Source organism: Nocardia sp. CNY236 (genome assembly GCF_000482385.1).
Lineage (GTDB): Bacteria > Actinomycetota > Actinomycetes > Mycobacteriales > Mycobacteriaceae > Nocardia.
Window position 1 is genome coordinate 1 of the sequence record NZ_AXVD01000039.1, and the last position, 45,731, is coordinate 45,731.

A 45,731-nucleotide genomic window follows, 5' to 3' on the forward strand; every position below is an offset into this window, starting at 1 on the left:
GGATCAGAAGATGAAGCGCCCTATTTCGCTATCAAGTGGGGACCAGCAGAATTCTATAAGTACCGCTCCAGACATATTGATAGGTTCTGGGCGGCGCCCACCGATATCCCTGCGGCAGCGGACTCGGACCGCGACCGCTCCGCCGTAGCCGGCCACAGCGCACCGTGAGCCGGGCCGAGGAGATCAGAGAACCAATCGCACCATATCGGCGGTCCGCGCGAGGCCGGGGAACGCTTGCGGAGTCGAACGGGGATGCAGCGCATGCACCGCCAGCCGAAACATCACCGCCCGCACCAACATCTGCGGCCACTCCGGCAGATCCGACCACCGCTCGATCAGCCCGTCGTCCGCACCGCCCCACGCCAACGCGTCCACCACGATCACCGCCGCCGCCCACGGCGCGGGCCGCCAATACGGAGTGATGTCGGTGAGACCGGGCGTCCGCGCGCCGTCGAACAGCACCGTGCCGAACAGATCACCGTGAACCAATTGCGCCGGTGTGTGGACCGGTTTGCGCAGCGTGGCCAACTGACCGATGAGCTCCATGCTGCGGCGCCCGTCCAACGAGGTCGACAGCCGCGCTCCGCCTGCTCGCAGGCTGCGCAACGGTACCTTCTCCCACGCGGCCCGGTCCGCGGCGACGAACACATCCACATCCACCCAGGGCGCGACCGGCGGCTGCACGAGAAAGCGGGGTCGCTCCAGCGTGGCAGTGGCCTTGTGGAGGCGCATCGACACCGACACCACCTCGTCGTGCCGAGGTTCCGGAGCACCCGACACATACGTGTCCGCCCGCCAGCCCGACACGACGTACCGGCCATCGGTCGCCCGGACCGGACGAGCCAAGCGCAACCCGTCCACTTGCAAGGATTCGCGAACCGTTGCCGACCAGGCCGCGCGCGCGTGATCGATGACGGGGCTGAGCACCACGTCACCCAGACGCCAGCCGCCTTCCCAATCGCCTAGTGGGATCGGGGTCACTTCACGCAGACCGAACGTGGCGCGCACGTGCTCGGGAGGTTCCACAGAAGTCACGGCCGTACCGTACGCCGGTTTCGATTCCACGTGTGCCCGGCGCGCCGGGCTGCGTACCTGTTCGTGACGTCGTGTATCGGCCGCCCCGGATTCGGGGTCAGTAGACCGGTAGCGCTTTGTCGACCTGGTTTGCCCATGCGATCGCGCCGCCTTGCAGATGGGAGGCATCGGAGAAACCGGCACGCTTGAGTGCAGCCAGCGCCTCGGCGGAGCGCACTCCGGTCTTGCAGTACAACACGATCGGACGGTCCTGCGGCAGATCGGAAAGCACCTCGCCGGACAGAATGCGGTCCTTCGGAATCAGGGTGGCGCCTTCGATGTGCATGATGTCCCACTCCACCGACTCGCGCACATCGATCAATTCGATCTGCTTGCCCGCGTCGAGCAGTTCCGCAAGTTCGGGCGCGGTGATGGTGGACCCGGCAGCAGCCGCCTGCCCCTCCTCCGACACCACACCGCAGAACTCGTCATAGTCGATCAGTTCGGTGATCGGCTGCCGCTCCGGATCCCGGCGCAATTTGATCGTGCGGTAGTTCATGTCCAACGCGTCGTACACCATCAGTCGACCCAGCAGCGGTTCGCCGGTTCCGGTGATCAGCTTGATCGCCTCGGTCACCATCACCGAACCGATCGATGCGCACAGCACGCCGAGTACCCCGCCCTCGGCGCAGGACGGCACCATACCGGGCGGCGGCGCCTCCGGGTACAGGTCGCGGTAGTTGAGACCGCGTCCGTCGGGGGCATCTTCCCAGAAGACCGAAACCTGTCCCTCGAAGCGGTAGATCGAGCCCCACACATAGGGCTTGCTGGCCAGCACCGCGGCGTCGTTGACCAGGTAGCGTGTGGCGAAATTGTCGGTGCCGTCGACGATCAGGTCGTACTCGCCGAACAACTCGACCGCGTTGTCGGGCTCCAACCGGATCTTGTGCAGTCGTACGTCGATATCGGAGTTGATCTCGAGGATGGAGTCTCGCGCGCTGTCGGCCTTGGGGCGCCCGATGTCGGACTCACCGTGGATGACCTGCCGTTGCAGGTTGGACGCGTCCACCTCGTCGAACTCGACGATGCCGAGGGTGCCGACCCCCGCAGCGGCAAGATACAAAAGAGTGGGCGAGCCGAGGCCGCCGGCGCCGATCACCAGCACCTTCGCGTTCTTCAACCGTTTCTGGCCGTCCATGCCGAGATCCGGAATGATCAGGTGGCGGCTGTATCGGGCGACCTCGTCCCTGGTCAGCTCCGCGGCCGGCTCGACAAGTGGCGGCAGGGACTTGGGTGATGACACGTCCAGGACTCCTCGAATCGCTTGGCCGATCGCTACGGCGGATTGGCATTCCCATCGCGGGCTGCTTCTGTACAACGCCGACGACCGGACCGTTCTTCCCGCACCATCGTCCCGTATCGGCTACCGCCTCAACCCCGCGGGTACGGCCATGGGTTGAAACGGCATTGCTTGCCGTCCATCGGGACAACGCCTCGCGGGTCCAAGACGGCGATGTCGTCGTTTTTCGTTCCGAACGTCTGCTGCATCATCACCGGTGCGAGCCCTCCGTCGACCGCACACGGCTGATGCCGGTGATAGCCGATGGCGTGCCCGACCTCGTGGTTGATCAAGTATTGCCGATACGACCCGATGTCGCCGTCGAACGCCAAGGCGCCACGCACCCAGCGTGCCTCCGACAGCACCACCCGCTTGCTGTTGCCGTTGTAGCAGGAGGTGTCGATCGGGATATCGAAACCACACGCTGTGCGGCTGGAACCACGGGAGGTGAGCGATATCCGCAAGTCCACCTCACCCTGGTCCACGCGACGAAACGCGAATTTGTGGTCGTGTACCCAACTTTTCGGATTGGCCAGAGTGGAATCCACCATGGAAGCCACGGACAGTTCGCCACCGAAACCCGAGGCGTCGATGCCGTCCTCGATCTCCACGGTGTAACGGAACACCGCCTCGGTTCCCGCCCCGACCTGGGCAGAGGTCCCGGGCACTATCCGCCAGGTCCCCGCCCCGGTCTCGGTGAAGACACCACCCTCGGGCAGCGCCCCGGCCGGCAAGTCGGTGGGAAACTGCCCGTCCCCGGGCGGGGCGCCGATGATGCCCACCGTGGCCGCGTGCGGACTGGTCTGGCCGACTTCGGGCGCCGCGCTTTCCTCACTGCTGATGTCGGTGGCGTGGATTGCGTCCACCGCTACCATCACGGTGATCACGGCCAGTACCGGCAGCGCGTAGGCCCGCCAGCCATACATCGAAACGAACCTGCCGAGAGCGCTTTGCTTCTTGACATCTCGCGCCGGTCGGGATCTGACCCTGGAGCCCTCCGCCGCAGTCGGATCCCAGCGAGCACGCAACGGTTGATGGGATCGGTCGGCGTGGGAGTACCGCACGAGCGAATCGTCGACCTCGATGCCATCGCGGTCGCGACGGCGCCTACTGAATCGCGCCACTGGCCCGGATCTCGCCATGCCGTCCGACCCTATGGAACCGGACGCCGTGGAGCCAGCCGAGCGGATCCGGCCGCAACCCTTGCCGGGCGTCGGCTCCGGGCGAGCGGTCATACTTTCCAGCGTCTCACGAACACCGCCAGCCGCCCGTGACCACAGCGATCGAGCAGGCACGAGCGGGTTTCAGGGAGCAGGGTCCATACGGCTGCCTCCGGCCAGTATGCCTTTCGTGAGTCGTGCTCCGCGGCGGGCGGTTTCATGTTCCCTCGGGCCATGTCCCAACCCATCCGGGCACTGCATCACGACGTCGCCGGGCCGTGCTGCCGCCAGCACTGCAATTGGACCGGCCCACCTCACCGCTGCCACAGTTCACGGTGTGGTGCGGCGAATGTTCTACAGAGCGCCTCCCGACCCATGACACGTCTGTTCATCTCTTCGACTTCGACGCCAGTCCGGGCCGCTGTCGACCGCGGCGAAATGCAATTCTCCGCAATTCCGCGAAGGACGATTCGATTCCGCATCGATGCACGTTGCGAAATATGCACGTTTTCGCTCCGGCCACCACGGTTTGTCGAGGCGACGTTCGCCGGAATTACAGCCGGAACCGAATCCCACCGGCCTTCATTCCTCAGTGGCAGGTGCGAGACGAGTTACCCCGCTCCCGCAACGCGCTCTCGACAGCGCCGGTTCCAGACGCTCGCCTGCTGTCCAGCGTCTGGAACCGGACAGGTGGAACCGAACCGACTCGGCCACGACATGCGCCAGGCGCTGGTTCCAGTCGATCGGTCGTACCTGCCAACGTCTCGAGCACACCACGATCCACAGGTGAGCACGTCCATTGCGCATTCGGTGCAACAATTCTCGACGCCGAACGCTGTAACTCGACCCCAATCCGGGGCCGGGCAACTACCGGGTATTGTTCATGGGATAACCCGGTGCGCACCCCTACCTGCCGGGGAATCGACTGGGAGAGGCGTAATGACTGACCTCGTGGACCGGATGACGTCGCGTCGATCGTCGTCCGAGGCACCCGTGAAACGCGGTACTCGGCTTCCGCGCGACGAGCGACGTCAGCAGCTACTAGCCGCGGCGAGCGAAGTGTTCGTCCAGCGTGGCTACCACGCCGCCGGTATGGACGAGATCTCGCAATGCGCCGGGGTGAGCAAGCCGGTGCTGTATCAGCACTTCAGCAGCAAGCTCGAACTCTATGTCGCCGTGCTGCAGAACTACGTGGACATGCTGGTTTCCAGCGTGCGCCAAGCGCTGCGCTCGACCACCGACAACAAGCAGCGGGTGCGCGCGGCTGTGCAGGCCTACTACGATTTCGTGGACAACGAGATGCAAGGCTTCCGCCTGGTTTTCGAATCCGACCTCACCAGCGAGCCGCAGGTACAGCGGCGGGTCGAGCAAGCCACCGAAGCCTGTGTGGACGCAGTCTTCGATGTGGTGGCCCACGACTCGGGCCTGGACCCTTATCGGGCACGTATCCTGGCGGTCGGTCTGGTGGGCGCAAGCCAATTCACAGCCCGATACTGGCTGGAGGCCGATCGCCCGATCCCGAAAGAAGAAGCAGTCGACACCACTGTCTCACTGGCCTGGGGCGGCCTGAAGGACGTGCCGCTGCACCCGATCGGCTGAGCACGACCGATCGGTCGACCGGGGACGAACCGGTCGACCGCGCACATCCGTCGCTCGGCACATGACATGCATCGAGACCTTGGCCCGGGGATATCCAGGGCGAAGGTCTCGATGCATATCGGCCCAGTGGCGGCGTGGGACGAGACCGAATCAGACGGCGGCGAACCCTACGCGGCCACCCGCCGGCGAACCGATCTCGACATAGGCGACCTTCGATGCCTGGATCAGGAACTTGCGGCCTTTGTCGTCGATGAGCGACAAGACCCCGCCGTCGCCACCGAGCGCACCGGACACCAAGGTCGCTACCTCATCCGGGGTTTGCGCGCTGCTGATCACCAGTTCGCGCGGGCTATCCGAAATACCGATCTTGACCTCCACGGCCAACCTCCGAACCTGAGAGTCCTGTGCTGTCGTGTCCCAGGCTAGTGGCAGGCCGCCCGACGACCCACGCTGGCCACGATCACGGTCAGATGCCGAGCATCGCCATCCGCTCGGCGTGGCTTGCCTGCATCCGTTCGAACAATGCGGCGATGCCATTGAGATCGCCGGTGGCGGTGAGGACCAGGTCGGTCAGCGCGTCGCGCTGTGCCATCACGTACTGGGCCTGAGTAATCGCTTCCCCGAGCAGCCGCCTTCCCCACAAGGTGAGACGATCTCGTTCGGAGCGGTTCCCGGCGACCGCCCGCCGTACTTCGTCCACCACGAACTCCGAATACTGCGTCTCGGCGAGCACGTCGCGCACCACCGCAGCGACATCCGGCGGCAGCGCGCCCGCGATCTCGGTATAGAAATCGGCGGCGATGCCGTCACCGACGTAGAACTTCACCATCGACTCCAGCCAGGTCGACGGATCGGTGGACGCGTGATAGTCGTCCAACGCCGACACGAACGGCGCCATGGCGACGAAGATATCGGTGTTACGCGCGGCCAACGCCGACTGCAGTGTGGTGAAGTGCTCCATCTCATCCGCAGCCATCGTGGCCACCGCTACCTTGCCCCGCAGCGTCGGCGACAGCTTGGCCTCCTCTGCCAGCCGATAGAACGCGGAGATCTCGCCATACGCGAGCACAGCGAACAAATCGATCACACCGGGATGATCGGTGGGGACGGAAACAGCGGGATCGGTCGATGAAACATCCAGCGCGGCAGGTGACTGTGCTCCCATGCGCCCCAGCGTAATACCTGCAGCATTGCGGCCGGTTTCCCGACGAGTACGTGGCGGGTGGCCGGCGTGTTCGAGCCGGTCGTGGGAAAGCACAGCAGTCGACGATCTCGCCCCGCGGGACACCGACCAGCAGGTGGTGACCGAATCACGCGCGCGACCGCCGTGCAACAGTGCGACACCCGTGGATCCGGCATCCAGGCGGACGATCCTCGCACGACCGGATATCGGACACCGACCCGCGGCGGTCCGATTTCGCGCGCCGGCCGAATTGCTCTGTGGCTCAGGAGGTCACGCCTCTGCATACCAATGCCCGAGCCCGAGTTTCCGACATTGGCATATCGCAACCTCCGGTAGCAATTCGGGCGCCGAACAATATCACGCTACAATTACTCCGGACAACGGAATGTTTCGCTCGACGGACTCGCCGGACACCGCCGTCACGCACTATCGGCGTCGCTGCATCCGCAGGCAGGCTTCGGGTGCGAAGTTTCGTTGGACAGCAGAATGTGCGCGCACCTGATCCGCGTCACCAACGCGCCGTGCCGATGTCTTGCGAGGTAGCCGCCGTTTTTCTTACGGCAAGCGCTGGGCATCCGGAGCGTGGCCGGGTGAGTATCTCCTGCGGAATCGTGGTCGTCGCGGACCGCCCGGTCCGCCCCACCTCTTGCGCGCAAGACGTGATGACGAGGAAGGCACGAACCTGAGCAAGATCACAGTCGATCAGGAACCGGGACTGGCGGACACCCTGTTGACAGCCGAACTGGACACAACGCATACCGCCCCGACTTTCGCCGAATTGGGGGTACGCGCGGAAATCGTGCGCGCACTCGGCGAGATCGGCATCGAACGTACTTTCGCCATTCAGGAACTCACACTCCCCTTGGCCCTCGCCGGCGATGATCTGATCGGTCAGGCTCGCACCGGTATGGGTAAAACGTTCGGATTCGGGGTGCCGCTGCTCCAGCGGATCTCGACCGCCGAGTCCGGCACGACACCACTGGACGGCACGCCGCGCGCGCTGGTCATCGTGCCGACGCGGGAGCTGTGCCTGCAGGTCACCCGAGACCTGGAGAATGCCGGAAAGTATTTGGCCAACCACCAGGGAGCATTGAAAGTCGCCGCCATCTACGGCGGACGGCCCTACGAAGCGCAGATCGCGGCGTTACGGGCGGGGGTCGACGTAGTGGTCGGCACGCCCGGACGGCTGCTGGACCTCGCCGATCAGCAGCATCTGATGCTCGGCAAGGTCGGCGTGCTGGTACTCGACGAAGCCGACGAGATGCTCGACCTGGGCTTCCTACCGGATGTGGAGCGCATTCTCGGCATGGTGCCGGATACGCGCCAGACCATGCTGTTCTCGGCGACCATGCCCGGACCGATCATCACGCTGGCACGCACCTTCCTGTCTCGACCGACACACATTCGCGCCGAAGAGCCGCACGATTCCGCGGTGCACGAGCGCACCACACAGTTCGTCTACCGCGCCCACGCCTTGGACAAGGGCGAACTGGTAGCTCGGGTGCTGCAGGCCGAGGGACGCGGCGCCACCATGATCTTCACCCGAACCAAGCGCACCGCGCAGAAGGTGTCCGACGACCTGGCCGAACGCGGGTTCGCGGTGGGCGCGGTGCACGGCGACCTCGGACAGATCGCCAGAGAGAAAGCGCTCGGCAAATTCCGCAGAGGCGCCATCGACGTGCTGGTCGCCACCGATGTCGCGGCGCGCGGCATCGATATCGACGACGTCACTCATGTCATCAACTACCAGTGCCCGGAAGACGAGAAAACCTACGTGCATCGGATCGGCCGGACCGGCCGCGCCGGCCGCACCGGCGTCGCGGTGACTCTGATCGACTGGGACGAACTCAACCGCTGGTCGGCGATCGACGGTGCGCTGGGGCTCGGGATTCCCGAGCCCGTCGAAACGTACTCGCGCTCACCGCACCTGTATTCGGATCTGGGCATTCCCGAAGGCTCGACGGGCGTGGTGCGCGCACCCAAGCCCGAACGCGACCCCGATGCGGTCGTCGTCGAGCGGCCCGCGCGCTCACCGCGGCAACGTACCCGCAAACGCACCCGCGGCGGTCGGCCGATCGATCGCGCTGCAACCGCCGACTCCCCCGCCACCGACACGAGCGATCCGGCCGTGGCCGATAGCGCCGGAGCACTGGTTCCCGACACTCCGCCCCAGGACACCCCAACCCTGGACACCCCGACCTCCGACACCGCCGCCTCCGACGCCGCCACGGAGTCCGACCGCCCCGCGCGTCGCCGACGTCGACGACGCAAACCGACCGACGACGCATCGGCCGACAGCGCGACCGCCCCCACGGCCAGCGATGCCGCAAACCCCGATGCCCTGCTCGACAGTGGTACGCACGATGCAGAGCCCGCCGAGCGGCCTGCTCGGCGTCGACGCACTCGGCGCCGATCCGCCGCGAGCGACCCAGCGGCCGACGATGCCGTGGGTACGGATTCCACTTCGGCGACTACCGCGTCGGCGTGATCGCCCGGATCCGCTACCCTCGCAGTCGTGCTCGCACCCGAGCGGCGAACGCTCGCCGATAGTGTCACCGCAGCGGCGATCGCGTTTCTCGTGATGGTCGCGGCGGTCGTGATATGGGTGCGCTCGGATGTGCGCAGCGCCGAGTCGATCACTGCCGAGACACCCGTGCCGACCCCAACGGCGGCCGGTCGGCTGCCGTCATCGCTGCAGGAGCTGTGGCACACGCCGGACGACGCGAACACCCGAGCGCTCGTGTCTGCCGGCGTGGCGGTGACCGGCGCCGGCGGCACCGTCACCGGACGTGATCCGCGCACCGGCGACCCACTCTGGACCTACCGGCGCGACCTGCCGTTGTGTGGGGTCGAAAGCCAGTACGGCGTGGTGGCCGCGGTCTATCGCGACCCACGCGGGTGCAGCCAGACCACGTTGCTCGCCGGCGACAGCGGCGCCCGGCTCACCGCCCGCAGCAGCTATATGGATTCCAGCGTGCGCTTGTCGGTGGACGGCACCCACTTCCTCGCGCAGGGTGGGCAACGGCTGGAAATGTGGCGCTCGGATCTGGTCCGCACTGTGGAGTACGGTTTCGTCGATGCGCGGGTGAATGTGAAGACCCAACCACGGACGGGCTGCGCACTGCTGTCGTCGAGTTCCAGCCCCTCTCGGCTCGCCGTGCTGGAGCGCTGCCCCAGCGATCCGGCCAATCGACTCACCGTGCTCAACCCGGTACCGAAGGACAACACCACGCCCGAGGAGTACGGTTCGCGCGTATTGACCGGTCCCGGAATGGACTCCGCCGACGCCCGAGTGATCGCGGCCTCCGACAGTCGGATCGTGGTGTATCTTCCCGCTGCAACCACCGAAACGGAGTCTCCGCCGCCGCGACTGGGCGTCTACGATCACACCGGAAACCCCATTGTGATACACGAGCTCTCGGCGCCGTTGAGCAAGGATGCGACGACCACCCAGGTCGGCTCGACCTACCTGGTCTTCACCGGAAACGGCGTGATCGCCTTGGACGGAAGCACATTCGACCCGCTGTGGACCGTGGACGGCGCGCTCGGGGCGCCGACGGTCATGGCCGGCAAGCTACTGCTTCCCACCACCGACGCCCTCGCCGTGCTCGATCTGGCCACCGGGGCCGAGATCGGGCGTATTCCGGTAGACCGTCCGGACTACACCGGAGGCCCCATCTCCCTCGCGGTACTCGGGAATATCGTGCTGGAACGACGCAACGACCAGATACACGCCTTGGGTTGACCATCCGAACCCCGATGCGCCACGCCATGATGGGGGCATGTCCGCATACGATGGCGCTCGATTGATCTTGCTCCGGCACGGCGAAACCGCATGGTCGCGCGAGCGCCGCCACACCAGTCGCACCGATCTGCCACTGACCGTGCACGGCGAACGTCAAGCCGAAGCCGCCGGGCGCCTGTTGTCCTCGCTGCAGCTGCGCAGGCCGCTGGTCCACACCAGCCCTCGGCACCGTGCCGTGCGTACCGCAGAACTGGCAGGCCTCACCGATATCGTGATCGACGACGACCTCGCCGAATGGGACTACGGCGCCTACGAGGGCTTGACCACCCCACACATCCGTGAAGCCGTACCGGGCTGGACCATCTGGACCGGCGAGGTACCCGAGGGCGAGTCGGCGAATCAGGTGCGTGCGCGCGCCGATCGGGTACTGGCTGCCGCAGTGCCGGCACTGACGGACCGGGATGTCGTGCTGGTCGGACACGGTCACCTCTCCCGCGTGCTGATCGCCCGATGGGCCGACTTCGACGTTCGGGAAGGCCGCCGGTTCGCCATGTCCACCGGTGCAGCGACCGTGCTCGGATACGAGCACGACACCCGCACCATCCACGCACACAATCTGACACCCGAGGGAGCGTCACTGTGACCGAAACCACGAGATCTGCCACCCACCGCGACCCGCCTCGGCCCGAGCGGACCGATTCGGCCGGAGTCGATTCGGTGGTCCTGCGCCGTGCGGTCGTGTCCGACGTGCCCGCCCTGGTCGACCTCGTCTACGGCTTGGCCGAGTACGAGCACGCACGGCAGGAGTGCACGCTGACCATCGAGCAGTTGCGCACTGCACTGTTCGGTCCGGAACCGAAGGTATTCGCGCATGTGGTCGCCGCGGAAACGGGCCTGCTCGGCTGCGCCATCTGGTTTCTCAACTTCTCCACCTGGGACGGCGTGCACGGGATCTATCTCGAAGACCTCTATGTCGAGCCCGGTAGCAGGGGCCGGGGTTACGGCGCGGCGTTGCTTGCGGCGCTGGCGAAGGAAGCAGTGGACAACGGCTACAGCCGGGTCGCATGGTCTGTGCTCACCTGGAACAAGCCTTCGATCGATTTCTACGAGTCGATCGGCGCCGTAGCGCAACCCGACTGGCTCGGCTACCGGCTGGCAGGCGACGCACTCGGCGCCCTGGCCACGGGCGCTAGTCCGGTTCCACGGGGTAATCCCCGGCCACCCATCGAGTCGACGACGGCGTGAACAACAACACGAGTGCGGTGACCGCGACCAGACCTAGCAGAGTGCCGTAGACCGGCTGGTGTGAGTCGGTCAACAACGACCAGGTGACCGGGAGCAACAAGAGTTGAGCGATCACGGCGATGGCACGACCCCAGCGTTGCCCCAACAACAGGCCCAGCCCCGCGGCCAGTACCGCGCCGCCGAGCACCCCGAACCACGCGGCGGTGCCGTAACCGCTGGTGACGGTCTGATCATGACCGAGCAGCCCACGCACCACGAGCACAACCGCAACCCCGACGGCGACCGTCCCTTCGAGCGTCACCAAACCACCGGCCGTCCGCACCGTCATCGGCACACTCGCCGTATCCGCACCGTTGTCGCTCACGCGGCAAGCCTACGACCCGCACGATGATGCACCATCGCGGCGTCGTCACGATCCGACTCGGGTCTCGACACCTCCCGATCGCCGCGTCCGATCGGGAGGTGCAGTCGGTTCGTCCGGCTGGCCGGCACCGCCGGTTCGTCCGGCTGGCCGGCACCGCTCGGCGGCCAACTAGGCTGCGAACGTGCGGACCCTGTTGATCGTGAACCCGAACGCCACCTCGACCACGCCAGCGACCCGGGACCTGCTTGCCCACGCGCTCGAAAGCCGCACCCAGCTGATCGTTGCGCATACCCAGCATCGCGGTCACGCGGCCGAATTGGCGCAATGGGCCGCGACCAACGAGATGGACCTGATCGTGGTGCACGGCGGCGACGGAACGGTCAACGAGACCATCAACGGCTTCCTGCCGCTGCCCGTGCTCGACGACGGGCAGGCGTGGCTACCGCGTCTAGGGGTGATTCCCGGGGGGTCGGCGAACGTCTTCGCCCGGGCGCTGGGTATCTCGCCCGACCCGGTCACCGCCACCAACCAACTCATCGATCTACTGACGCTGGACGCCGATCGGCGAGTCGGTTTGGGTATCGCCGACGACCGCTGGTTCTGCTTCAGCGCGGGCGTAGGGCTGGATGCAGACGTCTGTGCGGCAATCGACGCCGGCCGCGCTCGAGGCCGTGCCGCGACCCCGGCACGATATGTTCGAACGACCATACGGCAATTCTTCCGGGCCAAGCGAAATGAGCCCGGTGTCCGAGTCGTGATTTCGGGTCGAGAGCCCATTGATAACGTGCATTACGCCTTCGTTACCAACACCACACCGTGGACTTACCTCAACGCCAGGCCGGTACACACCAACCCCGGTACTCGGTTCGAAACCGGACTCGGCGTGTTTGCGATGCGCTCCATGGCGCTTCTCCCGACACTTCTACTCGCGCGCACTCTTCTCAAAACCGACGGAAATCCCAAGTCACGCAATTTATTCCGCAACGACGACGTGCCCGCCGTACGGATCGAGTCCAAAGATCCGATTGGCCTGCAAATCGACGGCGACTACATCGGAAAACGCAGCGTGGTGGACTTCACCTCGGTCCCCGACGTGCTGGGTGTGGTGGCGCCGCAGGCAGTCTGAGCGCGAAACACCGGAAAAAACATCGCAGTTGTGCTGCAAAATCCCTAGGGAGCGAGTACAAAGGACCGGGCAGGCCCCCATCGGGTCCTCCGAGCGTGAGCTTCCCCACGGTACACCGTGTACCTATTGACATCTACGGTGTTCGTGAAAGCATTCACAAGCAACCGTGCGGAAACATTCAAGTCGCACAAGTGAACGAACTACAAACAATTTGGCGCCCTGCGCGGCGCCCAGCAAAGGAGCAGAGGAATGGACTGGCGCCACAAGGCCATCTGTCGCGACGAGGACCCCGAGCTGTTTTTCCCGGTGGGTAACAGTGGTCCGGCGCTCGCGCAGATTGCCGATGCCAAGCTGGTCTGCGCTCGCTGCCCCGTAACCGCCGACTGCCTGTCCTGGGCTCTGAAGTCCGGGCAAGATGCCGGAGTGTGGGGTGGTATGAGCGAGGACGAGCGTCGGGCGCTGAAACGCCGCAACGCACGCACCCGCACCCGCACCGTCGTCTGATCGGACGACCACCTGCGCCGAGCCCTACCAGCCCGGCCGAGTAAACGCATTTCAGCCCGGCACCAGCGGTGCCGGGCTGTGTTGTGTCCGAGGTAGGTTGCGATCGAAGGATGGTCGAGAGCAGAGCAAGGTTGCGGCCGGAGGATGTCAGCGGCCGGAACGACGGCCCGAAGGCACACGAAGCACGGCGTCGGTACCACCGTCGGCGCCCGGATGCAGACCGATGGAGCCACCGAGCTCGGCGGTGATCAAGGTACGCACAATTTGCAGACCGAGCCGATCGGATGATTCCAGACTGAAACCCTGCGGCAGACCGCGGCCATTGTCACTGATGATTACGTCCAGCCAACGGGCCGAGCGCTCGGATCGGATTGTCACGGTGCCGCTTTCGCCTGGATCGAAAGCGTGCTCGATAGCGTTTTGCACTAATTCGGTGAGCACCATCACCAACGGTGTCGCACGCTCGGCGGAAAATACACCCAGCGAGCCGGCGCGCCGCACTTTGATACGCGCAGTATGCACAGTGGCCACATCGGCCATGATCGGCAACAAGCGATCGACGACCTCGTCGAGATCGACCTCCTCGTCCACCGACATCGACAAAATCTCGTGGACCGACGCGATCGAGGTGACCCGACGCACGGATTCGGTGAGCGCGACCTGAGCTTCCTCGTTCTCGGTGCGGCGGGCCTGCAACCGCAGGAGCGCGGCGACGGTTTGCAGATTGTTCTTCACTCGGTGGTGGATTTCCCGAATAGTGGCGTCTTTGCTCAGCAACGCCCGGTCGCGCCGTTTGACCTCGGTGACATCACGCACGAGGACGGCGGCGCCGGCCAACTCGCCCTGCGGGCGCAGCACGAGGGTGCGCAGCAGCACCGTGGCACCGCGCGCGTCGACCTCCATACGCCGCCCGGTGCGGCCGGCCAGAGCCGCTTGAATATCGCCGACCACTTCCTGCGCATCGAACGGATCTGTCACCAGCGACCGAGTCGCGACGGCGAGATCCTGTCCGGCCAAGTCGGACTGCAGCCCCATGCGATGGTAGGCCGACTGCGCGTTCGGGCTGGCGTACTCGACGATTCCATCGGTATCGAGCCGGATGAAGCCGTCGCCCGCACGGGGGCTGGAATGCGTGGCCGCCCGGTCTTCGGTGGTGGGGAACGTACCGTCGGCGATCATATGGCACAAGTCGTCCGCACAGGCCACATAGGCGATTTCCAAGGTGCTGCGCACCTGCGAGCGCTGCACATCGGTGTCCCGACTCAGTACCGCGATCACATCGTCACCACAGCGCACCGGGATCGCCTCCCGGACCGCGTGCACCGGATTCGAAGTATTCGAGGCCGCGATCATATGGTCGGCTTGCGCGATCTTCCCACTTACCAATGCATCGAACACCTGCGGGTGGTCGGCCTGACGAGCGACCGTGCCAACCATGTCCTCCTGGTGCACGGTAGGTGCGGTAGTAGGACGACACTGTGCAACACACACGATGTCCGCCCCCGAAGGCACCGGCCCGGCGCCGACCCATAGCAGCAAGTCGGCAAAGGACAAATCCGCCAGCAGTTGCCAATCGCCGACCACCCGCTGCAGATGATCCACCGCCACACCGGGGAGATCGGTGTGCTCGGCCAACAGCTCACTCAAAGTCGCCACGAAGGTCTACCGCCGCTATCCCTCAGTCGATGACCGCGATCACATGACCGGCCTTGATGGCATCACCTTCTCGGACACCGATCGAGGTCACCGTGCCGCTGGACTCCGCAAGGACCGGAATCTCCATCTTCATCGACTCGAGGATCACCATTGTGTCGCCTTCCTGGACCTGCTCACCCTCCTGGACGACCACCTGGTACACGACCGACACCAGCTCGGCGAGCACTTCTTCAGCCATGACATCCCGTTCCCGCGATCCGCCGACAGTAGCTGCTGGCCACTGCCGCTGTGGCCGCTATCCGATGACGGTACAGCCGACCACACATGAAACAATGGCATTCAATCAGAAGGGAGACTACTCATGGGAAAGCGCGGTCGGAAAAAGCGCAGCCGCAAAAACAACGCCGCCAACCACGGCAAGCGGCCGAACTCCTGAGCACCGGCTCACCGGAAACGACGACCCGGAAACGACGACGCGGCACGTCCGTCCCCCAGGGATGACGTGCCGCGTGGCATCTCGGCAACCGTCACTCTGCCGCAGATCGCCGCTCCGAGGGTGCCGACTGGCACTCCGAGGTCTCTGCCGAACCCTCTCTGGTCACGACCGTACGGCGAATCTCGACGGTCAGTCGCTCACGCAAGGCGTCGGGCGCACGATCGCCCCCGCACTTGCGGCTGAGCAGGCGCTTGACCTTCTCCTCCATGTCGTAGGCCTCGATACACGGGCTGCAGTCGTCCATATGGTGCTGCAACCGTGCACGGGTCGCTTCGTCGCACTCTCCGTCCAGCATCAACCAGACATCAGCAAGTACGGCCGTGCAGTCCAGCTCGAGGTCCGGGTCCTGCTCCGCGCTCACTGCTTGACCTCCTGGCGTTCTCCCGACCGGTTGAACCCACGCTCACGCGCCACATCGGCGAGCAGACCCTTCAGCTGCTTGCGCCCACGATGCAACCGAGACATCACCGTTCCGATGGGCGTGCCCATGATGTCCGCTATTTCCTTATACGGAAAACCCTCCACGTCTGCGTAATACACCGCCATCCGGAACTCTTCCGGTAGCTCCTGCAGCGCAGCCTTGATGTCATCGTCCGGCAGGGCGTCGAGCGCCTCTACTTCCGCGGATCGCAATCCCTGCGAGGTGTGTTCCGCGGTCGCGGCCAACTGCCAGTCGGTGATCTCATCGGTCGGATACTGCGCCGGCTGCCGCTGCCGCTTGCGATAGGAATTGATATACGTGTTGGTCAGAATCCGGTACAGCCAGGCACGCAGGTTCGTGCCCTCACGGAACGACTTGAACCCCTGAAACGCCTTGACATAAGTCTCCTGCACCAAGTCCTCGGCATCTGCCGGGTTTCTGGTCATGCGCAGCGCGGCACCGTAGAGCTGGTCCAGCAGCGGGAGCGCATCCCGCTCGAACCGCTGAGCCAGCCCTATATCACCGACGGCGGCGGCCCCGTCGGACACCACGTCATCGTCGCTCGTCACACCCGTCCCTTCGATCGCCGTCGTTGCCAAATCTACCGGCAATGGCACGACGAGCGGGAACTCACCGCACGTCGACGACTGCTGTGTCCACACCGGACGGTCGCAAAGTAGTACGGGCACCGACATCTCCTTCACGTCTTCCTCGGGCGTGCGCACACGGCGGGAATTTCTTTCACGGGCTGTGTACCGCCTACAACATGCCCGCAACACGTAGTGTTCCCGCGTAGGCGGCGCGAGCCCCCCGGCAACTGTGTTGTCCGGGCGACCACAGTCGCGGCTGCCTCAGCCGACCACAGCCGCGGCTGCCTCAGCCGACCACAGCCGCGGCTGCCTCAGCCGACCACAGCCGCGGCTAGGGTGGCGATCATGGCGACAGGCTCGACTCCGGCGATCCGCGCGGCGACCCGGGCCGCGGTGGCCCATCGGGTGCACGCCTACCGCCACGACCCGCGCGCCGAGTCCTACGGCGCCGAGGCGGTCGAGGCGCTGGCCGCCGAACTCGGCGTCGGAGCCGAACAGATCTTCAAAACCCTGGTCGTCGAGCTGTCGACCGGCACACTCGCCGTGGCCGTGGTGCCGGTGCCGCGCAGATTGTCGCTGCGCGCAGCGGCAGCGGCCTTGGGCGCGTCGAAGGCAGTCCTGGCAGACCGGACCCGGGCGGAGAAGACAACCGGATACGTCCTCGGCGGCATCTCCCCGCTCGGCCAGCGCAAGCGGTTGCGCACCGTGATCGACGACTCGGCACTGCTGTGGGACCGAGTGCTGTGTAGTGCGGGACGACGTGGTCTGGAGATCGAGCTGACACCCGCGGCCTTGATCCAACTGACCGGTGCGACAACCGCGCCGCTGGCATGCGAATAGCGCCACCGGAGTGGCCCGATCTTCCTGCCGACGCAGGAGGATCTGTGCGTTACTGGACGAGCCAGATTCACCCGACACGAGGAAGTGATGCGAATGCCCGCCCGCCAGCGCCTCCGCACCATGACCGTCGTCTTGTTCGGAATTCTCGGGTTGACCCTCGGCTCGACCACGTCTTCTCCGGCGCAGGTCGCCGCTGCAACGCATACCCGACTGGCCATGCCAGCCACCGATGTTCGCGACGACGAACGGGACCGCTCTCAGACCCCACCCGACTCGAACGACTTCGACATCGACCTCGACGAGCTGCGCTCGCATCTCGATGAGTTGGGCTCGCATCTCGACGAGTTGGGTAGAGATGAACGAGTCGAGAAGACCGAGAGGCTCGGCGGTCGACTGACGACCGAGATCATCGACTTGGTCGCCGGAGTGATCAAGTGCGGGTTGAACATCGCCACGCCGTCGGTGAGCTGCCCGTTGTGATCCACCGCCATGACGGCGAGCCGACTGCCGATGTCGACAGGTGGACGCTCACAACAGGCCGAGCTGCTCACCTGGTGTCGGATCCTGTACTCGGGCCAGCAGATCCGGACCGTTGTTGCGGACGTTGTTGACCAATGTCGACACCGGCCGCGCCACGATTTCCGCGACCACGGCCTCGTCCGGCGGCCCCAACAGGTGCGCCGGAGCCGGGTGATCGGGATCCAACCATGCCGCCCAGTGCCGTTGGGGCATCGGCAAGGGCATGCGATCGTGGATCCGGGTCAGGTCACCCAGTGCATCGGTGGTCACCACGGTGCACGACATCAATGGATCACCCGCCGGCTGGGTCCGATCGCGCCACACCGACCACAGCCCGGCCATATAGAGACGAGAGCCGTCCGCGTTGGCCATGTAGTAGGGAAGTCTCGCGGCCCGCCCTCCTTCCGCGCCGAGGACGGAGTGCGGTTGGACGACCCACTCGTACCAGCCGTCCATCGGCACCAGACAACGCCGGTGTTTCACTGCATCGCGAAACGCGGGTGCGGTAGTGGCACGGTCGGCACGCGCGTTGAACAGGGGTTTGCCCTTGACCGGGACTCCCGGTTCGGCGGCTTTGGTCCAGCCCGGGATCAAGCCCCAACGCATGCGTCGGATACGCCGGGCCGGTTCGTCGTCCGTCCGTCCTCGATCGTGTCGCATGACCACCGTGAGGACCTGGGTAGTCGGGGCAACGTTGTAATTGGGCGGAATTTCCGGGTTTTCGGTCTCGGTCTCATCGATTGCATCCAGCTCGGCCACGAGTCTGCTCGGGTTTGCCGTGGTCGCATATCGTCCACACATATCCCGATCGTCCCACCCGGTACGGACAATCTCAGGCGCAACACCTCGGACTCGATCGGACATTTTCGGGCATAAACGGACACCTTCGGGCGCAATCGGTGTACCGCCTGGGAAGGTCCGTCATCGATCCCGCCGACCACGACCCGCGCCGAAACGCCACGCAGAAGACGCCTCCCCGGCCGGGTGCATCAACCAGCGGCGCACGGACGATATCGGTAGCTCACACACCGGGTCCGGACACCCTGCAGCGCGCGCACCCGCACCGGCGCCACCGAAACCCCCAGCCCAGGTATCGATGTTCGCCCTCGAACACGCGGCGACGCGGGTGCCGCAGAAAGGAACCCCGCTCATGGGTGATGATGGACATGTGAATCTCTGGCCAGCGCCCTATGTCGACGCACCCGTGCATGCGACCGTGACCCTGCCCGGCTCGAAATCGATCACGAATCGGGCTCTCATACTGGCCGCTCTGGCCGACGGACCCTCGACGATCACCGGGGCGCTGCGCAGCCGCGATACGAACCTGATGATCACCGCGCTGCGCGCGCTGGGCGCAGCGATCGAAGCCGAAGGTGACGTCGTGACCATCAGCCCTGCCCCCCTGGGCGCCGCAGCGGTCGACTGCGGATTGGCGGGCACGGTGATGCGCTTCCTGCCTCCGGTCGCGGCACTGGCATCCGGCGACGTGACATTCGTCGGCGACGAGCAGGCCAGGGTTCGCCCGCTACGCACCATCTTGGACGCACTGCGCGCACTCGGGGTGCACATCGACGGCGACGCACTGCCGTTCACGGTGCACGGCACGGGCGCGCTTCGTGGCGGTGCGGTGACCATCGACGCATCCGGGTCGTCACAATTCGTCTCGGGTCTGCTGCTTTCCGCCCCGCGCTTCGACGATGGCCTGGTGGTGCACCACAACGGCAACCCGCTGCCCTCGATGCCACACATCGAAATGACCGTGGAGATGCTGCGCCGTGCCGACGTGCGCGTGCAAGCGCCGGCGCACATCTTGAAGGAACAGACCTGGACAGTCGAACCGGGACCGATCCGCGCGGTGGATTGGGAGGTCGAGCCCGATTTGTCCAACGCCACACCGTTCCTCGCCGCAGCCGCGGTCACCGGTGGACAGGTCAGCATTCCACACTGGCCCGAAGTGACCACCCAACCAGGCGATGTGATTCGGGAAATCCTGGTGCGTATGGGTGCCGAAGCTCGGGTGTTCGACGGCGTGCTCTCGGTGCACGGCCCCGATCGGCTGGCGGGCATCGACATCGATCTACACGACGTGGGCGAGTTGACACCGACCGTCGCGGCCCTCGCAGCCTTGGCGGACTCTCCGTCGACCCTGCGCGGAATCGGCCATCTGCGCGGCCACGAGACCGACCGGCTGGCCGCGTTGTCCACCGAGATCAATCGCCTCGGAGGCAAAGTGACCGAAACCGAGAACGGACTCGAGATCGTGCCTGCCGCGTTGTACGGCGGTCGGTGGCATTCCTACGCCGACCATCGGATGGCTACCGCGGGAGCCATTCTCGGGCTCCGGGTTCCCGGCATCGAGATCGAGGACATAGGGACCACGGCCAAGACCCTGCCCAACTTCGTCACCCTCTGGGAGCAGATGCTCGACCCTGTTGCGACCGACAAGGGAGCGGCGCACTGAGCCGGCCACGACGCTCCGCCGCCAGCTACGACGAGTCCGATGTCCGTGTTCGTCCGGGGCGTAGTTCCCGCCCTCGCACAAAGACTCGTCCGCAGCACAGCGAAGCCGCGTCCGCTATGGTCGTGTCCGTCGACCGAGGGCGTTGGGGCTGCGTGCTCGACGGTGACCCCGACCGGCGAATCGTCGCGATGCGAGCCCGAGAGCTCGGCCGCACCCCGATCGTGGTCGGCGACCGGGTGGACCTGGTGGGCGACATCTCCGGAAGAACGGACACACTGGCCCGCATCGTGCGCGTCGCCGAGCGCCGCACCGTGCTGCGCCGCACGGCCGACGACACCGATCCGTACGAACGGATCGTGGTCGGCAACGCCGAACTACTGCTCATCGTGGTCGCCTTGGCCGACCCACCGCCCCGTACCGGCTTCGTCGAGCGCGCCATGGTTGCCGCATACGCCGGCAAGCTCCAACCGATTCTGTGCCTGACCAAACACGACCTGGCCGCAGACTCCGAATTCGCCGCTGCCTTCGATGGTCTGGACCTCACTATCGTGCACGGCGGCATCGACGATCCGCTCGAACCGGTCCAGCAACTACTCGGCCACCGGCTCACCGCGCTCATCGGCCACTCCGGTGTGGGCAAATCAACGCTGGTGAACCGACTGGTGCCGGATGCCGATCGCGCCGTCGGCGAAGTCTCCGGTGTCGGCAAGGGCAAGCACACCTCCACCCAATCGGTGGCGCTCGCCCTGCCCAGCGGCGGCTGGGTCGTCGACACCCCGGGCGTGCGGTCGTTCGGCTTGGCTCATATCACCCCCGACGACGTCATCGCTGCCTTCACCGATCTCACCGACGCCGTCGAAGACTGTCCGCGCGGCTGTACCCACCTCGGCCCGCCCACCGACCCGGAATGCGGTCTGGACGACCTGACCGACACCGGACAGCGGGTGGCCGCCGTGCGTCGACTGCTGACCGCGCTCGCCGCGAACGAATCGTGGTAGTCGGGTCCGCACACGGACCTTTCCCGGGGAGGATGGGATGACACACTTGGACAAGTCGCTCATGCAGCTGGCGTGGGCAGTCACCGGTCGATCCGCACCCGAAGATCAGCTGCGACAGGCCGCCTGGATCGCCCGATGCGTCGGCCGGGGCGTCGCGGCCCCGTTGGGTCCGAACGATCTGATCGCCTTGGCCGATCTGCTGCAGCAACGGACACTACCGTCGGGTGCAGTGGCGTTCGCGGCCCACCATCCGGCCGACGGGGTGTGGATCGTGCGCCGGGGACAATTCGAACTCACGGTGGGATCGGGGCGTCGCCGCGCGGTCGTCGACATACTGCGTCCAGGTGATGTCGATGGAGATATCGCGCTTCTACTGGACATGCCGTTGATGTACACCGCCCGCGCATTGACCGACGCGACCTGCCTCTACCTCGCACAGCCGGCCTTCGAAAAGCTGCTGGCCACACGTCCGGCAATTGCCCGCCGGTGGTTGTCCAGCGTGGCTCAGCGCACCGCTGGCGCCCACACACGGCTGCTGAGCATCCTGGGGCGACCGCTACCGACCCAAGTAGCCCAACTGCTGCTCGACGAGGCGGTGGATGGCCAGGTGCCGCTAGCCCAGCGGACCTTGGCCGCGATGCTAGGTGTGCAGCGACCCTCGCTGAACAAGATCTTGAAGGAATTCGAGCGCGAGCAAATCGTCGGAACCGGATATGCCGCGATCGAGATCAAGGACCCGGATCGACTGCGCGCGATCCAACAGAAATCCTGACCGGCGAGTTCGGCACACTGTCATGCTGCTGACAGTGCGCTCGAAGCGGGGGCGCCCGCACAGCTGGGATCGGGCACGGTATTTTCCTGTTCCCCAGTGTCGTTCCCTGAACTCGGAGGTTGCCACCTGTGAACATCGCCCGAACCCTGTTGCCCCTGTGCGCTGCCGCCACCCTCCTCGTCGCTGGGTGTAGTGATTCCGGCGATACCGCAACGCCGACCACCACTGTGTCGTCCCCGGTGCCGCCATCCACGTCGGCCAGCGCCGCGGCGAACGCCGCCCCGGTGCCCAACCAACTGCAATTCACCGCGACGACCATCGACGGTGCAGAGTTTTCGGGAGCGAGTCTGGCCGGTCGGCGCACGGTGCTGTGGTTCTGGACACCGTGGTGCCCGACCTGTCAGCGAGAGGCGTCGATGATTGCCGAAACCGCCGACGCCTACCCGGACGTGCAATTCGTCGGCGTCGCGGCGCAGGACGACGTGCCCGCCATGCGGGAATTCGTTTCGGAATACGGCGTGAAATTCCCGACCATCGCCGACACCGACGGCGCGGTGTGGCAACGGTTCGGCGTAACGGCCCAACCCGCGTTCGCCTTCATCAGCAAGTACTCCGATGTCGATATCGTGCCCGGAACGTTGAGCGAAGCGGACTTGGCCGCACAGATCGCGGCGCTCGGCTGAGTCTGGGCCCAATGGACACCGGAGTACTCGGATTCGCGGCCGCGGCAGGGCTGGTCGCAGCAGTCAACCCGTGTGGTTTCGCGCTACTGCCGGGGTATCTGACGTTGGTCGTCGCTGGTGAGCGCGCAGCCGATCGGAGTCGCGCTGGCGCGCTGGGCCGTGCTCTGGCAGCAACTACGGTGATGGCCACCGGGTTTCTCGCCGTCTTCGGCGCCTTCGGCCTCGTCGTCGCTCCGGTGGCAGTATCGACGCAACGGTATCTGCCCGTGGCGACGGTGGCGATCGGGCTGGCACTGCTCGCGCTGGGCGGGTGGCTGCTCGCCGGCCGAGAGATCACCGTGCTGCTGCCCAAGCCCGGGCGGGGCGCGCCGACTGCCCGGCTGACGTCGATGTTCGGCTACGGCGTTGCATACGCGCTCGCGTCGCTGTCGTGCACCGTCGGGCCGTTCCTCTCGGTAACCAGCAGCACCTTTCGCAGCGGATCGGTCCTCGACGGAGTGCTCGCCTATCTCTCCTACGGCGCCGGAATGGCGGTATTGGTCGGTCTGCTCGCCGTAGCGGTCGCCCTGGCCGGCGCCTCGACAACCGCATGGACGAGAAAACTGCTACCGCATATCAATCGGTTCGGTGGCGGATTACTCGTCGTGTCCGGCCTGTACGTGGGGTACTACGGAGTCTATGAACTACGGCTGTTCTTCGCCGACGGCGATGCCGACGACCCTGTCATCGGTGCGGCGGCACACCTTCAGGAACACCTGCTGCGTCGTGTCGACGACATCGGCGCGACGAGGCTGCTGATCGTCTTGGCCGTGGTGGTTACGGCCGTGCTGGGTGCGCGTTGGATCCGCAGACGCCGCATCGATACGTCCGCTATGCGGAAGCGAACCGTCCCGCCAGACTGAGGATCTCTTCGACCGGCCACTGGTCGTCGGCGTGCGCGCCGTACTTACAGGCCAGGACTGGTCCGTCCGGGGCGATGAGGAAATCGGCCGGGCGCCCGAGACGGTCCTCACCACGTTCGAGTGCGGCACGGACCGACCGCTGCTGGATGAGTCCGCGTGCGGACTGCACCCAGGTGCGAGGATGCGCGACCGCCGCCAACGACGGCTCGACGCCGAACTCTCTATACAGAACGCGATCCGGGTCCGCGACGACCGAGAAGGGGGTCCGTATTGCGACATTCATCGCACACCGACGAGCAACTTTGCGGCAATCCTCAGGCGAACCGCCCGACGTATTCCATGCCCCCGGGCGGGCGTATGCGAAATCGGCTACTCGGCTCCGAAGCGCGCGGCCAAGGAGAGAACTTCCTCGACCGGCCAGTGATCGTCGGCGAGCGTGCCGTACTTGCGAGCCAGCAGCCGACCATCCGGCGCGATGAGAAAATCGGCCGGCCGCCCGAAGTGGTCCTCGCCACGACCGATCATGGCCCGAACCGACCGCTGGTGCACAGCGCCCCGCGCGGCCGACACCCAAGTCCGCGGATGGGCGATCGCCGACGGCGTGGATTCGACACCGAATTCCGCGTACAGCACACGGTGTGGGTCGGCGACGACAGCGAATGGTAGTTCGCCCTGATAGTGACGGAGCGCATCGACAGTGGAATGGAAGACGGCGATCTCGGTGACACCCGCCGCTACGACCTCCTCGTATCGTTGTGCAATCGAACGCAGGTGTAGGTGACAGATCGGGCAGCCCGCGTAGCGACGGAACTGCAGGTGCACCATCCGATTCGGATCGGGCACCGGGATGGTTGTCGCATCGATCGTCCGCAGTTCGTGCGGTGCGACGATGTCTCCGACTGCGATCGTTGTCATGACTTTCAGCCAACCACAGTGGTCTCGATCACGGTATCGGAAATGTCACCGCCCTGACAGTCCGGGTCGACGCACCGACAACCCGACAACACATCGGTTCCGACATGGATGCCGGCACTGCCGCTGTCGTACCTCTCAATGCCGACGCCGCGACTTCGGGCCTCGCTTGCCCTTCGCTTCGGCCCGGGCCGCCTCGCGGCGTTCGCGACGGGTCGGTCGAGGACCGCCGTCGCCGCCGTACTCCTGGGTGTCGCTGCGTACTGCGGGCTGGCCTCCTTCGTCGGGGCCCGAGTAGCTGAATCCGCCCGGGGTGGCGTCGTCGATGCCCTTGGCGCGCAACGCCGCGGGCGCGGCATGGCCATTGGCCGCGGGGACCTCATCGGTACGGGCTTGCGTCGGAGGAGCGGTCATGGCGCCGACCGGGGAACGCAAGCCCGCATCGACTGCGACACCCGCCGGCTGCGGCTGTGGCTGTTGCACCTCGACCTGCAAGTTGAACAGGAATCCGACCGACTCCTCTTTCAGGCCGTCGAGCATTGCGGCGAACATGTCGAAACCCTCACGTTGGTACTCCACCAACGGGTCACGCTGCGCCATCGCACGCAGCCCGATGCCCTCCTTGAGGTAGTCCATCTCGTAGAGGTGCTCGCGCCACTTGCGGTCGAGCACCGAAAGCAGCACCTGCCGCTCCAGATTGCGCATGCTGCCCTCGCCCGCGATGCCGTCGATTTCGGACTCGCGCCGCTCGTAGGCATCGTGCGCATCGTCCAGTAGCGCGTCGAGCAGCTCGACGCGACCCAGTTCGCCGGCTTCTCCCACCTCGGTCTCACCGGCCAAACTCTGGTGGTCCACACCCACCGGATACAACGTCTTCAGCGCCGCCCACAGCTTGTCCAGATCCCAATCCTCGACATAGCCTTCTTCGGTGGCGCCGTCCACGTAGGCGGTGACGACGTCGGTGACCATGCCCTGGACCTGGCCTTCCATGTCCTCGCCGCGCAGGATCCGATTGCGTTCGCCATAGATGACGGTGCGTTGCTGGTTCATCACCTCGTCGTATTTGAGCACGTTCTTGCGGATCTCGAAATTCTGCTGCTCGACCTGCGTCTGGGCGCCCTTGATGGCCTTGGACACCATCTTCGCCTCGATCGGGACGTCATCGGGCAGATTCAACCGGGTCATGATCGCTTCCAGCGCAGCGCCATTGAACCGCCGCATCAATTCGTCGCCCAGCGACAAATAGAAGCGGGATTCTCCCGGGTCCCCCTGACGCCCGGAGCGACCGCGCAGCTGATTGTCGATGCGACGCGATTCGTGCCGCTCGGTACCGAGCACATAGAGCCCACCCACGTCGCGCACCGCATCGGCATCCTCTGCGGTCTGGGCCTTGACCTGATCGAGTGTCGGCAACCAGGCTCGTTCGTATTCCTCCGGAGTGTCGACCGGATCGAGACCCTGCTTGCGCAACAGCGTGTCGGTAATGATGTCGGGGTTGCCACCGAGCACGATATCGGTGCCGCGCCCAGCCATATTGGTCGCGACGGTCACCGCTGCGGGACGTCCGGCCTCGGCAATGATCTGGGCTTCCTTCTCGTGGAACTTCGCGTTCAACACATTGTGCGCAATCCCACGCTTGGTGAATTGCTTGGACAGGTACTCCGAGCGCTCGACGCTGGTCGTACCGATCAGCACCGGCTGCCCCTTCTCGTGTCGCTCGGTCACATCGTCCACGACAGCGGAGAACTTGGCTTCTTCGGTCTTGTAGATGAGATCGGATTGATCGTCACGAATCATCGGCTTGTTGGTGGGAATGGGAACCACGCCGAGGTTGTAGATCTGGTGCAGCTCGGCGGCCTCGGTCTCGGCGGTGCCGGTCATGCCGGACAGCGTGTCGTAGAGCCGGAAGTAGTTCTGCAGCGTAATGGTGGCCAGGGTCTGGTTCTCCGGCTGGATCTCCACACCTTCCTTGGCCTCGATCGCCTGGTGCATGCCCTCGTTGTACCGACGCCCGACCAGGATGCGGCCGGTGAATTCGTCGACGATGATCACGTCACCGTCGCGGACGATGTAGTCCTTGTCACGGACATACAACTCCTTGGCTTTGATGGCGTTGTTCAAGTAGCTCACCAAAGGCGAGTTGGCTGCCTCGTACAGATTGTCGATGCCGAGTTGGTCTTCGATGAACTCCACACCGGCCTCGTGTACGCCGATCGTGCGCTTTTTGATGTCGACCTCGTAGTGCAGGTCCTTCTTCAACAATGGAGCGATGCGGGCGAACTCGGCATACCACTTCGACGAGGCGTCGGCCGGACCGGAGATGATCAACGGGGTACGTGCCTCGTCGATCAGGATGGAATCGACCTCGTCGACGACAGCGAAGTTGTGCCCGCGCTGCACCAGATCGTCGAGCGAATGGGTCATGTTGTCGCGCAGATAGTCGAAGCCGAACTCGTTGTTCGTCCCGTAGGTGATGTCGGCGGCGTAAGCCGCCCGCCGTTCGGCCGGGCTCATCCCGGACAAGATCACACCGACGTCGAGGCCGAGGAAACGGTGCACGCGACCCATCCATTCGGCATCGCGTTTGGCCAAGTAGTCGTTCACCGTCACCACATGCACGCCGTCGCCGCCGAGTGCGTTCAAATAGGCCGGCAGAACGCAAGTGAGCGTCTTGCCCTCGCCGGTCTTCATCTCGGCGATATTGCCGGTGTGCAGCGCGGCGCCCCCCATCACCTGCACCTTGTAGTGTTTCTGGCTGAGCACCCGCCACGACGCCTCCCGCGCGACGGCGAATGCCTCGGCCATGAGCTGCCCCAGTGGATCGCGCTCACCCTCGTCGACCATCTCGGCATAGCGTTCGCGGAACTCGTCGGTCTTGGCCTGCAGCTCGGCGTCGCTCAGGTCGGCGTACTCCGGCTCCAGGGCGAGAACCTGGTCGGCGAAGTGTGAGAGCCGCTTGACTACGCGACCCTCACCAATCCGAAGCAACCTCGACAGTGTCAGCGCAGGCACGAGTCTCGTCAGTCCTCTGGTCGGTGTGTCAGTTCGTGTCATCGGCCCCCGGCCGGCGGACCCCACGGTACGCGGAATCCGCTGCATACCTCATGGTAGTGCGGCACCCATCGTATGCGCCGCGGCCCGGAGGCCATGCGTGTGCGTGTCCCAGCGACACGCACACGCCCACGAGCCGACACATCGAACCTACCCACGCGTCGACCGTGCATCCCCGTTCCGGCTGTGATCGAATCGATGGACCGAGCGCGAGCGGGTAACAGCGTGCGACGGGATCACCCGATACTGCGAGAACCATGCCGAACCACCGAATATCCCGCCGCCACCTCGGTACCAGGTGTCACAGCAGCACACTATGTGGGGACAGCATCGGGAAAAGGAGTTCCGGGCAGCGTGATCACGAGACTGACGCCGCAGGACACGGCGTTCTACCGGCTCGAGTCGAGCAGCAATCCGATCCATATCGGCTCCCTCGCGATCGTCCGGAACACCGAATCCGGCGAGGGCGGCGGCGCGGCGATCCTGGACTACGACCGTCTGGTCGATCTGGTGGAGAGCAGACTGGCCCTGGTGCCGCGATATCGACGCAAGGTACGGGAAATCCCACTGTCGCTGGGGCGCCCGGTCTGGGTCGAGGACAGCCGATTCGACATCACCTATCACGTCCGGCGTTCGGCCCTGCCCGGCCCGGGTACCGATGAACAGTTGCACGATCTGATCGCTCGGCTTGCCTCGCACCCACTGGATCCCGCGCGTCCGCTGTGGGAGATGTACCTGATCGAACGGCTGTCCGACGGCCGCTGCGCGATCTTCACCAAATCACATTCGGCCCTGGTGGATGGAGACACGGCGCTGGAAATCGGTCATGTGATCCTCGACGCAGGGCCGGCGCCGCGCGATGTGGCCGATGACGCCTGGATCGCGCCGCGCGAACCCGGCGACATCGAACTCCTCGTCGGCGCACTCGGCCACCTAGCCCGGCAACCGCGCAAGGCGCTCGAAGTGGCCCGCGACGCCGGAGCCGGAGCCGTGGCCGTGCTCGAGACCGCGGGCAGGGCGGCGGAATCAGCGGCCTCGGTGGTCAAAGGCGTATTGACCGGCGCGCACTCGCCATTGAATACCCGAACCTCGCGCAATCGCCGCTTCACTGTCGTCCGTACCGAGTTGGCGGACTATCGCACGATTCGCAGGCGCTTCGACTGCTCGATCAACGACGCGATCCTGGCCGTGGTGACCGGGGCATTGCGCAACTGGTTGTTGTCCCGCGGTGAAGCGCTCACCGAGTCGACCACGCTGCGCACAGTGGTACCGATGTCGGTCTATGTCGAGGGAACGAACGGAGATCAGGCACAAACGGCCAGCGAGGTGTCGTCGTTCCTGATCGACTTACCGGTCGGCGAGCCGAATCCGGTGATCCGACTGTCGCACATCGCCCATGCCATCGAGTTCAACGGCCGCCATCGACGCGGCGTCCGCGCCCGCACGCTGGTCCACCTGGCCGGATTCGCGCCGGCCAGCCTGCACGCGATGAGTGTGCGCGCGGCGAGTACCTTCGCAGAACACACGTTCAACTTGGTGATCACCAATGCGCCGGGTCCGCAGGCACCGATGTATATCGGTGGCGCGCGGATGCTGGAGATGTACCCGGTGTCGCCGCTGCTGCGCAATCAGGCGTCGAGTGTCGGGATCACGTCCTACGACGGACACGTGTTCTACGGTCTCAACGCCGACCGCGACGCGATGGCCGATATCGGTGTGCTGGCCGCGGCGGTGCGCGATTCGATGGAGGAGATGCTCGGTGCCTGCGTCTGACCGGAACAGTTTGCGCGTCTATATTCCAGCGACGGTGCCGATGCTGCGCGACCTGGTCGCCACCGGGGAACTGGCCGCTGTCGGCGGGACCGCGTTCGCAGTGACGCCGACGCTGCGGGAAGCCTATGCCTCCGGCAACGACGACGAACTCGGTGAAGTGGCCATGGCGGAGGCCGCACGCGCCTCGCTCCGACTACTCGCCGCCGAACGCGACGTGGCGGGCGGACCGCAGCAGTCCGCCGACGAGGACACCGCGCTCACGGCCCACCGTGCGCCGACCTACCGCCGCGCCGTGATCGCCGCCGATGTCACCAGGGCGCGACTGCGGCCCGATCTCGATGATGCCGTGGTCCGGCTGGCCGGTTCGATCGACTACCAACAGATCGCGTCGGTGCACGTCGACCTGGTCGACGCCGAACCGCAGATTGCCAAGGCTATCGAGGTGGTCGACGCAGCCGACCTCGGCGACACCGATGCCGAGTTCGTGCTCGGCGACGCCGAAGACCACCAATTGGCGTGGTACGCGGCACAAGAGCTACCTTTCCTGCTCGACCTGCTCTGAGCCGCGCCACGCGGTTCACGGGCTGACACTCCGGCACAACCTACGATGCCGTAACCTAGCAGCCAGGGCAGTATCCGATCACCGCGGACACTGCCTGCGCGCATCCGACAACAGGGAGACCGACGGCAGCCATGGGTTCGAAGACTGGGGGATTGTCGATACGGGGCGTTCGCACGTGGCTGGAAGGCCCCGGTGGGAACGCTGCGGAGCAGGGCGGCAGGTTCAAGGCATTGCGGGGCGCCGCGGCATGGGTGACCACACCGTTGCTACCCGACGACTATCTCCACCTGGCCAACCCACTGTGGTCGGCGCGTGAGTTGCGCGGACGCATCGTGGACGTACGTACGGAAACGGCCGACTCCGCGACTCTGGTGATTCAACCGGGCTGGGGATTCGACTTCGGATTCCGCCCCGGACAGTACATCGGCATCGGCCTGTTGGTCGACGGCCGCTGGCATTGGCGCTCGTACTCGCTGACCTGCCCGCCCGACTGGACCACGCCCAGACGCGGCGGCAAGCGGTTGATCTCCATTGCGGTGAAGGCGATGCCGGAAGGCTTTCTGTCCAGCCACCTGGTCAACGGTGTACCGGTGGGCACCATCGTTCGGCTCGCCGCCCCACAAGGCGGATTCGTCCTGCCGAATCCGCTACCGGAGAAGGTGCTGTTCCTGACCGCGGGCAGTGGAATCACCCCGGTGATGTCCATGCTTCGCGCAATGGACCGTCGTGGCCAGTTCACCGATGTGGTGCACATACATTCGGCCCGAACAGCCGACGATGTGATGTTCGGCACCGAATTGAGCAGGCTGCGCGAGCGCAACCCGAGTTTCCGCACGCACCTGCACCTGACCGCCGACCACGGCAAGTTCGTTCCGGGCGATCTCGACGCCGAGCTACCCGACTGGCGCGAGCGATCCACCTGGGCCTGCGGACCCGCCGCGATGCTCGACGAGATCGAACACCACTGGCGCGGCGCCGGCCTGTCCGACCAACTGTGTGTCGAGCGCTTCGAGGTCGAGCGCTCCGCAGTCGGTGAAGGTGGCAGGGTGACCTTCGGCGCATCCGGCCGCACCGCCGAAGCAGATGGCGCGACCAGCTTGTTGGAAGCCGGTGAGTCCGTCGGTGTACAGATGCCCTTCGGCTGCCGGATGGGCATCTGCCAAACCTGCGTGGTCACGCTGAGTTCGGGCCATGTACGCGATCTCCGCAACGGAGACGAACACCACCAGGGCGACAAAGTGCAAACGTGCATTTCGGCGGCCGCGGGCGACTGCACTTTGGACGTATAGTCCGGCAGGTACCCTCGGTCTGGATCGAGAAGGAAGGACCCCGGTGGCCATCACCGATATCAAGGCATTCGCCCACCTCACGGCGGCCGACATCGAAACACTGGGGAATGAGCTCGATTCCATTCGACGGTCGGTGGAGCTGTCCCGCGGCGAACGAGACGCGAAGTACATTCGACGGGCCATCGCTGCCCAACGTGGCTTGGAAGTGACTGCTCGTGCCCTGCTATTCGGCAGTCGCAACCGGTGGGCGTGGCTGGCCGGCACCGCGATGCTCTCGGTGGCCAAGATCATCGAGAACATGGAGCTCGGGCACAACATCAGCCATGGTCAATGGGACTGGATGAACGATCCGGAAATCCACTCCAGCTCCTGGGAGTGGGATATGACCGGTCCTTCGTCGCAGTGGCGCCGGGCGCACAATTTCTCCCACCACACCTACACCAACGTGCTGGGCAAGGACGAAGACCTCGGCTTCGGCATCTTGCGGATGACCCGCGACGAGCAGTGGCGACCTGTCCACTTGGTCCAGCCGCTGGCCAACCTGCTGCTGGCAGCCACCTTCGAGTGGGGCATCGCCCTGCATGACTGGGGCATCGACAAGCAGTTGTCGGATACGCCGCGCTGGAAGCTGCTCTCGGAACCGAACAAGGAGTGCGGCCGCAAGATCTTTCGCCAGCTGGTCAAGGACTACCTGATCCACCCCGCGCTCACCGGCCCTGCGTTCACCCGGACTCTGCAGGCGAACGCTTCGGCGAATCTGGTGCGCAATCTGTGGGCATACGCGGTGATCTTCTGCGGCCACTTCCCCGACGGCGCGGAAAAGTTCACCATCGAGCAGTTGCGGGACGAAACTCAGGGCGAGTGGTTCCTGCGCCAGATGTTGGGCAGCGCCAATTTCGACGCCGGTCCGGTCATGGCATTCATGAGCGGTAACCTGTGCTATCAGATCGAACACCACTTGTTCCCCGATCTACCGAGCAATCGGTACCCGGAGATCGCGCAGCAGGTCCGCGCACTGTGCGACAAATACGATCTGCCCTACACCACCGGCTCCTTGGGCAAGCAGTATCTGCTCGCCTTTCGCACCATCCACAAGCTGGCGCTGCCGGACCGCTTTCTCACTGCGACCGCCGACAACGCACCCGAAACCTCCTCCGAACGCAAGTTCGCGGGGATCACACTGCCGTCACTGGGCGCGGTCACTCGCCCCGGCGCGGAGGCGACCCATTGGTTGCGCATCGATCCGGAGACCGGGAAGCGCCGCGGTCTGCGGTCGGCGTTGCGTGAGGCCAGAGCCGTGCTGCACGAGAAGGCGCGTCAGGAAAAGGTGGCTTTGCGCGAGGCAAAAGCAGTACTGAAGCAGAAGGCCGAGCACGAGCGTCGGATGCTGCGCGAGGCCAAGCGCACACTGCAGGACATCGCCCGGCAGGAGAAAGCGGCACTACGCCGGAAAACCCAGCGAGACAAAACTTTTCGTTTTTCTCGACGGACGGGCAAAATACCAGCCAGCGCCTGAGATGGCAATAGGGGAATTGCCACATCCCTCGCGCGAACTTCATAACCTACGGTCTCGTAACTTACGATAAGGTAACCGGCATGGCGATCTCGGATGTCAAGGAATACGCGCATCTCACCGAGGCCGACGTGGAAACGCTCGGCGCGGAATTCGACGCGATACGCAGAGAAATCGAGGCCTCGCGCGGCGCTCACGATGCGAAATACATCCGCAATGTCATCCGGCTACAGCGGTTTCTCGAGATCAGCGGCCGAGCAGTACTGTTCGCGAGCCCGGCACGCGCCGCCTGGCTGGCCGGCGTGGCCTTGCTCGGCACGGCCAAGATCGTCGAGAACATGGAAATCGGGCACAACGTCATGCACGGACAGTGGGACTGGATGAACGATCCGGAAATCCACTCCAGCTCGTGGGAATGGGACAATACGGGCACCGCCAAACACTGGAAACACACCCACAACTACCTGCACCACAAATACACCAATGTGCTGGGCATGGACGACGACATCGGCTTCGGCCTGTTGCGGGTGACCCGCGACCAGCGCTGGAAGCCGTTCAACTTGGGCAATCCGCTCTACAACCTGGCGTTGCAACTGCTGTTCGAATACGGCGTGGCGATCCAGCACCTGGAACTGGGCAAACTCGCAGCAGGTAGATACAAGCCGGGCACGCCCGAGCGTGCCGACTTCGAGCGCAAGCGCAAAGACGCGGCTGCCAAGATGGGCAAACAGATCCTCAAGGACTACGCCATCTTCCCTGCGCTCACCGGGCGGGCGTTCTTCTCGACGCTGACCGCCAACCTGGCGGCCAACGCGATCCGCAACGTGTGGGCCAATACGGTCATCTTCTGTGGCCATTTTCCCGACGGCGCGGAAAAGTTCACCAAATCCGATGTCGACCACGAAACGCACAGCCAGTGGTACCTCCGACAGATGCTGGGCAGCGCCAACATCTCCGGGGGCCCGGTCATGCACTTCATGACCGGCAACCTGAGCCACCAGATCGAACACCACCTGTTCCCCGACCTACCGAGCAATCGCTATGCCGAAATCGCTGTCCGGGTGCGCGATCTGGCCGACAAATACGACCTGCCCTACACCACCGGCTCACTTCCGGTGCAGTACTTCAAGGCATGGCGGACCATCCTCAAGCTGTCGCTACCGAATCATTTCCTGCATGCCACCACCGACGACGCACCCGAGACCGCGTCGGAACGCAAATTCGGCGGCCATACCACTGCCACCTTCGACCCCACGACGGGCAGGCGTCGCGGTTTGCGCACCGCGCTCGCGCAAGGACGTCGATGGTTCGGCCGGCGTGGTGCGGGCAGGACCCGTTGATCGCTACCCCGCGGTTCGGCGGCCACGACGAGCACGCCGGGGGATGTGCACGGCGCGGTCGCTGGTCTGATTGACTCAGGCGGTGCATGCAGAAGTTCTCAGCGTCTATGAGGCGATCCGCCGGCGCCGTGACGTGCGCGCCGAGTTCACCGGCGAGATCGTGGACGACAGCACGTTGTGGCGGATACTCGACGCGGCTCACCGAGCGCCGAGCGTCGGGAATTCGCAACCATGGGACTTCGTGATCGTGCGTGAACCGGCAACGCTGCGCAGGTTCGCCGAGCATGTGGCACGGCAGCGCATCGCATTTCGGGATGCGCTGCCGCCGGAACGCACCGCGACATTCGGGCCGATCAAGATCGAAGGCATTCGCGAGAGCGGCACCGGCATCGTGGTCTGCTACGACGACAGCCGTGGAGGGCCGCAGGTATTGGGTCGGGCGACCATGCCCGAAACTGGAATCTATTCCGCGGTTCTCGCCATCCAGAACCTGTGGCTGGCCGCCACGACCGAAGGCATCGGCGTCGGCTGGGTGTCGTTCTACGACCCCGAGTTCTTGGCCGAGCTGGTCGACCTGCCCGAAGGTATCCGAACAGTTGCCTGGCTCTGCGTCGGTCCGGTCCACGAGTTCCAGCGCGTCCCCGACCTCGAGCGCTTCGGCTGGCGCGCAGGAAGGCCGTTGACCGATGCGATTCACCACGAAACCTACCGCGGCTGACTTGTGGTGGCCGTCATCCCACCAGTCGGATCGGGGCGCGGATACAGTGGACCCACCGCACTGGGCGCACATGCCCATCGTCTATGGTTCAACCGCGTGCCAACTGGGTACGTCAAAGACGAAAATCGCTCAGACCGCGGTTTCTTCGTTTTGCAGGAGGTTTGCACAATGACCGATGTCGATGCTGTTCGGTTGTCGAACGAACTGGGCATCGGCATAGCGGAGGCGATCCTGCGCCTACGCCGTGAAGGCCTACCCGGCGAGACCAAGCACCAGACCTGTCTTCGAATCATCGCCGACGAAGCGCACCATCGACGATGGGGCACCGCACGGGACGCCTGACTTCACACGCCGCCGGAACCGGCCGCTCACGCATCTCTCCGAGTACCCACCAGCAAGTGAGTACTCGGAGACATCGGGGGCCGTTGGTCTCGTCAGGCGAGACGAATGAGCCCGTAATCGAACGCGTGACGGCGGTAGACCACCGACGGCCGTTCGGTCTCCTTGTCCTGGAACAAGAAGAAGTCATGGCCGACGAGTTCCATCTGGTACAACGCGTCATCGACCGACATCGGGGTCGCGGAATGCACCTTCGTGCGCACGATGTGCCCGGGACCGACGACAAGGTCGGCTTCCTGGGACTCATCAGGAAGATCGTGCGCGGTGACCGGCTCGGTGGGGCGCTCGAACAGCGAGTCGTCGACCAGATCGGCGGTGGCCTGCGCGACCGATACCGGCGTCTTGTCGCCGTAGTGCACCCTGCGCCTGTCCTTCGTTCGACGCAGTCGACTCTCCAACTTCGCAGTCACCGACTCGAATGCGGCGTAGAAGCTGTCCGCCCGCGCCTCGGCCCGTACGACAGGACCCTTTCCGTGCGCGGTGATTTCGACGCGTTGACAGTTTTTGCGCTGCCGACGATTGCGCTCGTGGAACAACTCCACGTCGAAGAGGAAGATCGACGGGCCGTACCGTTCCACGCGGGAGAGTTTCTCCGCGACGTAAATTCGGAAGTGATCGGGCACCTCCACATTGCGGCCCTTCACCACGACGTCGGCACGCGGCGTTCGTGGTTGCTCCGCTGCGGGTTGCTCCGATACTTCCGGGGTGCCGGCGCGCACCACCGAAGTAGCGGAATCGTTCACTGAGGGTCGTGAAGAATGCGTCACGCATACCTCCCGGATCTGGCCGCACAGACCGATTCACGTGCGGCGGGGTTGAGCTACGCCGACCGATGAATCGCTCGGCGCACATTGTCCGAGGCGCCACCTCCAAACTCCCGGTGGGTGTGTGAACGCGACGCTAGTACGCAGATGGTCCGGCCGCTAGTGTTCACGCAAATTTCCCGTAGTCAAGCGGCACAAGTAACCAGAACGCCACACGCATGCAATCCCGCTCGGACCAGGGCGCACACGGATTCGTGGACCGTCGCACCTGTGGTCACGACGTCGTCGACCACTATGATCTCGGCACTTTGCAGGATCTCCCGCCCACTGGACCGGACCGGAACACTGACCACCCGCCCCCGCAGATTGCGGGCGCGTTCGGCCGGGGTCAGGCCCACCGAGTCGCGCACCCCATGCCCCATCCGCAATATAGGCAACACCCAGCAATCGGGCAGACACCGTGCAGCAACCCGTGCTGAGCGCAGCACCGGATCACCGCCCCGACGCCGCGCAGCCACGGCGCGGCTCGGCGCCGGCACCAACACCAACGGCCGTCCGGCCGTCCGCAGCACCGCAAGACCGGCCGCCAGAGCCACACCCAACGGCTCGGCCAAATCGCGCCGGCCCCTCTCCTTTGCTGCCAACACCGCGCGCCGTGCGGGACCCGCGTATGAGCCCAGTGTCCAGCACGAGATACCTGGAGCGCCCCGCGGCCACACTCGCACCGGCGGTCCGGCCAGCGCCGCATGGCAGTCGATGCACCACCTGAGATCCGGGCGCCCACAGCCGGCACAGTCGACCGGCACGACCAGGTCGAGGAGGGTTCTCATCGCCCGAGTGTGCACCCCGACGCCGACAGATTCGGCGGCCCGGCAGATTCGATCGCCCCGCGATCAGGTGTCGTGGAGCGGGACCTTCCCGGCAGCTGGTCGGTCTCAGCCGAACAGCTCGGCCAGACAGCTCAGCCGGCAGTGAAGTGTCTCAGCCGGGCAGGACGGGAACGGCATTCGCGCCGAGACCCGGCACCTCACGCCAGTACGGCTGACCATGGTCCGGTGCGGAGGTCAGTTCCAGCACCGCACGTGAGTCGGCGACGTATTGCCGTTCCGGACTGGCACTGACCGTACGTACCGGCGCCGTCAGGTTCCGCGCCGTCAACGCCGTGGGCTCGGATCCATCCACCGACACCGTGCTCACAGGGTCGACATCACCGTCGCGTACCACGATGATCGTGTCGGCGTCGAGCCAATCTACCGCCACCGCGTCCGTACTGAGACCGACAACGACCGGGAAGGCCGAGGTCAGCGCCATCGCGCCATCCGGCTTCGATACCACGACCGCGACGTACACCTTGCCGTCGGCAATCATCGCCGCCCGCACCCCCGAACGAGAAATCCGCAGTTCGGTGATCGGCAAGCGCGGCGCGGTGTCGGACGAGGCCGGTGCCAGCCCCGAGATGTCCACCTCTTGCACCGACACCGTACCGGTAGCTGGGTTGTTGAACGCGCGAATCACTCGTGCGCCATCGATCACGGCCCACGCCGCACGCCCATCACGGGTCCACGATGGGCGAGTAATGGCGAAGCCCTCGGCCACCGGGAAAGCGCTACCACCGTAGGTACCGACCATCAATGCATGCGACGGTTCCGGCGCGCTGCGCCCCGTCGCGGCCACTCCAGCGACCAGTTGACCATCCGGAGACAATGCCGCCGACTGCAGATTGTTGACGCCACCGAAGTATCCCAAGGTCGGCGTGCTGCCCCCATTACCGGTGACCTGAACCAACCCACCTCCGCGCAGCGCGTGCAGTCCGGTCTGCTCGTTCACCAAGGTGGTCGGATTGAACCGCTGCAGCGCTTCGGCGGTCCACCCGTTCACCGCAAACCGCTCGTCCATCGGCTCACCGTCTGCGAGTACCAGGTAGGGCCCGAGCACGTCGGCCGCCGACAGTGTGAAGACGATTTGGGCGGCCAGGAGTTCACGATCACGCGGATGCAACGCCGAGGCGCCGGCGAGGTCTATCCTGACACCACCCAGACCGACGCCCACATCGGTCGAGTCACCATTGGCTTTGGTGACCGCACCGCGCAGCGAGACCGACGCCAACTGGTTGCGCAGCACGGTGGCCAGCGCATTCTGCGGCCCCTCGATCAACCCGCTGAGCAACCGATGCGTCAATTCACCTTTGGGTACCGACATCCACCGCAGGTCCGGAACGAGGGTATCCCCGTTCGGATCGAGGAAATACAGCGCGTAGCGCCGGTAGGAGTTGAAGAACGCGACCGAGTCCGTGACGACGCCATCGGGCAGTTCGTCGATGCGCCACTCACCGTCGACCCGAGCCAGTTCGATCTTGTGCTCGATGATGACGATATCGTCGCTGGGGCGGTATCCACCGTCCGGGGCGAGTTCGCCGACCTTGCGGGCACGAATTCGATAGGTGGCGTTGTCGCCGGAGCGGGACTCGCGCAGCGTGTCCGGTTTTTCGACGATCACGATGCCCGCCTCGTCGTCCCACTCGGCGGCGGCCGCGGGCGTCATGTATTGGCGCGCGGCCACATGTCCACCGGCCGGGTCCGCGGTGGCATCCAGGAAGTCACGCACCAGCAGATCGGGATCGCGATTGGGTTTCGGCGGCGGCGGGCCTTCCGGAGTAGGCTCACGGTCGATGGTGCCCAGCGCCTCCGGCGGCGAGGACTCGGGCAGACTGGCACACCCGGTCAAGGGCAGCAACACCGCGACCACCGCGGCGGCCAATACGACCAGCCGCGGCATCCACGCAGATCCGATGCACATTCTCAAGACTGTACGTCCCCGGAATTGCGCCCCTCACCCCCACCGGCAGGTTGCACGCCGGTGGCCGGCGATCCGCTCGGCCCCGTAACCGTCGCATCACCGGGTGCGGCCTCGACACCATGTTCGACGGTACCGTTCGACGCAGCGCGCGACGAACTCAGCTGTTGCTCGAACTTCCGCTCGTGCCGCGCACTCGGCTCCGGCAACTGCGCGCCGACCGAGTCGAGATCGGCGGACGACTCCGACTCACCCGCCGGCTTCGGCGTGCGCGTGGGCTCGAGCGACAGTGGACTCGGTCCCATTTTCTTGCCACGCACCATGGGCAAGGTCAGTCGGAAGCTCGCTCCCTGCCCGAGCTCGCCACATGCCTCCAGCTTGCCTTCGTGGAGATTCGTATCCTCCGCGCTGATCGACAGCCCGAGCCCGGTGCCACCGGAACGACGCATCCTGGAAGGATCCGAACGCCAGAACCGGTTGAACACCAACTTCTCCTCGCCGGCCCGCAGGCCGACCCCCTGATCGCGCACCACAACGGCGACCGCATTGGCCGAGACGTCGGCGCGCATCCGAAGCAGCACCGGCTTGCCCTCGCCGTGGTCGATTGCGTTGGCCAGTAGATTGCGCAGCACACGTTCCATGCGCCTCGGGTCCACCTCGGCGACCAACGGCTCTTCCGGTAGATCCGTGATCACCTCGACGCCGGCGTCCTTGGCCAAATGTCGCACCGTGGAAATCGCAGCCCGCGCACACATCCGTACATCGAGAGATTCGACCTGGAGTTCGGCGACGCCGGCGTCGTGGCGACTGATCTCCAATAGATCGTTGAGCAGGCATTCGAACCGGTCCAGTTCGTTGACCAACAACTCGGCGCTGCGGGCCAATGCGGGCTCGAGGTCGTCGCTGCTGCTGTGGATCAGGTCCGCGGCCATCCGCACCGTCGTGAGCGGAGTGCGCAACTCGTGACTGACGTCGGAAGTGAATCGGCGCTGCAGATTGCCGAACTCCTCGAGCTGAGTGATCTGGTTGGATAAACTCTCGGCCATTTCGTTGAACGCCTGAGCCAAGCGGGCCATATCGTCCTCGCCGCGTACGAGCATGCGCTCCTTGAGCCGTCCGTCGGCGAATCTGCCGGCGATCCGCGCCGCGGAGCGGATCGGCAAGACCACCTGTCGGGTAACCAACGCCGTGATCGCCGCCAGCAGCACCAGCAGCACCCCTCCACCGACCAGCATGGTGCCACGCATCAGCGCCAGGCTGCGCTCCTCGTTGCCCAGCGGGAAGATCAGGTAGATTTCGAGTGTCGGGATCTCATCGCTCGGACTACCGATGATCAGCGCGCGGCCGCGATAACCATCCGAGTCCGATACCGTCGCGAACTGATAGCTGACCTGATTGCGCTGGACGAACCGGCGCAGCTCGTCCGGTACCTCCTCGATCGGGCCAGCGGAGATCCGCTGCATCGGCATGCCGCCGACAGCACTCAGCGCTGCATCGAAGCTCCCTGCGGCACCGGCAGATTGACCCGTAGCATCGCGGTTCGACAATGCGTCGCGCGCATCCACCAGACGCTGTGGTTGCGCACCGAACCCAGGTACGCCAGCGAGCTGGCTCTCGACGGTGTTACGGGCCCGGTCCATTTCTTCGATCGCCGCGTTGACCTTCGCATCGAGCAGCCGGTCGGTGATCTGGCTGGTCAGCACGACTCCGAGGATGGTGATGACGATCAACGACAAGGTCAGAGTGGATACGATGACGCGGAGCTGCAGCGACCTACGCCACAGGTGCCCGAGGGCTGTGCCGACCGCGTGGAACCATGCCACCGTCGAGGCCAGCGCTTGCCGCAGTCGCACGACCACGCCATCCGCGCCGGCCTCGCGACCTGCGCCGGGCCCATGGTGGTCAGGCAAGCGATCGCCTCCACGCCCTCGGCTCGGGCCGGATCACGGCGGTCCGGCCTTGTAACCCACGCCGCGGACGGTCAGCACGATCTCCGGGTTCTCGGGATCTTTCTCCACCTTCGCCCGCAACCGCTGCACATGGACGTTCACCAATCTGGTGTCCGCGGCATGCCGATAACCCCATACCTGTTCGAGTAGAACCTCTCGGGTGAACACTTGGCGCGGTTTGCGGGCCAGAGCGACGAGTAGATCGAACTCCAACGGCGTCAGCGAGATCTGCATACCACCGCGGCTGACCTTGTGGGCGGGTACATCGATGACGATATCCGCGATCGAGAGCATCTCGGCGGGCTCTTCGTCGATGCGACGCAATCGCGCCCGGACACGGGCAACGAGTTCCTTCGGTTTGAACGGCTTGACGATGTAGTCGTCGGCACCGGATTCCAAACCCAATACCACGTCGACCGTGTCGGTCTTGGCGGTGAGCATCACGATCGGTACCCCTGAATCGGCCCGCAACGCCCGGCACACGTCGATGCCGTTCATCCCGGGCAACATCAGATCCAGCAATACCAGATCAGGGCGGATCTCCCGCACTGCCGCCAAGGCCTGTGTGCCGTCGCCGACCACATGCGGGTCGAACCCTTCCCCGCGCAAGACGATCGTTAGCATCTCGGCGAGTGCCATATCGTCGTCGACGACCAGAATCTTCGGCTTCATAAGTACTATGTTGTCATCTCCCAGGCCAGGATCGGGCCGCCACGCCAACACTGGTCCCGAACCCGACGTGCGGCCGACCTCATCGCCCGGTGATTTCCGTGATACGTGCAGCCAATGCGGCCGGATCGTCACCGGATCGGTATATCCACCACGGGCTACGCCAGCCGCGTTCGGCCAGCTCACGATACACCGAGGCAGTCCGGTACTGCAGACCGCGGTCGCGCTCGTAGGCATCGAGCGCGCGCGAGGAGTCGAGTTCGCCTCGCTGGCGAGCGCGCTCGGCCGCTAGCTCCACGGGTACGTCCAACAGCACCTGCACTGCGGGCGGCGGTACCGCGAACCGACCGAACTCCAATTCACCGACCCAATCCACTATTTCACCCTCGGCAGACTGTCCGAGTCGAGCAGCGGAATAGGCGGCGCTGGAGGCGACATAGCGATCCAGCAGCACAACATCGTTGTCGGCCAGTAGCTTCGAGACTTCCTCACCGGCGTCGGCGCGGTCCAGCGCGAAGAGCAACGCCATACCGCTGACCGAGTCGACGAGGTCACCGTGCGCGCCGCGCAGTGCCTCGGCGGCAAGATCGGCATGCACCGACACTCCATACCGCGGGAAGGCCATCGTCACGATCCGCATGCCACGGCCGCGCAGCCGAGCGACGACCCGGTCGATCAGCGTCCGCTTGCCCGCGCCGTCGAGGCCCTCGATGGCGATCAGCACTCCCATAACCAGGCAGGCTACCCCGCCTACCCAGTTCGCCCCATAGCGGCCGACGAGCGCGAACCCTTGGCCCACGCGCGGCGGGTGGGACCACGATCGACCGCTGCGGTCCCACTCGGCGCCCGGGCCGCCGCGCGCTCGCCATCGCGCTCAGTAGCGGTAGTGCGGCGGCTTGAACGGCCCATCGACATCCACGCCGATGTACTCGGCCTGGTCTTTGGTGAGCTTGGTCAATTCGCCACCGAGTGCCTCGACGTGTATGCGGGCCACCTTCTCGTCCAGATGCTTCGGCAACCGGTAGACCTCGTTGTCGTACTCCTCCGGCTTGGTCCACAGCTCGATCTGGGCGATGACCTGGTTGGAGAAACTGTTCGACATGACGAAGGACGGATGCCCGGTCGCGTTACCGAGATTGAGCAACCGCCCCTCGGACAATACGAGGATCGAGCGGCCGGTTTCCGGGAACGTCCACAGGTCCACCTGCGGCTTGATGGTCGATCTGGTTGCGCCGGAACGCTCCAGCCCCGCGATATCGATCTCGTTGTCGAAGTGGCCGATGTTGCCCAGGATCGCCTGGTCCTTCATCGCCTTCATGTGATCGAGAGTGATGATGTCCTTGTTCCCGGTCGCCGTGATGACGATATCGGCGTCGCCGATCGCCTGTTCCACGGTCACCACGTCGTGGCCATCCATCAGCGCCTGCAGCGCATTGATCGGATCGATCTCCGTGACCTGAACCCGGGCGCCCTGTCCGGCAAGCGATTCCACACAGCCCTTGCCGACGTCGCCGTACCCGCAGATCAGTACTCTCTTTCCGCCGATGAGTACATCGGTGCCGCGATTGATGCCATCGATCAGCGAATGGCGCGTGCCGTATTTGTTGTCGAACTTGCTCTTGGTGACCGAGTCGTTGACATTGATCGCCGGGAAGACCAGCTCGCCAGCCGCCGCGAACTGGTAGAGCCGCAACACACCGGTGGTGGTCTCCTCGGTCACGCCGCGCACCGCTCGGGCAATCGTGGTCCACGTGTTTCGGTCGGACGCGAATCGCTCACGCAACAGGTTCAGGAACACCCGGTACTCGGCCGACTGATCCTCGTCGTCGGGCGGAACCACGCCCGCCTTCTCGAACTGCGCCCCACGCAACACCAGCATCGTGGCATCGCCACCATCGTCGAGGATCATGTTGGCCGGCTCGTCGGGCCAGGTGAGCATCTGTTCGGCGGCCCACCAATACTCCTCCAGCGTCTCGCCCTTCCAGGCGAACACCGACACACCGGTGGGCGCCTCCGCGGTGCCATGCGGGCCGATGACCACCGCGGCCGCCGCGTGGTCTTGCGTGGAGAAGATATTGCACGAGGCCCACCGCACCTGCGCACCCAGTGCGGTGAGTGTCTCGATCAATACCGCCGTCTGCACGGTCATGTGCAAGGAGCCGGAGATACGCGCACCCTGCAGCGGTCGCACGTCGGCATACTCGCGCCGCAGCGCCATCAGACCGGGCATTTCGCGCTCGGCGAGCCGGATCTCTTTTCGACCGAAATCGGCCAGCGACAGATCCGCTACTTTGTATTCGATGCCATTGCGGACATCGACGGTCATGGACGTGCGTGCGGGAAGTTCCGAAGTGGTCATCAGCCTCTCCTGGTTCGGCATGTACCACCGCCAGGCTAGTCCCTGACGACCGAATTCGGGCTATCCAGTTGCCCCGTGAGCCGTCAGGATCCGGTTGCGCTTGCGCGGCAGGATGTTGGCCAGTTCGACGTTGCCGCCGTAGTGGGCGAGCACCCGCGGATCCATGACACGCCGCCACACCGGCGGGACGAGCGCGAGCACGATCATGGCGGCGTATCCGGCGGGTAGTTGCGGCGCTTGATCGAAAGTACGCAGCGTCTGATAGCGACGACCGGGGTTTGCGTGGTGGTCGCTGTGGCGCTGAAGGTGGAAGAGGAAGATATTGGTGACCAGGTGGTCGCTGTTCCAACTGTCGCGCGGCGAGCAACGCGCGTACATGCCGTTCGACCGACGGGCCCGCAACAGACCGTAGTGTTCGACGTAGTTCACCGTCTCGAGCAGGCAGAAACCGAATAGCGCCTGGATCACCAGCCAGGGCAACACCTGGACGCCGAATGCCACGACCAAAGCGCCGAACAACACGACCGTCATCGCCCATGCCTGCAGGATGTGGTTGCCGACGCTCCACCATCGCTCTCCCTTGCGCGCCAGACGGGTGCGCTCCAACACAATGGCCGAGTAGAAGCTTCCGGATATACTGCGCGGCAGAAACTCCCACAGCGACTCCCCGAGCCGAGCGCTGGCCGGATCTTCCGGGGTCGCCACGCGCACGTGATGCCCGCGGTTGTGCTCGATGAAGAAATGCCCGTAGCCGGAGGGCGCGAGGGAGACCTTGGCCAGCCAGCGCTCCAGATGCTCGGCTCGATGTCCGAGTTCGTGGGCGGCGTTGATTCCGATACCGCTGACGAATCCGAGGGTGACGGCCAGGCCGAGCTTGTCGGCCACTCGCAGCTCGTCACCGGCCCACATGGCGCTCGCGATCGCCAGCCCGAGCAGCTGTATCGGGATCACAAGATAGGTACACCACCGGTAGTACCGGTCGTTCGACAATATGTCGTAGTACTCGTCTTTGGGGTTGCTGCCATCCAGCCCGATCGACAGGTCGAGCAGGGGAATCACGACGAGGATGACGATCGGGCCGATCCACCAGAACACCTCGGCGCCTGTCTGGTACACCAGTTGCGACGGCAGTAACGCGGTCATGGGGGCAAGTAAGCCCAGAAGCCACAGATAGCGTTTGGGATCTGGTTTATCCGACCATTTGCCGACTATTCGCACATTTGCCCCGCTCAATACGGACCCGAACTTCGATGCCTGAGCATGATTGCAGACTTCGCGTCGGTTGTACTCAAATCGATACTTCGAATGTGCGGACAATCACAAAGGCTCCTCCGGCGTTCGCGAGGGCGCCTACCAGGAGTTATATGGCGTGGTGTGTGGGTGCTGTGGACTCAGCGTTGCACCCGTGCCGCGAGGATCGCTTCGACGTAGGGACTCAACAACGCACTCAACTCCGCGGGTGCATCACGCTCGGCAGTGGGCGGAGTGGGAATGTAGCTGAGCGCGATCCGCACCAGCGCGTGGGCGATCACGTCCGCCTCGGCGGCCGTCGGGGCCACCCAGCTGCGCTGAAAAGCCCCCGACAACCTCTCGGTCGCCCGCTCGAGCAACGGTCCGGCATCGAGTGTGATCAGCCGCAACAGATCCAACTTCGCCTCCCCCGCGACCAGCGACTGCACCAGCGGATCCGACGCAGCATCGAGGAAGAAGTTGGCTATTCCATCTCGAAAGGCGGCACGCACGTCACCCACATTGCCGGTGACCGCGGCATCGACATGAGCAACCAGATCATCGGCCAAGCGCAGAGCGTAAGCCTGCGCGAGACCGTTACGTGAACCGAACTCGTTGTACAACGTCTGCCGACTCACCCCCGCCCGGCCCGCGACGTCACCGAGCGTGATCTTGGACCAATCACGCTCGGTGAGCAGCTCACGCATCGCATCCAGAACCGACGTCCGCAGCAACTCCCGTGCGGCCTCCTGATAAGGAACACTGCTTCCGGTACGCGGCATACCCGCGACAC

The 45,731-nt window shown here is 65.0% G+C and carries 45 protein-coding genes; 22 read left to right on the top strand and 23 right to left on the bottom strand.

The genetic code is table 11. The annotated features are described in order from the left end of the window. Window positions 1-183: 183 nt before the first annotated feature. From K940_RS0118445 to K940_RS0118455, 3 genes are all read right to left on the bottom strand, one after another. Complete coding sequence (locus K940_RS0118445; RefSeq protein ID WP_028478739.1) at window positions 184-1,035, bottom strand: TIGR02569 family protein; 852 nt, start codon at window positions 1,033-1,035, stop codon at window positions 184-186. Window positions 1,036-1,132: 97 nt separating this feature from the next. After that, window positions 1,133-2,317 (bottom strand): adenylyltransferase/sulfurtransferase MoeZ, encoded by a 1,185-nt coding sequence (gene moeZ, locus K940_RS0118450; protein WP_028478740.1) that lies wholly within the window; start codon window positions 2,315-2,317, stop codon window positions 1,133-1,135. A gap of 128 nt (window positions 2,318-2,445) precedes the next feature. Next, window positions 2,446-3,495, bottom strand: coding sequence for a DUF3152 domain-containing protein (locus K940_RS0118455; RefSeq protein ID WP_155980957.1), 1,050 nt, complete (start codon window positions 3,493-3,495; stop codon window positions 2,446-2,448). Between the two features lie 957 nt (window positions 3,496-4,452). Here K940_RS0118455 and K940_RS0118460 point away from each other — a divergent pair. Beyond that, complete coding sequence (locus K940_RS0118460) at window positions 4,453-5,112, top strand: TetR/AcrR family transcriptional regulator (RefSeq protein ID WP_028478742.1); 660 nt, start codon at window positions 4,453-4,455, stop codon at window positions 5,110-5,112. Between the two features lie 150 nt (window positions 5,113-5,262). On the opposite strand, the gene K940_RS0118465 is transcribed toward K940_RS0118460, so the two are convergent. Together K940_RS0118465 and K940_RS0118470 are read right to left on the bottom strand one after the other, a co-directional pair. Further along, window positions 5,263-5,490 carry a DUF3107 domain-containing protein gene (locus tag K940_RS0118465; RefSeq protein WP_028478743.1) on the bottom strand — a complete coding sequence of 76 codons (228 nt, stop codon included), beginning with the start codon at window positions 5,488-5,490 and terminating at the stop codon, window positions 5,263-5,265. An 88-nt stretch (window positions 5,491-5,578) separates the two neighbouring features. Continuing rightward, window positions 5,579-6,277 (bottom strand): ferritin-like fold-containing protein, encoded by a 699-nt coding sequence (locus K940_RS0118470; protein WP_028478744.1) that lies wholly within the window; start codon window positions 6,275-6,277, stop codon window positions 5,579-5,581. Window positions 6,278-6,941: 664 nt separating this feature from the next. Here K940_RS0118470 and K940_RS29110 point away from each other — a divergent pair. The 4 genes from K940_RS29110 (at window position 6,942) to K940_RS29115 (ending at window position 11,285) form a co-directional block, all read left to right on the top strand. After that, the gene (locus tag K940_RS29110) at window positions 6,942-8,783 is read left to right on the top strand and encodes a DEAD/DEAH box helicase (RefSeq protein ID WP_081706471.1); all 1,842 of its coding nucleotides are present in this window, start codon (window positions 6,942-6,944) and stop codon (window positions 8,781-8,783) included. 27 nt (window positions 8,784-8,810) lie between these two features. Continuing rightward, complete coding sequence (locus tag K940_RS0118480; protein WP_028478745.1) at window positions 8,811-10,040, top strand: hypothetical protein; 1,230 nt, start codon at window positions 8,811-8,813, stop codon at window positions 10,038-10,040. A gap of 37 nt (window positions 10,041-10,077) precedes the next feature. After that, window positions 10,078-10,683: an acid phosphatase gene (locus tag K940_RS0118485; RefSeq protein WP_028478746.1), complete on the top strand. Its 606-nt coding sequence runs from the start codon at window positions 10,078-10,080 to the stop codon at window positions 10,681-10,683. Window positions 10,684-10,757: 74 nt separating this feature from the next. Continuing rightward, window positions 10,758-11,285 carry a GNAT family N-acetyltransferase gene (locus K940_RS29115; RefSeq protein WP_051407347.1) on the top strand — a complete coding sequence of 176 codons (528 nt, stop codon included), beginning with the start codon at window positions 10,758-10,760 and terminating at the stop codon, window positions 11,283-11,285. Here K940_RS29115 and K940_RS0118495 read toward each other — a convergent pair. Beyond that, the gene (locus K940_RS0118495) at window positions 11,230-11,613 is read right to left on the bottom strand and encodes a hypothetical protein (protein ID WP_036529217.1); all 384 of its coding nucleotides are present in this window, start codon (window positions 11,611-11,613) and stop codon (window positions 11,230-11,232) included. The genes K940_RS29115 and K940_RS0118495 overlap by 56 nt on opposite strands. A gap of 217 nt (window positions 11,614-11,830) precedes the next feature. On the opposite strand from K940_RS0118495, the gene K940_RS0118505 reads away from it, so the two are divergent. Together K940_RS0118505 and K940_RS0118510 are read left to right on the top strand one after the other, a co-directional pair. Further along, window positions 11,831-12,775 (top strand): diacylglycerol kinase family protein, encoded by a 945-nt coding sequence (locus K940_RS0118505; protein ID WP_028478748.1) that lies wholly within the window; start codon window positions 11,831-11,833, stop codon window positions 12,773-12,775. 249 nt (window positions 12,776-13,024) lie between these two features. After that, window positions 13,025-13,279: a WhiB family transcriptional regulator gene (locus K940_RS0118510; RefSeq protein ID WP_011211115.1), complete on the top strand. Its 255-nt coding sequence runs from the start codon at window positions 13,025-13,027 to the stop codon at window positions 13,277-13,279. A gap of 147 nt (window positions 13,280-13,426) precedes the next feature. Here K940_RS0118510 and K940_RS0118515 read toward each other — a convergent pair whose 3' ends face one another. Both K940_RS0118515 and K940_RS0118520 read right to left on the bottom strand, forming a co-directional pair. After that, window positions 13,427-14,935: a sensor histidine kinase gene (locus tag K940_RS0118515; protein ID WP_028478749.1), complete on the bottom strand. Its 1,509-nt coding sequence runs from the start codon at window positions 14,933-14,935 to the stop codon at window positions 13,427-13,429. 22 nt (window positions 14,936-14,957) lie between these two features. Further along, a complete protein-coding gene (locus K940_RS0118520; RefSeq protein WP_028478750.1) occupies window positions 14,958-15,173 on the bottom strand; it encodes a biotin/lipoyl-binding carrier protein in 216 nt (71 codons plus the stop codon). A gap of 123 nt (window positions 15,174-15,296) precedes the next feature. Between K940_RS0118520 and K940_RS34145 the strand changes: the two genes are divergently transcribed. Further along, window positions 15,297-15,371, top strand: coding sequence for a 50S ribosomal protein bL37 (locus tag K940_RS34145; protein ID WP_155980961.1), 75 nt, complete (start codon window positions 15,297-15,299; stop codon window positions 15,369-15,371). 91 nt (window positions 15,372-15,462) lie between these two features. On the opposite strand, the gene rsrA is transcribed toward K940_RS34145, so the two are convergent. Together rsrA and K940_RS29125 are read right to left on the bottom strand one after the other, a co-directional pair. Further along, window positions 15,463-15,792 carry a mycothiol system anti-sigma-R factor gene (gene rsrA / locus K940_RS29120; protein WP_051407341.1) on the bottom strand — a complete coding sequence of 110 codons (330 nt, stop codon included), beginning with the start codon at window positions 15,790-15,792 and terminating at the stop codon, window positions 15,463-15,465. After that, complete coding sequence (locus K940_RS29125) at window positions 15,789-16,421, bottom strand: sigma-70 family RNA polymerase sigma factor (RefSeq protein WP_051407348.1); 633 nt, start codon at window positions 16,419-16,421, stop codon at window positions 15,789-15,791. Before K940_RS29125 ends, rsrA begins: the two co-directional genes overlap by 4 nt. Before the next feature lie 366 nt (window positions 16,422-16,787). On the opposite strand from K940_RS29125, the gene K940_RS0118535 reads away from it, so the two are divergent. Both K940_RS0118535 and K940_RS0118540 read left to right on the top strand, forming a co-directional pair. Then, window positions 16,788-17,282 (top strand): aminoacyl-tRNA deacylase, encoded by a 495-nt coding sequence (locus K940_RS0118535; RefSeq protein ID WP_028478752.1) that lies wholly within the window; start codon window positions 16,788-16,790, stop codon window positions 17,280-17,282. A 93-nt stretch (window positions 17,283-17,375) separates the two neighbouring features. Continuing rightward, window positions 17,376-17,762 carry a hypothetical protein gene (locus K940_RS0118540; protein ID WP_155980958.1) on the top strand — a complete coding sequence of 129 codons (387 nt, stop codon included), beginning with the start codon at window positions 17,376-17,378 and terminating at the stop codon, window positions 17,760-17,762. A 48-nt stretch (window positions 17,763-17,810) separates the two neighbouring features. Here the strand turns inward: K940_RS0118540 and K940_RS0118545 are convergent, their stop codons facing one another. After that, entirely contained in the window at window positions 17,811-18,602 is a 792-nt protein-coding gene (locus K940_RS0118545; RefSeq protein WP_028478754.1) for an SOS response-associated peptidase, read from the bottom strand. A 349-nt stretch (window positions 18,603-18,951) separates the two neighbouring features. On the opposite strand from K940_RS0118545, the gene aroA reads away from it, so the two are divergent. The 5 genes from aroA (at window position 18,952) to K940_RS0118570 (ending at window position 23,617) form a co-directional block, all read left to right on the top strand. After that, complete coding sequence (aroA, locus tag K940_RS0118550; RefSeq protein ID WP_036529222.1) at window positions 18,952-20,262, top strand: 3-phosphoshikimate 1-carboxyvinyltransferase; 1,311 nt, start codon at window positions 18,952-18,954, stop codon at window positions 20,260-20,262. A gap of 122 nt (window positions 20,263-20,384) precedes the next feature. Continuing rightward, window positions 20,385-21,260 (top strand): ribosome small subunit-dependent GTPase A, encoded by an 876-nt coding sequence (gene rsgA, locus K940_RS0118555; protein ID WP_369797524.1) that lies wholly within the window; start codon window positions 20,385-20,387, stop codon window positions 21,258-21,260. A 37-nt stretch (window positions 21,261-21,297) separates the two neighbouring features. After that, window positions 21,298-22,032, top strand: a complete 735-nt coding sequence (locus tag K940_RS0118560) for a Crp/Fnr family transcriptional regulator (RefSeq protein WP_051407342.1) — start codon at window positions 21,298-21,300, stop codon at window positions 22,030-22,032. Between the two features lie 227 nt (window positions 22,033-22,259). Then, the gene (locus K940_RS0118565; RefSeq protein WP_196812267.1) at window positions 22,260-22,715 is read left to right on the top strand and encodes a redoxin family protein; all 456 of its coding nucleotides are present in this window, start codon (window positions 22,260-22,262) and stop codon (window positions 22,713-22,715) included. 11 nt (window positions 22,716-22,726) lie between these two features. Further along, a complete protein-coding gene (locus tag K940_RS0118570) occupies window positions 22,727-23,617 on the top strand; it encodes a cytochrome c biogenesis CcdA family protein (RefSeq protein WP_028478759.1) in 891 nt (296 codons plus the stop codon). Here the strand turns inward: K940_RS0118570 and K940_RS29130 are convergent. The 3 genes from K940_RS29130 to secA form a co-directional block, all read right to left on the bottom strand. After that, window positions 23,586-23,900 carry a hypothetical protein gene (locus K940_RS29130; protein ID WP_051407343.1) on the bottom strand — a complete coding sequence of 105 codons (315 nt, stop codon included), beginning with the start codon at window positions 23,898-23,900 and terminating at the stop codon, window positions 23,586-23,588. The genes K940_RS0118570 and K940_RS29130 overlap by 32 nt on opposite strands. Before the next feature lie 86 nt (window positions 23,901-23,986). Next, entirely contained in the window at window positions 23,987-24,532 is a 546-nt protein-coding gene (locus tag K940_RS0118580) for a peroxiredoxin-like family protein (protein ID WP_028478760.1), read from the bottom strand. Between the two features lie 135 nt (window positions 24,533-24,667). Beyond that, complete coding sequence (secA, locus tag K940_RS0118585; protein ID WP_028478761.1) at window positions 24,668-27,541, bottom strand: preprotein translocase subunit SecA; 2,874 nt, start codon at window positions 27,539-27,541, stop codon at window positions 24,668-24,670. Window positions 27,542-27,934: 393 nt separating this feature from the next. On the opposite strand from secA, the gene K940_RS0118590 reads away from it, so the two are divergent. The 7 genes from K940_RS0118590 (at window position 27,935) to K940_RS32460 (ending at window position 35,117) form a co-directional block, all read left to right on the top strand. Next, window positions 27,935-29,353: a wax ester/triacylglycerol synthase family O-acyltransferase gene (locus K940_RS0118590; protein WP_028478762.1), complete on the top strand. Its 1,419-nt coding sequence runs from the start codon at window positions 27,935-27,937 to the stop codon at window positions 29,351-29,353. A 40-nt stretch (window positions 29,354-29,393) separates the two neighbouring features. Further along, on the top strand, window positions 29,394-29,915 hold the full coding sequence (locus tag K940_RS0118595) for a hypothetical protein (RefSeq protein WP_036529227.1): 522 nt from the start codon (window positions 29,394-29,396) through the stop codon (window positions 29,913-29,915). 131 nt (window positions 29,916-30,046) lie between these two features. Continuing rightward, window positions 30,047-31,204 (top strand): ferredoxin reductase, encoded by a 1,158-nt coding sequence (locus K940_RS0118600; protein WP_051407344.1) that lies wholly within the window; start codon window positions 30,047-30,049, stop codon window positions 31,202-31,204. Window positions 31,205-31,247: 43 nt separating this feature from the next. After that, window positions 31,248-32,720, top strand: coding sequence for a fatty acid desaturase (locus K940_RS0118605; RefSeq protein ID WP_028478765.1), 1,473 nt, complete (start codon window positions 31,248-31,250; stop codon window positions 32,718-32,720). 80 nt (window positions 32,721-32,800) lie between these two features. Beyond that, entirely contained in the window at window positions 32,801-34,057 is a 1,257-nt protein-coding gene (locus K940_RS0118610) for a fatty acid desaturase (protein ID WP_028478766.1), read from the top strand. A gap of 82 nt (window positions 34,058-34,139) precedes the next feature. Continuing rightward, the gene (gene bluB, locus K940_RS0118615) at window positions 34,140-34,775 is read left to right on the top strand and encodes a 5,6-dimethylbenzimidazole synthase (protein ID WP_028478767.1); all 636 of its coding nucleotides are present in this window, start codon (window positions 34,140-34,142) and stop codon (window positions 34,773-34,775) included. 168 nt (window positions 34,776-34,943) lie between these two features. Further along, complete coding sequence (locus tag K940_RS32460) at window positions 34,944-35,117, top strand: hypothetical protein (protein WP_155980960.1); 174 nt, start codon at window positions 34,944-34,946, stop codon at window positions 35,115-35,117. Window positions 35,118-35,209: 92 nt separating this feature from the next. Here the strand turns inward: K940_RS32460 and hpf are convergent, their stop codons facing one another. From hpf to K940_RS0118665, 9 genes are all read right to left on the bottom strand, one after another. Further along, complete coding sequence (gene hpf / locus K940_RS0118625; protein ID WP_369797525.1) at window positions 35,210-35,893, bottom strand: ribosome hibernation-promoting factor, HPF/YfiA family; 684 nt, start codon at window positions 35,891-35,893, stop codon at window positions 35,210-35,212. 230 nt (window positions 35,894-36,123) lie between these two features. After that, entirely contained in the window at window positions 36,124-36,768 is a 645-nt protein-coding gene (locus tag K940_RS0118630; RefSeq protein WP_028478770.1) for a ComF family protein, read from the bottom strand. Window positions 36,769-36,919: 151 nt separating this feature from the next. Next, window positions 36,920-38,734 carry an MtrAB system accessory lipoprotein LpqB gene (gene lpqB, locus K940_RS0118635; protein WP_051407345.1) on the bottom strand — a complete coding sequence of 605 codons (1,815 nt, stop codon included), beginning with the start codon at window positions 38,732-38,734 and terminating at the stop codon, window positions 36,920-36,922. Window positions 38,735-38,736: 2 nt separating this feature from the next. Continuing rightward, window positions 38,737-40,590 (bottom strand): MtrAB system histidine kinase MtrB, encoded by a 1,854-nt coding sequence (mtrB, locus tag K940_RS29135; protein WP_196812268.1) that lies wholly within the window; start codon window positions 40,588-40,590, stop codon window positions 38,737-38,739. Between the two features lie 84 nt (window positions 40,591-40,674). After that, window positions 40,675-41,352: an MtrAB system response regulator MtrA gene (gene mtrA, locus K940_RS0118645; protein WP_028478772.1), complete on the bottom strand. Its 678-nt coding sequence runs from the start codon at window positions 41,350-41,352 to the stop codon at window positions 40,675-40,677. 79 nt (window positions 41,353-41,431) lie between these two features. Next, entirely contained in the window at window positions 41,432-42,079 is a 648-nt protein-coding gene (locus K940_RS0118650; protein ID WP_028478773.1) for a dTMP kinase, read from the bottom strand. A gap of 144 nt (window positions 42,080-42,223) precedes the next feature. Further along, window positions 42,224-43,708, bottom strand: a complete 1,485-nt coding sequence (gene ahcY / locus K940_RS0118655; RefSeq protein WP_028478774.1) for an adenosylhomocysteinase — start codon at window positions 43,706-43,708, stop codon at window positions 42,224-42,226. A gap of 60 nt (window positions 43,709-43,768) precedes the next feature. Beyond that, window positions 43,769-44,851, bottom strand: coding sequence for an alkane 1-monooxygenase (locus K940_RS0118660; protein WP_081706476.1), 1,083 nt, complete (start codon window positions 44,849-44,851; stop codon window positions 43,769-43,771). A gap of 248 nt (window positions 44,852-45,099) precedes the next feature. Further along, entirely contained in the window at window positions 45,100-45,720 is a 621-nt protein-coding gene (locus K940_RS0118665) for a TetR/AcrR family transcriptional regulator (protein WP_028478776.1), read from the bottom strand. Window positions 45,721-45,731: the final 11 nt, after the last annotated feature.

What these genes read in the sequence shown, in the direction of transcription:
- K940_RS0118455 (WP_155980957.1), bottom strand. Translation starts at nt 3,495, where the DNA reads ATGGCGAGATCCGGGCCAGTGGCGCGATTCAGTAGGCGCCGTCGCGAC.
- K940_RS0118460 (WP_028478742.1), top strand. Translation starts at nt 4,453, where the DNA reads ATGACTGACCTCGTGGACCGGATGACGTCGCGTCGATCGTCGTCCGAG.
- K940_RS0118470 (WP_028478744.1), bottom strand. Translation starts at nt 6,277, where the DNA reads ATGGGAGCACAGTCACCTGCCGCGCTGGATGTTTCATCGACCGATCCC.
- K940_RS0118485 (WP_028478746.1), top strand. Translation starts at nt 10,078, where the DNA reads ATGTCCGCATACGATGGCGCTCGATTGATCTTGCTCCGGCACGGCGAA.
- K940_RS0118495 (WP_036529217.1), bottom strand. Translation starts at nt 11,613, where the DNA reads ATGACGGTGCGGACGGCCGGTGGTTTGGTGACGCTCGAAGGGACGGTC.
- K940_RS0118510 (WP_011211115.1), top strand. Translation starts at nt 13,025, where the DNA reads ATGGACTGGCGCCACAAGGCCATCTGTCGCGACGAGGACCCCGAGCTG.
- K940_RS0118520 (WP_028478750.1), bottom strand. Translation starts at nt 15,173, where the DNA reads ATGGCTGAAGAAGTGCTCGCCGAGCTGGTGTCGGTCGTGTACCAGGTG.
- K940_RS0118535 (WP_028478752.1), top strand. Translation starts at nt 16,788, where the DNA reads ATGGCGACAGGCTCGACTCCGGCGATCCGCGCGGCGACCCGGGCCGCG.
- K940_RS0118540 (WP_155980958.1), top strand. Translation starts at nt 17,376, where the DNA reads ATGCCCGCCCGCCAGCGCCTCCGCACCATGACCGTCGTCTTGTTCGGA.
- K940_RS0118545 (WP_028478754.1), bottom strand. Translation starts at nt 18,602, where the DNA reads ATGTGTGGACGATATGCGACCACGGCAAACCCGAGCAGACTCGTGGCC.
- aroA (WP_036529222.1), top strand. Translation starts at nt 18,952, where the DNA reads ATGGGTGATGATGGACATGTGAATCTCTGGCCAGCGCCCTATGTCGAC.
- K940_RS0118560 (WP_051407342.1), top strand. Translation starts at nt 21,298, where the DNA reads ATGACACACTTGGACAAGTCGCTCATGCAGCTGGCGTGGGCAGTCACC.
- K940_RS0118570 (WP_028478759.1), top strand. Translation starts at nt 22,727, where the DNA reads ATGGACACCGGAGTACTCGGATTCGCGGCCGCGGCAGGGCTGGTCGCA.
- K940_RS29130 (WP_051407343.1), bottom strand. Translation starts at nt 23,900, where the DNA reads ATGAATGTCGCAATACGGACCCCCTTCTCGGTCGTCGCGGACCCGGAT.
- K940_RS0118580 (WP_028478760.1), bottom strand. Translation starts at nt 24,532, where the DNA reads ATGACAACGATCGCAGTCGGAGACATCGTCGCACCGCACGAACTGCGG.
- K940_RS0118595 (WP_036529227.1), top strand. Translation starts at nt 29,394, where the DNA reads ATGCTGCGCGACCTGGTCGCCACCGGGGAACTGGCCGCTGTCGGCGGG.
- K940_RS0118600 (WP_051407344.1), top strand. Translation starts at nt 30,047, where the DNA reads ATGGGTTCGAAGACTGGGGGATTGTCGATACGGGGCGTTCGCACGTGG.
- K940_RS0118610 (WP_028478766.1), top strand. Translation starts at nt 32,801, where the DNA reads ATGGCGATCTCGGATGTCAAGGAATACGCGCATCTCACCGAGGCCGAC.
- K940_RS32460 (WP_155980960.1), top strand. Translation starts at nt 34,944, where the DNA reads ATGACCGATGTCGATGCTGTTCGGTTGTCGAACGAACTGGGCATCGGC.
- K940_RS0118630 (WP_028478770.1), bottom strand. Translation starts at nt 36,768, where the DNA reads ATGAGAACCCTCCTCGACCTGGTCGTGCCGGTCGACTGTGCCGGCTGT.
- lpqB (WP_051407345.1), bottom strand. Translation starts at nt 38,734, where the DNA reads ATGTGCATCGGATCTGCGTGGATGCCGCGGCTGGTCGTATTGGCCGCC.
- mtrA (WP_028478772.1), bottom strand. Translation starts at nt 41,352, where the DNA reads ATGAAGCCGAAGATTCTGGTCGTCGACGACGATATGGCACTCGCCGAG.
- K940_RS0118650 (WP_028478773.1), bottom strand. Translation starts at nt 42,079, where the DNA reads ATGGGAGTGCTGATCGCCATCGAGGGCCTCGACGGCGCGGGCAAGCGG.
- ahcY (WP_028478774.1), bottom strand. Translation starts at nt 43,708, where the DNA reads ATGACCACTTCGGAACTTCCCGCACGCACGTCCATGACCGTCGATGTC.
- K940_RS0118660 (WP_081706476.1), bottom strand. Translation starts at nt 44,851, where the DNA reads ATGACCGCGTTACTGCCGTCGCAACTGGTGTACCAGACAGGCGCCGAG.
- K940_RS0118665 (WP_028478776.1), bottom strand. Translation starts at nt 45,720, where the DNA reads ATGCCGCGTACCGGAAGCAGTGTTCCTTATCAGGAGGCCGCACGGGAG.